Annotated in this window: 55 protein-coding genes (1 of these 55 running past the window's edge); 28 read left to right on the plus strand and 27 right to left on the minus strand. The window is 56.8% G+C overall.

Annotation, left to right across the window (positions count from 1 at the left end):
* From BB029_RS11605 to BB029_RS11610, 4 genes are all read left to right on the plus strand, one after another.
* Nucleotides 1-1,086, plus strand: a 1,086-nt coding sequence (locus BB029_RS11605) for an RHS repeat domain-containing protein (RefSeq protein WP_256558205.1), incomplete at its 5' end; no start/stop codon positions are given.
* A 2-nt stretch (nucleotides 1,087-1,088) separates the two neighbouring features.
* Nucleotides 1,089-1,337: an HNH/endonuclease VII fold putative polymorphic toxin gene (locus BB029_RS31965; RefSeq protein WP_083236366.1), complete on the plus strand. Its 249-nt coding sequence runs from the start codon at nucleotides 1,089-1,091 to the stop codon at nucleotides 1,335-1,337.
* Nucleotides 1,334-1,750 (plus strand): Imm50 family immunity protein, encoded by a 417-nt coding sequence (locus BB029_RS31970; RefSeq protein ID WP_081744390.1) that lies wholly within the window; start codon nucleotides 1,334-1,336, stop codon nucleotides 1,748-1,750. Before BB029_RS31965 ends, BB029_RS31970 begins: the two co-directional genes overlap by 4 nt.
* A 143-nt stretch (nucleotides 1,751-1,893) precedes the next feature.
* On the plus strand, nucleotides 1,894-2,256 hold the full coding sequence (locus BB029_RS11610) for an Mpo1-like protein (protein WP_027604139.1): 363 nt from the start codon (nucleotides 1,894-1,896) through the stop codon (nucleotides 2,254-2,256).
* Nucleotides 2,257-2,259: 3 nt separating this feature from the next.
* Here the strand turns inward: BB029_RS11610 and BB029_RS11615 are convergent, their stop codons facing one another.
* The 3 genes from BB029_RS11615 to BB029_RS11625 all read right to left on the minus strand — a co-directional run bounded on the left by BB029_RS11615 (nucleotide 2,260) and on the right by BB029_RS11625 (nucleotide 4,232).
* Nucleotides 2,260-3,057, minus strand: a complete 798-nt coding sequence (locus BB029_RS11615) for an acyl-CoA thioesterase II (RefSeq protein WP_065939264.1) — start codon at nucleotides 3,055-3,057, stop codon at nucleotides 2,260-2,262.
* A gap of 90 nt (nucleotides 3,058-3,147) precedes the next feature.
* The gene (locus tag BB029_RS11620; RefSeq protein WP_065928093.1) at nucleotides 3,148-3,909 is read right to left on the minus strand and encodes a CHAD domain-containing protein; all 762 of its coding nucleotides are present in this window, start codon (nucleotides 3,907-3,909) and stop codon (nucleotides 3,148-3,150) included.
* 44 nt (nucleotides 3,910-3,953) lie between these two features.
* The gene (locus tag BB029_RS11625) at nucleotides 3,954-4,232 is read right to left on the minus strand and encodes a hypothetical protein (RefSeq protein ID WP_003172685.1); all 279 of its coding nucleotides are present in this window, start codon (nucleotides 4,230-4,232) and stop codon (nucleotides 3,954-3,956) included.
* A gap of 217 nt (nucleotides 4,233-4,449) precedes the next feature.
* Between BB029_RS11625 and BB029_RS11630 the strand changes: the two genes are divergently transcribed.
* Entirely contained in the window at nucleotides 4,450-5,487 is a 1,038-nt protein-coding gene (locus tag BB029_RS11630) for a patatin-like phospholipase family protein (protein ID WP_065939265.1), read from the plus strand.
* 224 nt (nucleotides 5,488-5,711) lie between these two features.
* Here BB029_RS11630 and BB029_RS11635 read toward each other — a convergent pair whose 3' ends face one another.
* The 6 genes from BB029_RS11635 to kdpF form a co-directional block, all read right to left on the minus strand.
* Nucleotides 5,712-6,401, minus strand: coding sequence for a response regulator (locus BB029_RS11635; protein ID WP_065939266.1), 690 nt, complete (start codon nucleotides 6,399-6,401; stop codon nucleotides 5,712-5,714).
* A gap of 37 nt (nucleotides 6,402-6,438) precedes the next feature.
* Nucleotides 6,439-9,090 carry a sensor histidine kinase KdpD gene (locus BB029_RS11640; protein WP_065939267.1) on the minus strand — a complete coding sequence of 884 codons (2,652 nt, stop codon included), beginning with the start codon at nucleotides 9,088-9,090 and terminating at the stop codon, nucleotides 6,439-6,441.
* Nucleotides 9,091-9,120: 30 nt separating this feature from the next.
* The gene (gene kdpC / locus BB029_RS11645) at nucleotides 9,121-9,666 is read right to left on the minus strand and encodes a potassium-transporting ATPase subunit KdpC (protein ID WP_065939268.1); all 546 of its coding nucleotides are present in this window, start codon (nucleotides 9,664-9,666) and stop codon (nucleotides 9,121-9,123) included.
* Nucleotides 9,667-9,730: 64 nt separating this feature from the next.
* Nucleotides 9,731-11,794: a potassium-transporting ATPase subunit KdpB gene (gene kdpB, locus BB029_RS11650; RefSeq protein WP_043293386.1), complete on the minus strand. Its 2,064-nt coding sequence runs from the start codon at nucleotides 11,792-11,794 to the stop codon at nucleotides 9,731-9,733.
* 9 nt (nucleotides 11,795-11,803) lie between these two features.
* A complete protein-coding gene (gene kdpA / locus BB029_RS11655) occupies nucleotides 11,804-13,498 on the minus strand; it encodes a potassium-transporting ATPase subunit KdpA (protein WP_065928096.1) in 1,695 nt (564 codons plus the stop codon).
* 9 nt (nucleotides 13,499-13,507) lie between these two features.
* Nucleotides 13,508-13,597 carry a K(+)-transporting ATPase subunit F gene (kdpF, locus tag BB029_RS11660; RefSeq protein ID WP_003218754.1) on the minus strand — a complete coding sequence of 30 codons (90 nt, stop codon included), beginning with the start codon at nucleotides 13,595-13,597 and terminating at the stop codon, nucleotides 13,508-13,510.
* Nucleotides 13,598-14,009: 412 nt separating this feature from the next.
* On the opposite strand from kdpF, the gene eat reads away from it, so the two are divergent.
* Both eat and BB029_RS11670 read left to right on the plus strand, forming a co-directional pair.
* Nucleotides 14,010-15,374: an ethanolamine permease gene (gene eat, locus BB029_RS11665; protein WP_027604147.1), complete on the plus strand. Its 1,365-nt coding sequence runs from the start codon at nucleotides 14,010-14,012 to the stop codon at nucleotides 15,372-15,374.
* 110 nt (nucleotides 15,375-15,484) lie between these two features.
* Nucleotides 15,485-15,652 (plus strand): DUF2897 family protein, encoded by a 168-nt coding sequence (locus BB029_RS11670; RefSeq protein ID WP_065939269.1) that lies wholly within the window; start codon nucleotides 15,485-15,487, stop codon nucleotides 15,650-15,652.
* A 6-nt stretch (nucleotides 15,653-15,658) separates the two neighbouring features.
* Here BB029_RS11670 and BB029_RS11675 read toward each other — a convergent pair whose 3' ends face one another.
* Together BB029_RS11675 and BB029_RS11680 are read right to left on the minus strand one after the other, a co-directional pair.
* Nucleotides 15,659-16,507: a DUF1989 domain-containing protein gene (locus tag BB029_RS11675; protein WP_027604148.1), complete on the minus strand. Its 849-nt coding sequence runs from the start codon at nucleotides 16,505-16,507 to the stop codon at nucleotides 15,659-15,661.
* 15 nt (nucleotides 16,508-16,522) lie between these two features.
* On the minus strand, nucleotides 16,523-17,167 hold the full coding sequence (locus tag BB029_RS11680; protein WP_065939345.1) for a GntR family transcriptional regulator: 645 nt from the start codon (nucleotides 17,165-17,167) through the stop codon (nucleotides 16,523-16,525).
* A 131-nt stretch (nucleotides 17,168-17,298) separates the two neighbouring features.
* Here BB029_RS11680 and BB029_RS11685 point away from each other — a divergent pair, with 131 nt between their 5' ends.
* Nucleotides 17,299-17,877, plus strand: a complete 579-nt coding sequence (locus BB029_RS11685) for a TetR/AcrR family transcriptional regulator (protein WP_065939270.1) — start codon at nucleotides 17,299-17,301, stop codon at nucleotides 17,875-17,877.
* 17 nt (nucleotides 17,878-17,894) lie between these two features.
* Here BB029_RS11685 and BB029_RS11690 read toward each other — a convergent pair whose 3' ends face one another.
* The 4 genes from BB029_RS11690 to BB029_RS11705 all read right to left on the minus strand — a co-directional run bounded on the left by BB029_RS11690 (nucleotide 17,895) and on the right by BB029_RS11705 (nucleotide 22,609).
* The gene (locus BB029_RS11690) at nucleotides 17,895-18,227 is read right to left on the minus strand and encodes a helix-hairpin-helix domain-containing protein (RefSeq protein ID WP_065939271.1); all 333 of its coding nucleotides are present in this window, start codon (nucleotides 18,225-18,227) and stop codon (nucleotides 17,895-17,897) included.
* A gap of 111 nt (nucleotides 18,228-18,338) precedes the next feature.
* Nucleotides 18,339-20,333 (minus strand): nucleoside-diphosphate sugar epimerase/dehydratase, encoded by a 1,995-nt coding sequence (locus tag BB029_RS11695; protein ID WP_141696524.1) that lies wholly within the window; start codon nucleotides 20,331-20,333, stop codon nucleotides 18,339-18,341.
* 84 nt (nucleotides 20,334-20,417) lie between these two features.
* Complete coding sequence (locus tag BB029_RS11700) at nucleotides 20,418-21,464, minus strand: glycosyltransferase family 4 protein (RefSeq protein ID WP_065939273.1); 1,047 nt, start codon at nucleotides 21,462-21,464, stop codon at nucleotides 20,418-20,420.
* Between the two features lie 38 nt (nucleotides 21,465-21,502).
* On the minus strand, nucleotides 21,503-22,609 hold the full coding sequence (locus tag BB029_RS11705) for a UDP-glucose 4-epimerase family protein (protein WP_371914614.1): 1,107 nt from the start codon (nucleotides 22,607-22,609) through the stop codon (nucleotides 21,503-21,505).
* A 317-nt stretch (nucleotides 22,610-22,926) separates the two neighbouring features.
* On the opposite strand from BB029_RS11705, the gene rfbF reads away from it, so the two are divergent.
* From rfbF to BB029_RS11795, 18 genes are all read left to right on the plus strand, one after another.
* On the plus strand, nucleotides 22,927-23,697 hold the full coding sequence (rfbF, locus tag BB029_RS11710) for a glucose-1-phosphate cytidylyltransferase (RefSeq protein ID WP_065939275.1): 771 nt from the start codon (nucleotides 22,927-22,929) through the stop codon (nucleotides 23,695-23,697).
* Entirely contained in the window at nucleotides 23,694-24,773 is a 1,080-nt protein-coding gene (rfbG, locus tag BB029_RS11715) for a CDP-glucose 4,6-dehydratase (protein ID WP_141696518.1), read from the plus strand. The genes rfbF and rfbG overlap by 4 nt, the downstream gene beginning before the upstream one ends.
* Entirely contained in the window at nucleotides 24,770-25,321 is a 552-nt protein-coding gene (gene rfbC / locus BB029_RS11720; protein ID WP_065939277.1) for a dTDP-4-dehydrorhamnose 3,5-epimerase, read from the plus strand. The genes rfbG and rfbC overlap by 4 nt, the downstream gene beginning before the upstream one ends.
* Nucleotides 25,318-26,544, plus strand: a complete 1,227-nt coding sequence (locus tag BB029_RS11725; RefSeq protein WP_065939278.1) for a class I SAM-dependent methyltransferase — start codon at nucleotides 25,318-25,320, stop codon at nucleotides 26,542-26,544. The genes rfbC and BB029_RS11725 overlap by 4 nt, the downstream gene beginning before the upstream one ends.
* Complete coding sequence (locus BB029_RS11730; RefSeq protein ID WP_065939279.1) at nucleotides 26,541-27,416, plus strand: NAD(P)-dependent oxidoreductase; 876 nt, start codon at nucleotides 26,541-26,543, stop codon at nucleotides 27,414-27,416. Before BB029_RS11725 ends, BB029_RS11730 begins: the two co-directional genes overlap by 4 nt.
* On the plus strand, nucleotides 27,403-28,056 hold the full coding sequence (locus BB029_RS11735) for a hypothetical protein (protein ID WP_065939346.1): 654 nt from the start codon (nucleotides 27,403-27,405) through the stop codon (nucleotides 28,054-28,056). The genes BB029_RS11730 and BB029_RS11735 overlap by 14 nt, the downstream gene beginning before the upstream one ends.
* 167 nt (nucleotides 28,057-28,223) lie before the next feature.
* On the plus strand, nucleotides 28,224-29,702 hold the full coding sequence (locus BB029_RS11740; protein ID WP_065939280.1) for a lipopolysaccharide biosynthesis protein: 1,479 nt from the start codon (nucleotides 28,224-28,226) through the stop codon (nucleotides 29,700-29,702).
* Nucleotides 29,703-29,707: 5 nt separating this feature from the next.
* Nucleotides 29,708-30,559, plus strand: coding sequence for a glycosyltransferase family 2 protein (locus BB029_RS11745; protein ID WP_083236373.1), 852 nt, complete (start codon nucleotides 29,708-29,710; stop codon nucleotides 30,557-30,559).
* Complete coding sequence (locus BB029_RS11750) at nucleotides 30,556-31,656, plus strand: glycosyltransferase family 1 protein (RefSeq protein ID WP_065939282.1); 1,101 nt, start codon at nucleotides 30,556-30,558, stop codon at nucleotides 31,654-31,656. The genes BB029_RS11745 and BB029_RS11750 overlap by 4 nt, the downstream gene beginning before the upstream one ends.
* A 4-nt stretch (nucleotides 31,657-31,660) precedes the next feature.
* Nucleotides 31,661-32,620 carry a GDP-mannose 4,6-dehydratase gene (locus BB029_RS11755; protein WP_065939283.1) on the plus strand — a complete coding sequence of 320 codons (960 nt, stop codon included), beginning with the start codon at nucleotides 31,661-31,663 and terminating at the stop codon, nucleotides 32,618-32,620.
* 31 nt (nucleotides 32,621-32,651) lie between these two features.
* On the plus strand, nucleotides 32,652-33,776 hold the full coding sequence (gene gmd / locus BB029_RS11760) for a GDP-mannose 4,6-dehydratase (protein ID WP_065939284.1): 1,125 nt from the start codon (nucleotides 32,652-32,654) through the stop codon (nucleotides 33,774-33,776).
* 1 nt (nucleotide 33,777) lies between these two features.
* The gene (locus tag BB029_RS11765; protein WP_065939285.1) at nucleotides 33,778-34,755 is read left to right on the plus strand and encodes a GDP-L-fucose synthase; all 978 of its coding nucleotides are present in this window, start codon (nucleotides 33,778-33,780) and stop codon (nucleotides 34,753-34,755) included.
* Nucleotides 34,756-34,977: 222 nt separating this feature from the next.
* Nucleotides 34,978-35,373, plus strand: a complete 396-nt coding sequence (locus tag BB029_RS31975; RefSeq protein WP_256558210.1) for a DapH/DapD/GlmU-related protein — start codon at nucleotides 34,978-34,980, stop codon at nucleotides 35,371-35,373.
* A gap of 218 nt (nucleotides 35,374-35,591) precedes the next feature.
* Nucleotides 35,592-36,554: a glycosyltransferase gene (locus BB029_RS11775; RefSeq protein WP_168166805.1), complete on the plus strand. Its 963-nt coding sequence runs from the start codon at nucleotides 35,592-35,594 to the stop codon at nucleotides 36,552-36,554.
* Nucleotides 36,551-37,705, plus strand: a complete 1,155-nt coding sequence (locus tag BB029_RS11780) for a glycosyltransferase family 4 protein (protein WP_065939288.1) — start codon at nucleotides 36,551-36,553, stop codon at nucleotides 37,703-37,705. The genes BB029_RS11775 and BB029_RS11780 overlap by 4 nt, the downstream gene beginning before the upstream one ends.
* Nucleotides 37,706-37,711: 6 nt before the next feature.
* On the plus strand, nucleotides 37,712-38,836 hold the full coding sequence (locus BB029_RS11785) for a glycosyl transferase family 1 (protein WP_065939289.1): 1,125 nt from the start codon (nucleotides 37,712-37,714) through the stop codon (nucleotides 38,834-38,836).
* A complete protein-coding gene (locus BB029_RS11790; protein WP_065939290.1) occupies nucleotides 38,837-40,246 on the plus strand; it encodes a mannose-1-phosphate guanylyltransferase/mannose-6-phosphate isomerase in 1,410 nt (469 codons plus the stop codon).
* 9 nt (nucleotides 40,247-40,255) lie between these two features.
* On the plus strand, nucleotides 40,256-41,023 hold the full coding sequence (locus BB029_RS11795) for a glycosyltransferase family 2 protein (protein ID WP_065939291.1): 768 nt from the start codon (nucleotides 40,256-40,258) through the stop codon (nucleotides 41,021-41,023).
* A gap of 110 nt (nucleotides 41,024-41,133) precedes the next feature.
* Here the strand turns inward: BB029_RS11795 and BB029_RS11800 are convergent, their stop codons facing one another.
* The 12 genes from BB029_RS11800 to mtnA form a co-directional block, all read right to left on the minus strand.
* Nucleotides 41,134-41,367 (minus strand): lipopolysaccharide assembly protein LapA domain-containing protein, encoded by a 234-nt coding sequence (locus BB029_RS11800; protein ID WP_065939292.1) that lies wholly within the window; start codon nucleotides 41,365-41,367, stop codon nucleotides 41,134-41,136.
* Nucleotides 41,368-41,390: 23 nt separating this feature from the next.
* Complete coding sequence (ihfB, locus tag BB029_RS11805) at nucleotides 41,391-41,687, minus strand: integration host factor subunit beta (RefSeq protein WP_017848846.1); 297 nt, start codon at nucleotides 41,685-41,687, stop codon at nucleotides 41,391-41,393.
* 132 nt (nucleotides 41,688-41,819) lie between these two features.
* Nucleotides 41,820-42,104 carry a hypothetical protein gene (locus tag BB029_RS11810; RefSeq protein ID WP_065939293.1) on the minus strand — a complete coding sequence of 95 codons (285 nt, stop codon included), beginning with the start codon at nucleotides 42,102-42,104 and terminating at the stop codon, nucleotides 41,820-41,822.
* A gap of 163 nt (nucleotides 42,105-42,267) precedes the next feature.
* The gene (locus tag BB029_RS11815) at nucleotides 42,268-43,584 is read right to left on the minus strand and encodes a putative sugar O-methyltransferase (RefSeq protein WP_065939294.1); all 1,317 of its coding nucleotides are present in this window, start codon (nucleotides 43,582-43,584) and stop codon (nucleotides 42,268-42,270) included.
* A gap of 127 nt (nucleotides 43,585-43,711) precedes the next feature.
* The gene (rpsA, locus tag BB029_RS11820) at nucleotides 43,712-45,397 is read right to left on the minus strand and encodes a 30S ribosomal protein S1 (protein ID WP_027604177.1); all 1,686 of its coding nucleotides are present in this window, start codon (nucleotides 45,395-45,397) and stop codon (nucleotides 43,712-43,714) included.
* A gap of 120 nt (nucleotides 45,398-45,517) precedes the next feature.
* Nucleotides 45,518-46,207 (minus strand): (d)CMP kinase, encoded by a 690-nt coding sequence (gene cmk / locus BB029_RS11825; RefSeq protein ID WP_003172653.1) that lies wholly within the window; start codon nucleotides 46,205-46,207, stop codon nucleotides 45,518-45,520.
* Nucleotides 46,204-48,414 (minus strand): bifunctional prephenate dehydrogenase/3-phosphoshikimate 1-carboxyvinyltransferase, encoded by a 2,211-nt coding sequence (locus BB029_RS11830; RefSeq protein ID WP_065939347.1) that lies wholly within the window; start codon nucleotides 48,412-48,414, stop codon nucleotides 46,204-46,206. Before BB029_RS11830 ends, cmk begins: the two co-directional genes overlap by 4 nt.
* 28 nt (nucleotides 48,415-48,442) lie before the next feature.
* The gene (gene hisC / locus BB029_RS11835; RefSeq protein WP_065939295.1) at nucleotides 48,443-49,555 is read right to left on the minus strand and encodes a histidinol-phosphate transaminase; all 1,113 of its coding nucleotides are present in this window, start codon (nucleotides 49,553-49,555) and stop codon (nucleotides 48,443-48,445) included.
* Nucleotides 49,556-49,564: 9 nt separating this feature from the next.
* Complete coding sequence (pheA, locus tag BB029_RS11840) at nucleotides 49,565-50,659, minus strand: prephenate dehydratase (protein ID WP_003172650.1); 1,095 nt, start codon at nucleotides 50,657-50,659, stop codon at nucleotides 49,565-49,567.
* Nucleotides 50,659-51,744 carry a 3-phosphoserine/phosphohydroxythreonine transaminase gene (gene serC, locus BB029_RS11845; protein WP_065939348.1) on the minus strand — a complete coding sequence of 362 codons (1,086 nt, stop codon included), beginning with the start codon at nucleotides 51,742-51,744 and terminating at the stop codon, nucleotides 50,659-50,661. Before serC ends, pheA begins: the two co-directional genes overlap by 1 nt.
* A 212-nt stretch (nucleotides 51,745-51,956) precedes the next feature.
* Nucleotides 51,957-54,611, minus strand: a complete 2,655-nt coding sequence (gene gyrA / locus BB029_RS11850) for a DNA gyrase subunit A (protein ID WP_065939296.1) — start codon at nucleotides 54,609-54,611, stop codon at nucleotides 51,957-51,959.
* A 422-nt stretch (nucleotides 54,612-55,033) separates the two neighbouring features.
* Nucleotides 55,034-56,104 carry an S-methyl-5-thioribose-1-phosphate isomerase gene (gene mtnA / locus BB029_RS11855; RefSeq protein WP_065939297.1) on the minus strand — a complete coding sequence of 357 codons (1,071 nt, stop codon included), beginning with the start codon at nucleotides 56,102-56,104 and terminating at the stop codon, nucleotides 55,034-55,036.
* Between the two features lie 109 nt (nucleotides 56,105-56,213).
* Between mtnA and BB029_RS11860 the strand changes: the two genes are divergently transcribed.
* Nucleotides 56,214-57,545: a TRZ/ATZ family hydrolase gene (locus BB029_RS11860; protein WP_065928118.1), complete on the plus strand. Its 1,332-nt coding sequence runs from the start codon at nucleotides 56,214-56,216 to the stop codon at nucleotides 57,543-57,545.
* A 64-nt stretch (nucleotides 57,546-57,609) separates the two neighbouring features.
* Nucleotides 57,610-57,671: the 5' portion of a bifunctional 2-polyprenyl-6-hydroxyphenol methylase/3-demethylubiquinol 3-O-methyltransferase UbiG gene (gene ubiG / locus BB029_RS11865; RefSeq protein WP_003172645.1), read on the plus strand. The gene runs 637 nt beyond the window's last position; only the first 62 of its 699 coding nucleotides appear in the window; it begins with the start codon at nucleotides 57,610-57,612; its stop codon lies beyond the right edge, outside the window.

Raw genomic sequence — 57,671 nt, forward strand, 5'->3', positions numbered from 1 at the left:
GCCCACGCGATCACCCAGCAACAAGACCATCTCTACCAACGTCAATACGACTACGACAAAACCGGCAACCTCACCCGCCTGCTCGACACCCGCAAAGGCGAACACCACTACCACTACGACCAGCTACACCGCCTGACCCGCGCCGACCACTCCCAAGACCTGCAGGAACGCTTCGGCCACACCCCGGCCGGCACCCTGCTGATGCAAGACCGCCCCGGCCCCGATATCGTCGCCGGCAACCGCCTGATGATCCAGGGCGACCGCCACTATGACTACGATGCCTTCGGCAACCTGATCCGCGAACGGCGGGGTCGTGGGCACACGTTGATTACCGAATACCGCTACGACTGCCAGCACCGGCTGATAGGCCTCACCCAACCCAACGGCCAAACCGCCAGCTATCGTTATGACCCGTTTGGGCGACGCATCAGCAAAACCGTGGACGGCCTAACGACGGAGTTTTTCTGGCAAGGCGACAGGCTGATTGCCGAGCACCATGCGGACTGCCATCGCAGCTATCTCTATGAACCGGGCAGCTTTCGTCCGCTGGCACTGCTGGAAGGTTTCGGCCCAGAAGAAACGAAGCCGTATAACTACCAACTCGACCACCTCGGCACGCCGCAGGAACTCACCGACCCCGACGGCGACATCGTGTGGTCCGCGCATTACCGCGCCTACGGCCAGATCAGCCGTCTCGACAAAGGCACAATCGACAACCCGCTACGTTTTCAGGGCCAGTACTTCGATCAGGAAAGCGGACTGCACTACAACCGCCATCGCTACTACAATCCAGATATTGGGTGTTACCTGACGCCGGATCCGGTGAAGTTGGCGGGTGGGATCAACGCGTACCAGTACGTGCCTAACCCTACGGGTTGGGTAGATCCACTCGGACTGAATGCCCGTTGCACCGGCGTAGTAAAGAAAAATCCAACCTGCGCAATACCTGTTGAACCTCACGCACCTTATGTATCTCGTAAAGGAGCATTCCGCGAAGCAAAAAGAGACGCCAATATACCGACATCGCAACAACCCGATGTATTTATCGACGCGGGTTCTGGCGCAAAAAACAATACAACACTGTGAAAATGTCAGATATAAATGAAAAAACAATTTTAGATAATTCTGGAAAACCGATTAAGACGAGGGTCTACCAATATACGAGAGCCGATGGTTCCAAAATACTAATACAAGACCATTCAGCAGGGCATAATTTCGGTGCTCAAAACGGAGCAGGCGATCAAGGCTCTCACTTCAACCTACGCCCAATTGATACACCGCGAACCGGCAAAGTCCCGGAAACAAAAGACCACTACCCATTTAAGGATAAAAAATGAAGCATTGGAATGATCTTGAAGGAACGATATTTTTTAATAAATTGTTCAGTCGTCCAATTGAAATTCGCGAGATTTATATACACTCTCTGACGATAGAAAACGACCAACCTTCTCTCAGCATTGGTTTTGACATACCAGACTTTCCAGATTTTTTACCTCCAAAATGGGAGAACAAAGGATACAACACATGCAGGATTGGACTAACCTGTAACGCAATAAGTAACCTGCAGATAACCAATCTTCCTCGTCGGGAAATTTTCATTGCAAAAATAACGCGAGAAAACGAGCACTTTATTTTCAACGCAAAATCAGAAAATGCCTCTATTGAATTTAAATCAAAGTGGCTGTCTATGGCTGGGCCGTCAGTTTATATAAACTGTCCTGAACCAGGAGATCATAGCTGGCCAGCATAAGTTTTGTAGAATAGATGGGAGAAAGGATTAGATGATTTACATAACAGAAACTATGAGTGCTATAGCCAACCCCAATTCGCCCACCCGCCCACCCCCACCTAAACTCTCCCCATGTTATTTCAACGGACAGAGGGTTCACCATCATGGGCAAACGTCATCCCAATCTCCCCGCCTGGCAATGGCGTAACTACCCGCAAAACCATCAGCACCCGACCAACCTGGCGTTGCACCTGATTGCCGTGCCGCTGTTTATCATCGGGTTTCTGTTGATTGTGTCCGGAGTGTTCAGCCTGAGCCTGGCCAGTTTCGCCATTGGCGTAGTCGGCATCCTCGCAGGCCTGGCGTTGCAGCGTCATGGCCATAGCCTGGAAGCCGAAGCCGGTGAGCCGTTCAGTGATCGTAAAGACGCAGTACAGCGCCTGGTGGTCGAGCAGTTCCTGACGTTCCCGCGCTTTGTGTTGAGCGGTGGCTGGTGGCGTGCCTGGCGGCTGCGCCACCGCCACTGACGATCAGGCGAAGACGACCACGGTCTGGCGGCTGAGGGCGATCAACGCGCCCGTTGGACTCCACAGCGCGGCGGCGGCGTGGCCATAGCCGTCGCGCGCATGCTCGATGCTGACGTGATACTGGCACCGGTCCAGGGTCGTCAGATCCTGCAAGGGCTGGATGAATTCGATGGTCCAGGTCAGGGTGCTGCCCGGAGCGGGCTTTTTCAGGTGCGGCAGTAACGCCGGTGGCCAGGCGTCGACCAGGGCGAGGATATGCGCTTCGGTCAGCGGTTCTTCCTTCACATCCCCGCGCAAACGAACCCAACCGCCCATCTCGCGGGATTTATTCCCGGTAAACGGCAAACCGCCAACGCTCCAGCGCATCGCCAGGTGGCGCATGAACTCAGGCGTGACGCCCTTGATATAGGGCAGTTCCTGGCACTCATCCCAGTGCTTGAACGTCGGCGGCGGCTCGCTGGCCACATCGATTTCCGACTCGCGGGATGCGCCAAAACTTGCCTGTACCAGGGTCGCGACCTCACCGTTCTGCACAACACGGCCGAGCAACTGGCTGACCGCCTTGCCTTCACGCAACACTTCGACTTGATAGCTGGCGGGTACATCGGGCGCGACCGGGCCAACGAAGGTGATCGCGAGCGAGCGCAATGGGCGGCCCGTCGGTACCTGGGCGCGCAAGGCTTCGTATTGCAACGCAGCAACCAGGCCACCGAACGTGGCGCGGCCCTGGGCCCATTCAGCGGGAATGGTGACATCCTGCGGGTTGCTTCGGGCGGCGTCGAGCAAATCACTAAAGCGCATGGCGACCTCACATCAAAAGAAACAGATGGGCGATCTTAACCAGCGCGCGGGCAAGGTACAGCGCTCATTCCGGCCAAAAGCCGGACCGCTTTAGAAACAATCCGCGCTGAGTTTGTCCAGCACGCGATCCGCCTGCCCTTCGGCCTTGGCCATGGTGCGATGCCAAATCGCAACACAGGGCTGCAGATCAGCTTGATGTTCGGCCTGGGCCAACCATTGCCAGCAGTCATGCCAATCACCCAGTGCCGCTTGGGCTTTCTTCAGGCGTGGCAGGGCATTGGCGGGCAACTTATCCAGCTGGGGGTAAGCCTCGGCGGCATAGCGCACACGCTTGATCAACAAGCGCAAACGGTGGCGATCATGGTCTGGATCTTTCAGCGCTTGATCGAGTTTCTGCCATTGCCTGGCCAGGCGCTTCTCGATGCGCGGTCGCAAACCCTTGAGCAATTTCTGATGCTCCGAGGCGCGGATAAAGCGCGGGAATGCATCAAGGATCAGCAGCAGATGGGCAACTTCCGGGCCTTGTGCCACCTGGCGATAGGCGTCGGGTTGCAGGCGCAGGCGTCGATCAGCGGCCTCGTGATAACCATGCTGATGCAAATACGCCGCCAGCACCTCTCGGTCGCGCAGCGGCGTCGTTAACTGGCCGACCGTACCGGCGGCCAATTCAAGCTGTTCCACACCCGGCAGCCCGCGCAAAGGACGCAACAGGCTGCGCAGGCGGCGCACGGTGGTGCGCAGATCATGCAGGGCTTCATCATCGGTGACGGCAGCGAGGCGAGCCTGGCAGCTCAGTAACCCTACTTCCAGGCCAATGACCTGAGCGACTAACTGATCGACCAAAGCTGACATCCCGCCCTCACTCTCAGATGAAAAATCCCACTCTGCGCTGCACGTTAACGCCCGGCGCGCGACTCACGAATATAGAACCGAGCTTTTTCGGCCTTGTTGGAGCAGCCTTCAAACGCCTCGAATTGCTGCTGGGTCTTGGCGCCAGTCAACAACGACAAGGCCTTGGAGTAGCTGACGGTGCCGGCAAAACCTTCGGCCTTGGCCAGGTCGAGCTCTTTCCAAGCGGCATCCAATTGCGAGCCACAGCTGTCGCGGTATGCGGTTTTCCCGGCACAACCCGCCAGGGCCAACATGATCACAGGCACACACATCCAGGCTTTCATCGATGACACCTCAAAATAAAGAAAAACAGTCGTACGCCTGTAGACGTTGCCTACAAGAAAAAGTGCCTTGTCCTTAGCCTGAAATCGGTAGTACCTATTGCCAGAGCATACCCGAGCCTGGGCGCTATTCTTGAAAAATATTGCCAGGCGCAACGAAGATTGAAGCGGCCCCCAAAATAGGCGCATTGTGGACCCCCGTTTATGAAGGACATCGACCATGAAGAAACGTGTTGCCTTGGTGTTGGGTTCCGGCGGGGCCCGGGGCTACGCCCATATCGGGGTGATCGAGGAAATCGAACGGCGCGGCTACGACATCGCCTGTATCGCCGGTTGCTCCATGGGTGCCGTGGTGGGCGGGATCTACGCCGCCGGCAAACTGGACGAGTATCGAAACTGGATTGAAAGCCTCGACTATCTCGACGTGCTGCGCCTGGTGGACGTGAGTTTCCGCCTTGGGGCGATTCGTGGCGAAAAGGTCTTCGGGCAAATCCGCAAGATCGTCGGCGAGATCACTATCGAAGAGCTGCGCATCCCCTACACCGCCGTCGCCACCGACCTGACCAACCAGCAGGAAATCTGGTTCCAGGAAGGCTGCCTGCACCAGGCCATGCGCGCCTCGGCAGCGATTCCCAGCCTGTTCACCCCGGTGATGCAAGGCAACCGCATGCTGGTGGACGGCGGCCTGCTCAACCCGCTGCCGATCGTGCCGGTGGTGTCGAGCCATTGTGACTTGATTATCGCGGTCAACCTCAACGCCACCAACCAGAAACACTACCATTTGCCGGTGATCCAGCGCCCGCCGGCGTTCAAGAGCCGCTTCAACAGCCTGGCGAAATCACTGGGTTCGCACCTGCCGTTTCGCCGCAAGCAGGCCGAGCAGTTGATGAAACTTGAGCAGGAAGCCTTGCAGGCCCAGGCGGCCGAGATCAATCCGTGGCTGGAGTCGGCCGAACCCGAATCCCAGCAACCCGCCGCCGCACCGGAAAAGCCGGGGGCGCCGAAGTCGGCCACCGGTTCATTCATCATCGATAACGTCGGGCCGGCGTCATTGCTGGATCTGATCAACCAGAGTTTCGAGGTGATGCAGACTTCGCTGGCGCAATACAAGATCGCCGGCTACCCGCCGGATGTGCTGATCAACGTGCCGAAGCGGGTGTGCCGGTTTTTCGAGTTCTACAAGGCGCCGGAGTTGATCGCACTTGGGCGGGAAATTGCCAGTGATACCCTGGATCGCTATGAGAGTGAGCAGCGCTGAGACAGCTGTGTCGCTAGAGCCGTGGTGAGCGGGCTTGCCCCGCGTTGGGCTGCGCAGCGGCCCCACTCAATGAGGAACGCGCAGTGTCAGGTACTCCTTTGGGCCTGGTTTTGGGGCTGCTACGCAGCCCAGCGCGGGGCAAGCCCGCTCACCACAGAATCCACAGAACCACAGAACCACAGAACCACAGAACCACAGAACCACAGAGAGGCTGACAGATCGCCTCAGGCACTCAACAATCGATACCCCACTCCAGCCTCGGTCACGATAAACCTCGGCTGGGTCGGATCGTCCGCCAGCTTCTGGCGCAGATGCCCCACCACAATCCGCAGGTAGTGACTGTCTTCGGTGTGGGTCGGGCCCCAGATATCCTTGAGCAGTTGCTGTTGGGTAATCACCCGCCCCGGATGCCGCGCCAGTTGTGCCAGCACCGCGTATTCCTTGCGGGTCAGTGCCACCTCGGCGCCGTCCAGCAGCACGCGGCGATAGGCCAGGTCCACCGTCAAGGGGCCAAACTGCAGCGCCGCTTCCTGGGTCTCGCCCACCGGCGCCTGTCGCAACAAGGCGCGCACGCGGGCCAGGAACTCCTGGATGCCGAAGGGCTTGGTGACATAATCATTGGCGCCACCGTCGAGGGCTTCGACTTTCTGCCCTTCGCTGGCCCTCACCGACAGCACCAGTACCGGCACCGTCGACCACTCACGAAACTCGCGCAACACCTGCTGGCCGTCCATGTCCGGCAGGCCCAGGTCGAGCACCAGCAAGTCGGGTTTGCTCAACGCCGCCTGGGCCAGGCCTTCGTTGCCGGTGCCGGCCTCGATCACTTTGTAACCTTGGGAGGCCAGGCTGATGCGCAGGAATTTGCGGATCTGCGGTTCGTCATCAATGACTAAAATCGTCGCGGTCTGGCTCATGGTGTCCAATCAAAATCCGTAGAGAAAACAGGGTAGCTCACGCCTCGCCTTCCAGGCCAGGCTGTGTCGGCAACGGCAGGAACAGCGTGATGCAGGTACCGCGCCCCTCAATGCCATCGGCCACGCTGATATGCCCACCATGGGCGCCGACCATGCCCTGGCAGATCGCCAGGCCGAGGCCGGTGCCCTGCCCGCCTCGATCACCGCGTGCGGCGGTGTAGAACATGTCGAAGATCTTCGCCCGCTCATCTTCAGGAATACCGGGCCCCTCATCCGCCACGGCGAAAAACAATCGGTTATCCGAGACGCCGGCGCTCAGTTGCAATCGACCGTGGGGCGGTGAAAAGCGCGCGGCGTTTTCCAATACATTGACCAGTGCCTGTTCGATCAACGCGGCATGGACATAGAGCAGCGGCAACTCCGCGGGCACATCGGTGCTCACCTGCAGCGGCGCCAGCACCGCGCGCAAACGCCCGAGCGCACTGCCGACAATATCGCCGGGCGACACCCAGTCCCGCGCCAGCTTCAGCGCGCCATGGCCCAGTCGCGTCATGTCCAGCAGGTTCTGGATATAGCGGTCCAGGCGCTCGGCCTCATCGCGGGTGCCTTCGAGCAACTCGCGACGATCCTCCAGGGGGATGGCTTCGCCGAGCGCCAGCAGGCTGTCGATACTGCCGCGCATGGAAGTCAACGGTGTGCGCAAATCGTGGGACACCGACGCCAGCAAGGCACTGCGCAGTTGCTCGGTTTCGCCATGCAAACGGGCGGATTCCAGCTCCTGGGCCAACTGTGCCCGCGCCAGGGCCTGGGCCAGGGGCTGGCTCAAGGCGGTCAGCAAGCGACGGCGTTGGCCGCTCAATTCCAGGCCCGGCTTGGCACTGACGCCGAGCAACCCGAGCGGGCCTTCTTCGCCCGACAACGGCCACCACCACCAGCGCCCGAACGGCAAGGTGCCGGTGCCCATGCCTGCCGGCTGGTCATGCTGCCAGGCCCAATCGGCCGCAGCCCGTTCGGCTTCGGTGAAGGTCAGCGGGCCGCCGGTCTCGACTTTCCAGCCACCCTGGCCGTCGCGATTGACCAGGCACAGATCCAGGTCGCTCCAGCCTTCCAGATGGTGGGCGGCGGCACTGATCACCGCCTGGCGGTCGGTGGCGGCGGTGAGTTTGCGCGACAGGTCGAGCAGTTCGCCGGTTTCTTCCTGAGTGTCGCGCAACGCCTGCAACTGCCGGCGCTGGCGCGCAGCAAGGTTGCCGGTGAGCGCCGCCATCAGCAGGAAGAACAACAGCGTCAGTACATCCTCTTCGCGCTGGATGGCGAAGGAGAAATTCGGCGGGATAAACAGGAAGTCATAGGTCAGGAACGACAACGCCGCACACACCAGGGACGGCCCCAGGCTGCTGCGCACCGCCACCAGCAGCACGGCAGCGAGAAACACCAGCGAGATATTCGGCAACGGCAATACGCTGGACACGGCCCAGGCCACAGCGGCGGCGACGACGGTCGCAACCACGGCCAAGGCGTAATCGAACCACACCAGGCCGCGCACATCCGGCAAGCGTGGGGCTGCGGGCACATCGTCGCTGTCGAGGACGTTGATTTCCAAGCCCCGGGCATTACGCAACAACCGCGCCGCCAAGCCGCCACCGAACAGGCGACGCCGCCAACGCATTCGCGACTGCCCCACCAACAGCAGGCTGGCGCGGCGTTCGGCGGCATGCTGGATCAAGGTCTTGGCCACCTCCCCCGCCCGCAGCAGCACCACTTCGCCACCAAGACGCTCGGCCAATTGCTGGGCGTTTTGCAGGCGCAGGCGGGCCTGCTCATCCCGCGCACGGCCGTTGTCGATATGCACCAGGCTCCACGGCAAATGCCGGCGCTGGGCGACGCGACTGGCATGGCGCACCAGGCGTTCGGCTTGCGCATCGCCATCCACGCCCACCAACAAACGCCCACGCACCGCCGGCGCCGCCTGGCCGAGCTGGCGATAGCCCTGGGCCAAATCGTCATCAACGTGGGCAGCGGCGGTCTGCATCGCCAGCTCGCGCAGGGCCATCAGGTTGGTCTGGGTAAAGAACGCATCGATGGCGGCGCGGGCCTGCTCCGGCACATACACTTTGCCGTCGCGCAGACGCTCGAGCAGTTCGCGGGACGGCAGGTCGATCAGCAGCAGTTCGTCGGCCTCCTGCAACACCCAATCCGGCAAGGTTTCGCGGACCTGCACACCGGTGATCCCGCGGACCTGGTCATTCAGGCTTTCCAGGTGCTGGACGTTGACCGTGGTAAACACGTTGATGCCGGCGGCGAGCAGTTCCTGGATGTCTTGCCAGCGCTTTTCATGGCGGCTGCCGGGGGCGTTGCTGTGGGCCAGTTCGTCCACCAGCACCAGCTTGGGCTTGGCGGCGAGCAGGCCATCGAGGTCCATTTCTTCGAGCATCACGCCACGGTATTCGCTGCGCAACAACGGTTGTTGCGGCAGGCCGCTGAGCAAGGCTTCGGTCTCGGCTCGGCCGTGGGTTTCAACCACGCCGGCGATCAGTTTGACGCCCTGGCGCAGTTGGGTGTGGGCAGCCTGGAGCATGGCGTAGGTCTTGCCCACACCCGGCGCGGCGCCGAGGAAAACTTTGAGCCGGCCACGGCCGTCCCGGGGTAGATCGGCTAGCAGGGCATCGGCGCGGCCGGAGTCGCTCATGCGGGCAGTGTCCTTCAGGTATTGATCGGGTTACAGCTTTTCCAACGCCATGTTCAGCGCCAGCACATTCACCACTGGCGGCCCCACCAGCGGGCTTTCGATATGTTCATCCATCAACCGTTGCAGGGTCGATACCGGCACATTTCGCGCGGCAGCCACCCGTGCCAGTTGATAGGCAATCGCCTGGGGTGGCAAGTGTGGATCAAGACCGCTGCCGGAGGTAGTCAGCGACACCAAAGGCACCGGGCCCTGGCCGGGCACCAACTGTTTGTTCGCGTCATCGAACACGCGGGTGGCCAAGGCCGGGTTGCTGGGGCCGAGGTTACTGGCGCTGCTGGAAACCGTCGCAAAGGCCCCTGCCGAAGGGCGCGGATGGAACCAGCTGTCACCGGTAAACTCCTGGGCGATCAGGCTGGAGCCACGCACCTTGCCGCTGGCATCGCGCACCAGGCTGCCGTTGGCCTGGTCAGGGAAGGCGACTTGGGCGACACCGGTCACCACCAGTGGGTAGGCCACGCCGGTGATCAGGGTCATGAGCACCAGCAGGCTCAGGGCCGGGCGGATTATGTTGGACATTTCAAATTCCTCAATTCGGTCTTTGCAACCTGTGGGCACCGGGGTGGCGCCCACAGGCATCGGGTCACACCAGGTGCAGCGCGGTCAGCAGCATGTCGATCGCCTTGATGCCCACGAACGGCACCAGCAACCCGCCCAGGCCATAGATCAGCAGGTTGCGCCGCAGCAACGCCGCCGCACTCGCGGCCTGCACACGCACACCGCGCAGCGCCAGGGGAATCAGCACCACGATGATCAGCGCGTTGAAGACGATGGCCGAGAGAATCGCGCTCTGGGGGCTCTGCAAGTGCATCACGTTGAGCACGCCCAACTGCGGGTAGATCGAGGCGAACAACGCCGGCAGGATCGCGAAGTACTTGGCCACATCATTGGCGATGGAAAAGGTGGTCAACGCGCCGCGAGTCACCAGCAACTCCTTGCCGATCTGCACCACGTCCAGCAGCTTGGTGGGGTCGCTGTCGAGGTCGACCATATTGGCGGCCTCGCGGGCGGCCTGGGTGCCGTCGTTCATCGCCATGCCGACGTCCGCCTGGGCCAGTGCCGGGGCGTCGTTGGCACCGTCGCCGCACATCGCCACCAGGCGGCCGTCGTTTTGCTCGTGACGGATGCGCGCGAGTTTTTTCTCCGGGGTCGCTTCGGCCAGCACGTCATCCACACCGGCTTCGGCAGCAATCGCAGCGGCCGTCAGCGGGTTGTCACCGGTGACCATCACCGTACGAATGCCCAGCTTGCGCAGCTCGGCGAAACGTTCGCGGATACCGGGCTTGACCACGTCCTTGAGGTGGATCGCACCGAGCAATTTGCCGTCGGCACACACCAGCAAGGGTGTGCCGCCGCTCTGGGCGATCTTGTCGATTTCCCGCGCCAATGCCGGTTGCAGGTCGCCGCGTGGCTGGCCGATAAACGCCAGCAACGAATCCACTGCGCCTTTGCGGAACACGCGACCCTGGTAGTCGACACCGGACAAGCGGGTCTCGGCGCTGAACGGTACGGCGGTGAGTTCATCCAGGGATGGCTCGGCCTGCGGGTGCAGAGCCCGCAGGTATTCGACAATGGATTTGCCTTCTGCCGTGTCATCGGCCAAAGAAGCAAACAACGCCCCTTCGGCCACTTCCTTGCCGCTGACGCCAGGCGCCGCAACCACCGCCGCGCACCGACGGTTACCGAAGGTGATGGTGCCGGTCTTGTCCAGCAGCAACACGTGCACGTCACCGGCCGCTTCCACGGCACGGCCGGACTTGGCGATCACATTGAGGCGCACCAGGCGGTCCATGCCGGCAATACCGATGGCCGACAACAAGCCGCCGATGGTGGTAGGAATCAGCGTCACCAGCAGTGCGACCAAAAACACCAGGGGCAAGCTGCCATTGGCAAAGTGGGCGAAGGGCTGCAAGGTCACGACCACCAGCAGGAAGATCAGGGTCAGGCCGATCAGCAGGATATCCAGCGCGACTTCGTTGGGGGTTTTCTGACGCTTGGCGCCTTCGACCAGGGCGATCATGCGGTCCAGGGTGGACTCGCCGGGGTTGGCGGTGATGCGGATCAGCAGCCAGTCCGAGACCAGCCGCGTGTTGCCGGTGACGGCCGAGCGATCGCCGCCGGACTCGCGGATCACCGGTGCGGATTCACCGGTGATCGCCGCTTCGTTGACCGCTGCGATGCCTTCGATGACCTCGCCGTCGCCGGGGATCATTTCCCCGGCGGCCACACGCACCACATCACCTTTACGCAGGCTGGTGGCCGGCACGACCTTGAAGCTGCCATCGGCTTCCTTACGCCGTGCGCTCAGGCCTTCGCTGCCGGCCTTGAGGCTGTCGGCACGGGCCTTGCCACGCCCTTCGGCCAAGGCTTCGGCGAAGTTGGCGAACAGCACGGTGAACCACAGCCACACGGCGATTTGCACGGCCACATACGTCGGTACGGCGGTGTCGGGCACAAAGCACAGCACGGTGGTGAGGATGGCGGTCAGCTCGACCACCAGCATCACCGGCGAGCGTTGCAACTGGCGCGGGTCCAGCTTGACGAACGCCTGGACCAGCGCCGGGCGCCACAGGGCCGAGACGGCGGTTTTGGCGGGTTCCTGGGTTTTGACCGGGGCCGCGTTTTTTGCAGGCATATTCATGTTCATATCCCCTTTTTAGAAGCCCATGCTCAAGTGTTCAGCGATGGGCCCCAGCGCCAGCGTCGGCAGGAAAGTCAGGCCGCCCACCAGCAAAATAGTCACGGTCAACAGGGTCACGAACAGCGGACCATGGGTCGGGAAGCTGTTCTGGCCAATCGGTGCGGTCTTCTTCATCGCCAGACTGCCGGCCAGGGCCAGTACCGGGAGGATGTAGCCGAAGCGGCCGATCAACATGCCCAGGCCCAGCATCAGGTTGTGGAACGGCGTGTTGGCACTGAAACCACCGAACGCCGAGCCGTTGTTGGCGCTGGCCGAGGTGTAGGCGTACAGCAACTGGCTGAAACCGTGAGGGCCAGGGTTACTGATGGCGCCAGCAGGGCCGGGCAGGCTCGCGGCGATGGCCCCCAATACCAGCACGCCCACCGGCATCACCAGCAGGGTCACAACCAGCAGTTGCACTTCCTTGGCCTGGAGTTTCTTGCCCAGGTATTCCGGGGTGCGGCCGATCATCAGGCCGGCCAGGAACACCGCGATCAACACGTTGAGCAACATGCCGTACATACCGGCGCCGACGCCGCCGAAGATCACTTCGCCGACCATCATGTTGACCAGCGCCACCATCCCACTGAGAGGGTTGAGGCTGTCTTGCATGCCGTTAACGGAACCGTTGGACGCCGCGGTGGTGGTCACCGACCACAACACGGTGCCGGTGGTGCCGAAGCGCGCCTCCTTGCCTTCCAGCGGTGCGGTCTGCTCGACGGCCGGGTTGTTCAAGGTCGGGTTGGGCTGGTATTCGGACCACAGGGAAGTGGCGCCGCCGATCAGGAACAGCGCCAGCATGCAGCCAAGGATCGCGCGGCTCTGGCGCAGGTCTTTCACGTAGTGACCGAAGGTAAATACCAACGCCACCGGGATCAGGATGATCGAAGCCACTTCGAACAGGTTGGCCCAGGCGGTCGGGTCTTCAAACGGGTGCGCCGAGTTGACGCCGAAGAAGCCGCCGCCGTTGGTGCCCAGTTGCTTGATCGCAATCTGGCTGGCTGCCGGGCCCAGGGGGATCACTTGATCCACGCCTTGCAGGGTCACGGCATCCACATAGTGCGCGAAGGTTTGCGGTACGCCCTGCCACACCAGGAACAGCGCCAGCACCAGGCACAACGGCAGCAGGCCGTAGAGCGTGGCGCGGGTCATGTCGACCCAGAAGTTACCCAGGGTCCTGGCGGATTTGCGCCCGATCCCACGGCACAGCGCGACCAGGACGGCCAGGCCGGTGGCCGCACTGACGAAGTTCTGCACGGTCAGGCCAGCCATCTGGCTGAGGTAGCTCAGGGATGCCTCACCGCTGTAGGACTGCCAGTTGGTGTTGGTCATGAAACTGACCGCAGTATTGAAGGCCAGGGTCCATTCCTGGCCCGGCAATTTCTGCGGGTTCAGTGGGAGATAGTCCTGGAACAGCAGGATCGCGAACAACAGCAAAAAGCCCGCGAGGTTGAACGCGAGCAAGGCCAGCATGTATTTCTGCCAGCTTTGTTCCTGATGTTCATCCACCCCCGACAGGCGATAACAGGCTTTTTCGACAGGCCCCAGCACCGGGCTCAGCCACGTGCGCTGGCCTTCCATCACCTTGTAGTAGAACCGCCCCAGGAACGGTGCCGGCACCAGTACCACGGCAAAGAAGGCAATGATCAGCCAATAGTCATAACTGTGCATGGCCAGCTCCTAGTTCCGATCCGCGCGTAACAGCGCAACCAGCAGATAAATGAACAGCGCCACGGCCAATAGCAGTGACACCCCGTCCAGAACGCTCATGGAAGTCTCTCCGTTTAGCGGCGAGTGCCGCGTGTGGGGCAATTGTCCGCAGGAGTGGCGTAAAGGAACGAGAGCGAGGGGGTGGGCGGGGCGTAAAGATGGCGTAAAGAGTGGGTTTATGCGCGGTTTACACGGGGGGTTTGCAGCGTCCGGGCGGGCGCTATCGGGAGCAAGCCCCCTCCCACACTTGACCAAGCTGTCATGCTGAGCGCCAGTCAGCCTGTGGGAGGGGCTTGCTCCCGATAGCGTCGGCACCGTCACCGCCGCACCTATGTGGTGCGACGCCGGCAAATTTCAAACGCCAAACCATCCCCCACACGACAGTTGCGCCGCTTTACGACAATGATTCTCAGGCTGGCATGGCCGCTGCAACACCTTGAATCATTCCAAACCGTTCAGGGAGCGCAGCACGATGAACACACAACTCAAACCCACCTTGGGCACCCTGCATTTATGGGGCATTGCCGTCGGGCTGGTGATTTCCGGGGAATACTTCGGCTGGAGCTACGGCTGGGGCGTTGCTGGCACCTTGGGCTTCCTGGTGACCTCGTTGATGGTCGCCGCGATGTACACCTGCTTTATTTTCAGTTTCACCGAGCTGACTACCGCCATTCCTCACGCAGGCGGGCCGTTTGCCTACAGTCGTCGGGCGTTTGGGGAGAAAGGCGGATTGATCGCTGGCCTCGCCACCCTGATCGAATTTGTCTTCGCCCCGCCCGCCATCGCCTTGGCCATCGGCGCTTATCTGAATGTGCAGTTCCCGGCCCTGGACCCCAAACATGCGGCCGTCGGTGCCTACATCGTCTTCATGGGCCTGAACATTCTCGGGGTGAAACTGGCCGCTACCTTCGAGTTGGTGGTGTGCGTGCTCGCCGTCGCGGAACTGCTGGTGTTCATGGGCGTGGTTGCGCCCGCGTTCAGCTTCAGCAACTTTGCCTTGAATGGCTGGGCCGGTTCCGACACCTTCGGCGCCCCGGCGATTGCGGGGATGTTCGCGGCGATTCCGTTTGCCATCTGGTTCTTCCTGGCCATCGAAGGCGCGGCCATGGCAGCCGAGGAAGCGAAAGATCCGAAGCGCACCATTCCAAAAGCCTACATCAGCGGCATCCTGACCCTGGTGATCCTGGCCATGGGCGTGATGTTCTTCGCCGGCGGCGTGGGCGATTGGCGCACCCTGTCGAACATCAACGATCCACTGCCGCAGGCGATGAAAACCGTGGTGGGCGACAACTCCGGCTGGCTGCACATGCTGGTCTGGATCGGCCTGTTCGGCCTGGTGGCGAGCTTCCACGGCATTATCCTGGGCTACTCGCGCCAGTTCTTCGCCCTGGCCCGCGCCGGTTACCTGCCCTCCTTCCTCGCCAAATTATCGCGCTTTCAGACACCACACCGGGCAATCATCGCCGGTGGCGTGGTCGGCATCGCCGCCATCTACAGCGATGGCCTGATCAACCTGGGTGGCATGACATTGACCGCGGCGATGATCACCATGGCGGTGTTCGGTGCGATTGTGATGTACATCATGAGCATGCTCAGCCTGTTCAAACTGCGTAAGACCGAGCCGCTGCTGGAACGTACCTTCCGCGCGCCGGGTTATCCGATCGTGCCCGGCATTGCGCTGGCGCTGGCCGTGGTGTGCCTGGTGGCCATGGCGTGGTTCAACACGCTGATCGGGCTGATCTTCCTCGGCTTTATGGCCGTGGGTTTCATCTACTTCCAGATGACCGCGCAGGACCGTGCCGATGCGCCGGCAGACGCAATGTTGACCGGGCTCTAAGGTTTCGAGGCAGAACGGGCCTACACTGAACTACTCAGAAAGCCCGTCACTCAAAGTAGTTATTACCGTGGGAAAATTCTCCGACGGTAATCTGCCTCAAGGAGAGCCTTATGCCGTGGTATGCGTGGTTGATTATGGTAGTTGCGATCGGGTCGATCGTCGGAGGGCTGATGATGCTGCGTGACAGCGCCAACAAGGTGGAACTCACCGACGAACAACGCAAACGCGTGGCCGAGCGCAACTCCCAGGCGGACGCCAAGGACGCGCAGGATCGCTAGGACCGTTTACTCCCAATCCGCCTTGGCAATCTGCAACCCGTGCTGCCCTTTATAGGCAGCACGCTCCGGCTGGCTCCAGCCGTCCAGCAACTCGTCCTCCAACCGATAAATCTCAACCCCCAACGGACGGCACACCGTCAGCGGATCCTGCGCATCCGGCCCCCACATCGGCAGGGACAAATCCCCGCCCGGGCACGTCGACAGCGCGCAGAGCAAATCAATCTCGGCAAAGAACTCAAGGTAATCGCCCTTCTGCGCCGGGCAGGCTTTCATGAAATACATGTCGTCGTGATTGAGGCCCGTGCACTGGAAAATATTCAGCACGTCATGCACGTCGAATTCCGTCAGACCGTGGGGTAATACCGCGCGGGTCAGGTTTGAGTGGCAATGGTGATGGAAGTCCTCGCCGGTGAGCATGCGGTTCACATAGGGATCGCAGCGCGTACCGAGCAAGTCATGCAGACGCCCGCCGTGCTCATCGATGCCGTAACTGGCCAGGCTGTCATCGGTGATGGTCACCAGGGGCCTTAGAAATGGCAGATTCGACCATAGCCGGTCATGAGTGCTCACATGCGCCCCCTGCAACTGACGGGTACGTGCAGCCCAAAGACGTTCGCGGGGGTCATTGGCGTTCCACACATTGAAGTCCCCCACCTGCGGGCCCACGGGCGTGGTAACACGAAACACATGCCCGGCGGGCACCTTCCACGCCCTGCCCGTGCGAATCGGTACCTCGAACTGCTCGATCAAGCTGCGCTGATCTTTTCGGTCACGAATGCGCTCGTAAAATGCCGCGTCGACCTGCAACGCCGAACCCTTGCTGACCTGATAAGCGGCCGGATAGTCTTTGTACATGATGCAGATCCTCGATCAGGAGTGGGTAAACAGGGCCAAGGACAGGCGTTCCGAATCATCCAGGTACAGGCTCATTGCCTCCCCTGCAGCCAATTTGTCGTGCTTGACCAGCCATTGATAAATCTCACGGTCACGCTCCAGCCAGGGCGACTGGAAACGTTGCTCATCAGGCGCGGCACAAAACACCAGGCGCAACTGGGCGATGACCTGGGCAAAAAACTCATCGAACAACGGGCTGCCCATCAACCCGACGATGTGCTGATGGAACAGCAAACTGTGGGTGGCCACTGCACGCCAATCCTCGCGCTCACGGGCCAGGGTGGTGGCGTCAATGGCATTTTGCAGGCGTTCGGATTGCTCGTGCGTCAAGGCATCGCTTCCAGCGATGGCCTGCAACTCCAGGGTACGGCGGACTACAAACAGGTCGCGGACTTCCTCCCGCTCCAACCGCCGCACCATAACGCCCTTGTTACGCACATAACGGGTCAACCCCTCCTGCCCCAAACGGTGCAAGGCTTCGCGAATCGTATTGCGCGACGCACTGTAGGCCTTGACCAGATCCACCTCCACCAATGCCATGCCTGGCAATAACCGCCCCGCAATAATGTCGGCACGCAGCTCCAGGGCAATCTGGTCGGCTAAAGACAAACTGAGCGTCATGACCACCTCACGATTGTTGAACAATCTTCCGTCTAGATGTAATCACATTTCATGCCAACGCCCTGCATGCCGACGAGTGTGTAAAAAAGATCAAGTTGGTTAAAATGCCCGCCTGTAATCGAGGCTGCCCCATGCGTTATTCACAAAACCACAAAGCCCAAACCCACCAACGCATCATCAAGGAAGCCTCTGCGCGCTTTCGCCGCGATGGCATCGACGCCACCGGCCTGCAGCCACTGATGAAAGCCTTGAACCTGACCCATGGCGGCTTTTACGCGCATTTCAAATCCAAGGGCGAGTTGGTGGAGACAGCCCTGCAGGCGGCGGCTGCAGACCTGGACGCCCATTGCGACATGCTGTTCAGCCAGGAGCAGCCATTGAGCGCGTTTATCGACAGTTACCTGTCGGAATGGCACCTGACCTCCCCGGACCAGGGCTGCCCGTTGCCAACGATGTCTTCAGAGCTGGGACTGAGAGGCCAACCCAGCGCGACAACGGACAAGGTGCTCGACGCAAGGCTCAAGCAAATAGAAACAGCATTGGGAGAGGAGCGGTGTGATGCAGAGAGCCTGGTGATGATGTCGACACTGGTGGGCGCATTGGTACTGGCCAGGAGTGTTGAAGACCCTCAATTGGCAACAAGGATCATGGCCGTGGTGCGCGAACGCCTGAAAACGCAGAACCCGGAGGCTAAAAAGGCCGATCAATGACCGGCCTCCTGGATAGATCAGTTGATGGCCAACCTATCGCGATTCTTCTCCAGCAACGCCTTGCCGATCCCCTTTACTTCCAACAACTCATCCACCGCCGTGAACGGACCATTGCTGTCGCGATAGGCGATGATCGCCTTGGCTTTAGCGGCACCGATACCGAAGAGGTCACGGCGCAGGGTTTCGGCGTCGGCGGCGTTCAGGTTGACCTTGGTAGATTGCTCGCCCTGGGTCATCTGGGCGGTGATCGGGGTTTGGGCTTCGGGTTTGATGGACGGGGCTGCGTTGGTGGCGACGGAGAGGGTGGTGAGGAAGGCGAAGATTAAGGAGGTGAGGTAGGTGTTTTGCATTGGTGACGCTCCATGACATCGTTGAGAGAAAAGCAGCTTTTCCGAAGCTGCTTTTCAAACTTAGGTGATGCTGGAGATTTGGCAAAAATGCTTGAGTAACAGAGTGTTAAATCACGGTTCCAAGCGCCGCTGCTGGTAGATCCAGTCGACGATTTCGCCGTCTGGGCAATAGCCACTGACGGTGTCGCGCAGAAGTTGGCGGACGCGGGTGTAGTCGTCCTGATCCACAGCAGTCAACAACTCTGTCAGCTTGCCTTTGAGTACATCCCAGGACAGGTAGTCTTCGTTGGCGCTCATGATCATAGGGTGCTGAGTAGCGACAACGTGGTCACCAATCAGCAACTCTTCGTAAAGCTTTTCACCAGGGCGTAATCCGGTGAACTCAATGGCAATATCGCCTTGAGGATTTCTATCGGAGCGCACGCTTAAACCGGAGAGGTGGACCATCCTCTCGGCGAGCTCAACGATTTTTACTGGTTCGCCCATGTCCAACACGAAAACATCACCGCCCTGGCCCATGGAACCGGCCTGAATCACCAACTGTGCGGCTTCAGGGATCGTCATGAAGTAACGCGTGATTTTCGGATGAGTAACCGTGATAGGCCCCCCCGACTTGATCTGTTTGTGAAACAGCGGGATTACGGAACCGGAAGAACCCAGCACGTTACCGAAGCGAACCATGGTGAAACGGGTTTTGTTGACGTGGGAAATATTAGTTTTTTCGCCGAACAGCACAGGCGCCAGTTCCCGGCTGAGAGCTTGAAGAGTCAACTCTGCAAGACGCTTGGTGCTGCCCATGATGTTCGTGGGACGTACGGCCTTGTCGGTTGAAATAAGTACAAAGTTAGAAACGCCGGATTTTAGAGCGGCTTGAGCAGTGTTCAACGTACCGATCACATTGTTCAATACGCCTTCTGCAATGTTGTGCTCGACCATGGGCACATGCTTATACGCCGCCGCGTGATAGACAGTATCGACGTGCCACGTTTTCATTATATCCAGTAACTTATTCTGGTTACGTACAGATCCCAGGATCGGTAACAGTCGAACGGAGAGCGACTCGCGAGCGATACGCTGCTCAAGCTCAGACATAATGCTGTAGAGATTGAATTCGCTATGTTCCAGTAATAATAACGTCGTCGGATTCAACGTCAGAATCTGGCGACATAACTCAGAGCCTATAGACCCACCAGCCCCAGTCACGAGGACGCTCTGCCGCGTAATACAGTGCTCCAGGAGCTCTGCTTGCGCCGGAACAGCATCCCGCCCCAGCAAGTCCGCGATATCGACTTCCTGAATGTCATCCACCTTTACCCGCCCGCTGGCAAGGTCCATGAAGCCGGGCACACTACGTACATGCAACGGAAAACCTTCAAGGAACCCTAAAATCTCCCGCCGCCGACCTCTGTTGGACGAGGGAATGGCTAACAGGATTTCCTGTGCTCCTGTTGCATCGATCATCCGCTGAATATGTTTAGGCTTATAAACTTGCAGACCTGAAATTACTCGATCAGATATACCATCGTCGTCGTCGATGAAGGCCACTGGCCGCATGACACGCCCCATGCGCAAAGCCGCTACCAACTGATTTCCAGCAGCACCCGCGCCATATATGGCAACTCGCGGCAGACCGTCTTCTCTACTGGTAAAAGGCACATGCTGCGCCGCCGTGAACCAATCACCCAAAAAATACTGCCGCATAGCCAGCCGCAAACCTCCGACCATTACCAGGCTAAGCCACCAGTAGTTGAAAATGATGGAGCGAGGTACGACGGCCTGATGATTGCTGTATAAGTAAACCACCACACCGAGGATCAGCGCTGAAAGGCTGACCGCTTTGATAATAACGATCAAAGCGTCGTTACCGAAGTAACGCATAACAGCGCGATACATTCCAAAACGAACGAAGAGTGGGATAGCGACTACTGGTGCGCTCAGAAACAGCCAGAAATGTTGCGCAACAGGGTTGATCAAGTCGTCCACGCCTAAACGAACGACAAACGCCAGCCACAAGGCTACCCAGACGAGAAAAACGTCTGTAATCACTTGCAGGAAACGCTTCCTTCGCCGAGGAAGGCCTACCAGATACGACCGGATGCTACCCACAACCCCTTCAGACACCTCTGCCGCTCCTATACCTGTCACAACTCTGTAATGCTTAACTTCAATGACGTGTACGACTTACTGCTTCTACAGCTCATTCGCTGGAAAAACAACATCACGTATTTCCAGTTCGCCGGCTTTGTACTTGACGGCTAGAGCGATCAACGGCGCATACGCGATGACCAGCGCCAGCAACCCATTTAGACCTAACACACCTACGCCGATTGCGATGGGAGTCAACCACAATAGGTTGATCGCCAGGACCGAAAGCGTCACTGGCAGATGTCCCCCTACTTTTCGGGACGCAAACTGATAGGCATGACTGCGATGCGCCTCATATACCTTGTCACCTCGCACCAGTCGACGGACCAACGTGAAGGTCGCATCGACGATAAAGACGCCTAGAAGAATCAACCATACCCACAGCAAATCTGCGTTTTGCCATGCCGCCGCCAAGGACAGCACACCAAGGACGAACCCAAGGAAACCACTACCGGCATCGCCCATGAATATCTTTGCAGGCGGAAAATTCCAGTAGAGAAACCCAAGCACTGCCATGCTTAACAATAGCGGTAACCAAATAAGCATTGAGTAACCACCCAATAGATAGACTAAGCAGGCTCCCAGGCATACACACATAGCCTCAACACTGGCTAAGCCGTCAATTCCGTCCATGAAATTGTAAAGGTTGAGTAGCCATACCAGATAAAAAACAGCAGCGACATTGCCAAACCAACTGAGATTGATCATGCCCCCCGGAAAAGTGATAGCGGGCAGGCCGTCGATCCAGAAGATCGCCCACAACGCGGCACTGAAATGCCCCAATAAGCGCCAACGCGCTGCAATGTGACCATGATCGTCTAGAAACCCGAGGATCGCGACCGCAACGCCTCCGCCCAGAAGCGCCCAGATGACCGATGGGAGGGCCATACCGTTTATGAAAAATACTGGCAGCATTACTAGAAAGCTCACAACAATAGCAACCCCTCCTCCCCTGGGAGTTGGAATCGAGTGAGAGCTGCGTGTGTTAGGTATGTCGATCAAACTTCTGGATAGCGCATAGCGCCGCAAAAACCAAGTCAATACAAGTGCAAGGGCTGCCACGAAAGGCGCAAGCCACAGTAAGTGGTTCATCAACGGCTCCAATTCAGGTTCATATTTAAACGAACCAACTACTTCAAGTTTCCTTTAAAACGCTCAACGGTTTTGCGTAAAGCAACAGCTACCGTGGAAGGCGGCGTCCACCCAAGAAGATCACGGGTTTTCTTGATATCAACCTGTAAAGACCCGCACACACGCTGGCCAACCCCCCTTCGCCCTATCAGTATCATGCACCATTGCAGCAAGGTGGCGGGGACAGGGATGAGTCGGGCCGGCTTGGCTAATGCCTTCCCGATACGCGTCAATAGTTCCGACGTAGACATATCATCATCATCGCTGACCAGGAACGTCTGGTTGGCAGCTGCGGGATGGTGCAGGCACGTAACAATCAGATCAACCAGATTATCCAGCGCTACCAGACTACGCCGGTTGTGAATTGCCCCCAATGGCAGGGCAACCCCTTTGTTCAGCCACTCCATCATCTTGCGAAAGTTCGCCTTGACGCCCGGCCCATAAACCAGAACTGGACGAATAATAACGACTTCCATACCGGTTTCCTGTGAAAGTAGCCGAAGCTGCTGCTCGGCTTCCATCTTGGAAATCCCGTAAGGATCACAAGGAGCGGGAAGATCGTCCGCCGTGTAAGGCTGGCCCAATTGAGTGCCTTCGCCGTTGACCTTAATTGAACTGATAAAAATGAAGCGTTTGACACCCGCCTGCGCGGCTTGCGCTGCCAGTCTCAAAGTCCCTTGCACGTTGACTTTGCGATACTCTGCCAGCGGATCACTCGTGGTATCGGACATGACGTGAACGCGCGCGCCGCAATGAATAAGCGCATCCACCCCAGCAAAAGGAAGGGCCTCTCCGGCGAGATAGTCTTCACTTACGCGTACTGGAATGGCGTCTGATGGCAGAACCACACCGTCGCGACGGACAAGTGCCAGCACCTGATAACTACCAGTTGACACCAGATGCTCTATCAACGCAGAGCCCACGAAGCCGCTTGCACCGGTAACGAAGACTGTTTTCTTATGACTCAATCCACACTCTCCAACCGCATAAACACATCCAAATATTTCGACGTCATCTTTGTGATAAAGAACACGCCAGCGACCCGGTCGCGCCCATGAGAGATGCAATAGCGAATCATCGCCCAGCATTGGAAACGGGTCGAGCAATTGCCGTCATTTTGGCAGCCTCATTCTGAATGTTACAGCAAGGTTTTTTAGACTGCCCCTCCTGAATCAGACAGCCGAGCTGCGATCAGGGCTGCCTCACCACAATCAACACAGGCATGCAAGGTCATTAAACCAGTTCATTTTTTTGCTTGTAAATTCAATAACCTGCATCGGCCAAGGACTATTTAATGACCCAAGGCCATGCTAAAGTCCGCCAGTCTGCCAATCCATCTGTAGCGCTCGTGTATTATGGGTCACAACCGTGACCATCAGATTGATTGAGCGGTTTTCATAGGCGTTAACAGGTAAGGTTTCCCATGAAGGCGGTAATTTTGGCGGGCGGGCTGGGCACGCGTATTTCTGAAGAGTCTCATCTACGTCCCAAACCGATGATCGAGATAGGCGGTAAGCCCATTCTCTGGCATATCATGAAAATCTACTCTTATTATGGAATCAATGATTTCGTCATTTGCTGTGGCTATAAGGGATATGTCATCAAGGAGTACTTCGCCAACTATTTCCTGCACATGTCAGATGTCACCTTCGACATGTCCAACAACACCATGGAAGTTCACCAACGCTACGTAGAGCCATGGCGGGTCACTCTGGTCAATACCGGTGAAGAAACCATGACCGGTGGACGTCTCAAGCGTGTACGAGAGCACTTGGGTGACGAACCGTTTTGCTTTACCTACGGCGATGGTGTTGCGGACCTGAATATCCGCCACTTGATCGATTTCCATAAGGCACATGGCAAACTCGCAACGGTAACGGCGATCCAGCCGCCTGGTCGCTATGGTGCATTGAACATCCAAGGCAACCAGGTTGGTAGTTTTCAAGAAAAGCCAGCGGGTGACGGCGCATGGATCAACGGTGGATATTTCGTACTTGATCCCAAAGTGATTGACTACATTGATGGAGACCAGTCCATCTGGGAGGCAGAACCATTGATGCGCCTTGCGCGCGAAGGGGACCTCATGTCCTACGAGCATCGTGGTTTCTGGCAGGCGATGGATACGCTACGCGATAAAAATCATCTGGAAGATCTTTGGGCCAAGGGTAATCCACCCTGGAAGCACTGGGCATGAAACAGTTTGATGATGTTTATAGCGGTCGCAGGATCCTGCTCACCGGACACACGGGATTCAAAGGCAGTTGGATGGCTGCATGGCTTGCAGAACTCGGCGCAGAGGTTACCGGGCTGGGCCTGAACCCCGAGAGTTCACCAGACCACTGGAGCCTGTTAAATACCCCCGCCCTTGACCTGCGCGGCGATATTCGCGACGCCGCGTGCGTGCGGGCAGCCTTTGATCAGTCGCAGCCTGAGATCGTCTTCCACCTGGCCGCCCAAGCCCTTGTCCGCCGCTCCTATCGCGATCCGCTTGAAAGCTGGTCCACGAATGTGATGGGCACTGCCAACATACTTGAGGCTTGTCGCCTGACGCCCAGCGTGCAAGCAGTTGTCGTCATTACCACGGACAAGGTCTACGCCAACAAAGAGTGGCCTTGGGGCTATCGTGAAAATGACCCCCTCGGTGGTCATGACCCCTATAGCGCCTCAAAAGCAGCCTGTGAGCTGGTCGTCGAAAGCTATCGAAAATCTTTCTGCAGTGGCACAAATGGGCCTTTGATCGCTTCAGCACGTGCAGGAAACGTAATTGGCGGCGGCGACTGGTCCGAGGATCGTCTGGTGCCGGATCTGGTGAGATCGATAACGGCAAGCAGCCCGCTGGAGATCCGCTCTCCTGGGTCCACTCGCCCTTGGCAACACGTACTCGAATGCTTGTCTGGATACCTGTTACTGGGCCAGCACCTTCTGCAAGCCGATAAAGCCGTGGCAACTGCCTGGAATTTTGGCCCGGCGGCACAAGACAATCGCACCGTTGCTCAGGTGTTATGCGGCTTGCAGAAGTACTGGCCTGAGCTGGCCTGGCAAACTACCGCCACGCCCCAACCCCATGAAGCCAACCTGCTCTATCTCGATTGCGCCCAAGCGAGAAGCCGATTGGATTGGCAGCCGGTATGGAGCCTGGAAGAAGGCCTGAAGATGACGGCTGATTGGTATCGCCATCAAGCCTCCACTGGGCAGGCCATCACACTTGAGCAATTGACCCAATACGTCGAGGCCGCCTCCCGTGCCGGCAGTGTCTGGATTCAAGCATGAACATCAGAAACACGCCCATCGCCGGCGCTGTAGTGGCAGAGACGCAACCTTTTCAGGATCATCGCGGTGCATTCAGTCGACTATTCTGCGAGAGAAGCCTTTCGGACATCATTGGCGAGCAACGAATCGTACAGATCAATCACTCCCGCACAACCACCCTCGGTGCCGTCCGCGGGCTGCACTTCCAGTATGCCCCGCACGCGGAAATGAAGCTTGTGCGCTGCCTCAAAGGACGAGTGTGGGACGTAGTCGTTGATTTGCGCGCGCACTCCAAGACGTTTCTGCAGTGGCACGCGGAAGAACTGAGCCCGGAAACCGGCCGCATGCTGGTTATTCCTCAAGGCTGCGCCCATGGTTTTCAGGTACTGGAAGCGGAGAGTGAGCTACTTTACCTCCATACCACCTTTTACGACCCCGGCGCGGAGGGCGCAGTGCGTTACGATGACCCCCGAATTGGGATTACCTGGCCACTTCCCGTTACCGATCTTTCAGAGCGCGACAAGAATCACGCTTTGCTTTCCAACGAATTCGCCGGACTTCATGTATGAACTGTCGCCACTGCTGCAAGCCATTGCAACACACATTTCTTGACCTCGGGTTTGCCCCTCCTTCCAACTCATATCTGAACGAGTCAGAGCTGTGCGCGCCGGAAGTCTATTTTCCTCTCAAGTTGAAAGTGTGTGACCACTGCTGGCTTGTGCAGACCGAAGACTACGCTCAGGCAGACCTTTTTTTCTCCAAGGACTATGCCTATTTCTCGTCGACCTCAACGAGCTGGCTGGAGCACGCAGCGGCTTATTCGAAGGACATGATCACGCGTCTCGCTCTGGGAAGTAACAGCTTTGTTATTGAGGTTGCCTCGAATGACGGCTACTTGCTGAAGAACTTCGTGGCGGCCAACATCCCTTGTTTGGGGATCGAACCAACTGCGAGTACCGCAGCGGCAGCAGAGAAGTTAGGCATCCCGGTAGTACGAGAGTTCTTTGGTGAGACGCTGGGGCGCCGATTGACCGAAGAGGGGCGACAAGCCGACCTAATTGCCGGCAACAATGTCTTCGCCCATGTTCCGGATATCAATGATTTCACCTTGGGCCTTAAGGCAGCATTGAAACCCGGCGGCACTATTACGCTCGAGTTCCCGCATCTCAAGCAACTGATTGAACACATACAGTTCGATACTGTTTATCACGAACACTTTTCCTACCTCTCCCTTTATACGGTAAAAGGGATCTTCGCCGCAGCCGGCCTACGGATCTGCGATGTAGAGGAACTGCCGACACATGGTGGCAGCCTGAGGATCTTCGGCTGCCATATGGACGACCGTCGTGAAGACAGTGCAAATGTCGAACGCGTATTAGCGGACGAACTGCGATTCGGCCTGCAGGATCTTGATGTGTATCGTGGCTTTCAGCAGCGAGCCGATGAAGTCAAGAATGGCTTGGTCAGCTTCCTGATAGAACAGAAGCGTGAAGGCAAGCAGGTTGTTGCATATGGCGCTGCTGCCAAGGGCAACACTCTATTGAATTATGCAGGCATCAAGCCCGACCTGTTGAGTTATGTCTGTGATGCGGCACCGTCGAAACAAGGCAAATACCTGCCCGGTAGCCATATCCCTATTTTCTCACCACAGAAGCTAGCGCAGACCCAGCCAGATACTGTGCTCATCCTGCCGTGGAATATCGCAAAAGAAGTACTGGAGCAAAATCGCGCGCTTCAGGAAAGCGGAACGACTTTTGTTGTGGCCATCCCCCAAATACGGAGCTTAACTTGAAGGTTCTCGTAACCGGTGCCAGCGGGTTTATCGGCCGCCACGTTGTAGCTCGTTTGCTGGAGCGAGGCCATAGCGTGACGGCAGTCGCTCGCAATGCCGCGCGGGCCGAGCCCCTGAACTGGCCGGACACGGTGCGCTTTTTGGCCTGCGATATTCACAACCCGCTTCTTGATGTAACTGTGTTCGGTGAAATTGATGCAGTCATTCACTTAGCATGGCCAGGCCTGCCGAACTACAAAGCGCTCTACCATTTCGAGCAAACGCTCCCTGCGGATTATGGATTCCTGAAAGCGCTTGTGGCTGCAGGTTATAAGCACCTACTGATCACCGGCACGTGTTTCGAGTATGGTATGCAGTCGGGAAGCCTGGAGGAAGCGACGGCGACCTCCCCCAACAACGCATACGCCTTAGCCAAGGACACCCTGCGCCGTAACCTGCAGTCGTTAATGGCCGAATCTACGTTTACCTTGCAGTGGGCACGACTGTTTTATACCTACGGTGAAGGGCAGAACCCAGGAAGCCTTCTAGCGCTCCTCGACCGTGCGTTGTTGGCGGGTGATGCAGAGTTCCCCATGTCACAGGGCGAGCAGTTGAGAGATTACTTACCCGTAGAGGCCGTGGCTGAACGCCTTGTCGCCTTGATTGAGAACCCACAATGCCAAGGCGTCTTCAATATTTGCAGCGGCAATCCCATCTCCGTGAGGCGCCTGGTTGAAGAGCACGCACTAAAAAGAGGTGGTGCGATCAAATTAAAGCTTGGCCACTACCCCTACTCTCCACTCGAACCGCTAGCCTTTTGGGGCTCGCCGAAAAAACTGAACCAGGCACTAGGACTTCATGCCGACGGTGAAACTGACCATGAACCTCGTTAACTTTAGTCGCAGCGAATTAATTGACTATACGACCGCGCAGTTGAGTGCTTTTTTCCCCGACGGAAAAAGCGCACCTATAAAACACACGATTGAACAACATATTGGCGAGGCCTTGAACCGCTTAATGGTGTGTGTGAACGCAGTTAAAACTTGGGAAAAGAATAGCTTCAACTATTTGCACTCATCTCAATACTGCACGTATCTTTATTTTTTAGCCAACACCATCTGGCGCAATACTCAAGAAACCGATATCGCCACAAAACTATTTCTTTTAAATAAAATGCTGAATGGCATTGATATGTTCTATGAGATAAAAATGCCAGATATTTTTTTCATCGGGCACTCCACCGGCATCGTTTTGGCGAAAGCCGACTACAGTAACTACTTCGTCATTTACCAGAACTCAACGGTTGGAAAAAATCACGGCATCGCACCTAGCCTTGGTGAAGGTGTGATCATGTATCCTAACTCGGCAATTATAGGCAGGAGCATTGTCGGTGATCATTCAATAATAGCTCAGGGGGTGAGCGTTACGAACACCAACATAAAAGGAAGCTGCATGGTATTTTCAGGGGAAGCTCGTACACTCTCGATTAAGCCCTTAAAAAGAAACATCCTTGAAGACTTTTTTCGAATTTAATAAGAGCACAAGACCTTTTGTCGAGGACTCAGCATCGTTCCGTCTAATTTTTAAGACGAGTGCGGTTTCTAGCCTCCTAGCATTGCAGACAGTTTTTATTTCAGCCTTTTCAAAATATCCATGAACAAATTCTTAAAAAGCAAAACATTCAAAAGGCATCTGCTTAGATGAGTCTTATTCGACGGAACATGTTATCCAACTTTGCCGGGCAAGGCTGGATTGCTCTCATGGGCTTCGTTTTTGTGCCCTTCTACTTGAAATTTATTGGAGCTGAAGGTTACGGCCTAGTAGGTTTTTTTGTAGTTTTATCCTCTAGCCTGGCCGTCCTGGACGCCGGTTTGAGTGCCACAGCCATTAGAGAAATCACCACCTACAACGACGCATCCCAAGTAGAAAAGAAAAGAATCATATCCCTCCTTATGACGATAGAAATTCTATTTTGGGGAATGGCCTTCCTGGTTGGCGGCGCAGTAATAATGGCTGCTCCGTTAATTGCAGAATACTGGTTGAAGATTAATGACGAGCACTTGGTCGCTGCAGTCAACGCCCTCCGCCTCATGGGTGCCGCTATAGCGGCTCAATTCCCCCTGGCCTTTTACAATGGTTGCTTAATAGGCTTGCAAAGACAGTTGACTGTCAATGTGGTTGGCGTCCTAAGCGCCTCCTTAAAAGGAGCCGGCGCTGTTTTGGTTTTATGGATGATTGCACCGACAGTAGAGGCTTTTTTTGCCTGGCAGTGCATCATCGGCATGGCAACTGCTTTAGCACTGCGCTTTTCCCTCCGACATGAATTCAACATCAAAGGAATAGCGAAGAGATTTAATTTTGCGGCGGTTGCCAAGGTGAGAAAGTTTGCCCTCGGTGTCGGCGGCGTCAACATACTGGCATTTATACTTACTCAAGTTGATAAGATAATCCTCTCGACCATCCTGCCGATCAACATGTTCGGTTATTATATGCTCGCATGGACGCTGGGCACTCTCTGCTTCCGAGTGGTGGGACCGGTCTTCAATGCTTATTATCCTAGGTTCACTCAACTAGTTGAGCTGAACGATGAAGACGAACTGAAAAGTACTTACTTAAAAGCCTGCTGCATAGTCGGCGGACTCGTTGCGCCGCTTTCTATATGGATCGCTTTTTATGCCCAAGACTTGTTAGTCTTGTGGACACATAATGAGGAACTAGCTCAATCGGCATCAGGCGCCTTAGCACTGATTTCAATAGGGGCAATGTTCAACTCCTTTGTCAGCATGCCTTACGCCCTGCAGCTTTCAAACAACTGGACAGCTTTGGCATTCTGGCAAAATCTTTTTGCCATTATTTTTATATTACCTGCGACGTATTTTTTTGCGAAATTTTACGGCCTATCGGGCGCTGCACTGCCCTGGATGTTATTAAACTTAGGATATGTTTTAGTACTTGTACCTATCATGTATAGACGCCTTGTGCGCTCAGTCATGCCATCCTGGTACGGGCGAGCCGTGCTACTTCCGACTTCTATTTCGTTAACTGTGATGATGATACTTCACTACTCCTTCAGGTGGGAAAAAGGAATACTCTTCTCCGCAATATCAATGGTGATCTGCTTAATGGCGATGATGGGCACATGTTTTTATTTTGTCATCCTACGATTTAAGTCTCGGTGAGAATCATGGAAAACTCGAATACACGCGTAACAATTGGAATGCCCGTCTATAACGGTGCATCCACTCTAGAGTCTGTCCTAGAGTCAATTCTCTCACAAACATACCAAGATTTTATCTTACTTATTTCCGATAACGCCTCAACCGACACCACAGAAGATATCTGTCGACGCTACGCCAAGGCAGATGACAGAATTACGTATATTCGCCAACCCAAGAATCTTGGTGCAGAGCGTAACTTTGACTATGTACTTCAGGAGGCCCGCACTGAATATTTCATGTGGGCGGCCGCGGACGACATTCGATCTCCTGACTTTCTTGAGAAAAACCTGAACTTTCTCGATGAACACAAAGACTACCTTGGCTCGACTTCACCCACACGATTTGAGGATGGTCAATTCGACCCTGTCGCAATGGGCGATCAGACGCGTGATGAAAGCGAGCCTGCACAGCGGATCAATAATTTTTTCAGAACCTGGCACTCCAACGGGAGGTATTACTCTCTATTCCGTCGAGAATCAATAAAAGACTGGCGAGCTGCGAATACCTGTTTTTTGGCGTGTGACTGGTTTTTTGTATTGACCCTCCTTAGCAAAGGCAAGTTAAAACGTCTGGACGAAGGGTATGTCGTCTTGGGCCGAGCTGGGGTTAGTAATAGCCTGAAAATTTTTTCACTATATAGAAAACGCTGGATTAATTGGCTATTCCCTTTTTACGACCTTTTCATAAACACTTTCTCTTTATTGAAAGGCAGTGAAATCAAGGTCAAATTAAGAGTTTTTTTATTTCTGATGAAGATCAATCTTATTGCAGCCAGGCTACAAATTAGATATGAACTGAAAATAAGAAGGAAAAAATGAAAATCGCCTTCGATCACCAAATATTCTGCCTGCAGAACTACGGTGGCATCTCTCGCTATTTTTCGTGCATTGCCGAGCAGATGTTCGCCACAGGCCATGAGGTCGGCATCTTCGCGCCCCTCCATCGCAACGTTTATTTGAAGTCCATGTCCGAAGGCATCGTCCATGGTCGCGCTGTGCAGACGTATCCTCCGCGCACGACAAGGCTGGCCTTGATATACAACCACCTCTTGGGCCAACAGGCGATGCGAGGTTGGAAACCTCAAGTTGCGCATGAAACCTACTTCTCGCGCTTTAGTGCCACGCCTAAAGGATGCCCCGTGGTCCTGACCGTCTACGATATGATCCACGAGCTCTTCCCGGAGAACTTTTCACCCAAGGATCAAACCACCTCATTAAAACGGCGTGCGGTCGAGCGCGCGGACCACGTCATTTGTATCTCGGAGAGCACCCGACGAGACCTCATGAATCTGTTTGGCGTACCCGAAAGTAAACTATCCGTCGTACATCTCGGTTTCGAACAGTTCCAACCGACTTTAGAGCAGCCTGGCACGGCATCGCTCAAGCCTTACTTGCTGTATGTCGGAAGTCGACATGGTTACAAAAACTTTTTCGGGTTGCTTGAGGCCGTATCAAGTTCACGTCGATTGAAAGCTGAGTTTGACATTGTCGCCTTTGGAGGCGGTGCCTTTTCTGACAGCGAGCTGGAGAAGGTCAAACAACTTGGCTTTTCTGTAGATCAGGTTCGTCAAATCGGTGGTGATGATGCCGTTCTTGGCCAACTCTACGACGGTGCCAAGGCATTCATCTATCCCTCTCTTTATGAGGGGTTCGGCCTCCCTCCCCTGGAGGCCATGGCACACTCCTGCCCCGTCATCAGCAGCGGTACCAGCTCAATGCCAGAGGTTATCGGCGATGCGGGCATCCTTTTCGATCCAAACAATGACGAGGAAATGGCCGGAGCGATAGAAAGAGTGGTGTACTCTGATAGTGAAACCGCACGATTGGTTGAGCTTGGTCATGAGCGCCTGAAACATTTCTCATGGCAACGCTGCTCCCAGGAAACACTATCGATCTACCAGTCCCTACAAAGGTAATGTTTTGGAATATTCAGAAAAAACAGCCCTGATTTGCGGTGTAAGTGGCCAGGATGGGGCCTATCTCGCCAAGCTCCTACTCGATAAAGGCTACACCGTATGGGGCACGTCGAGGGACGCTCAGGGCTCCTCGTTCACCAATCTGAAGCGACTGGACATTCTCTCGAAAGTTAAATTGCTATCGATGGTGCCTGAGGACTTTCGCAGTGTTTTCATGGCACTCAAACGCAGTCAACCAGATGAAGTGTATTTCCTCGCTGGACAATCTTCCGTCGGGCTGTCATTCGAGCAACCCGCCGAAACAATCCAAAGCATCACGCTTGGGACGCTGAACATGCTTGAGGCGTGTCGCATGACCGAGCGGCCCATTCGATTTTATCAAGCAGGTTCCAGCGAGTGCTTCGGTGATACCAATGGCGAACCGGCCTCCGAGAGTACGAACTTTCACCCTCGCAGCCCTTATGCAGTGGCTAAATCCTCCGCTTTCTGGCTGGTCGATAATTATCGTGAGGCTTATAATCTTTTCGCTTGTACCGGCATTCTGTTCAATCATGAATCCGCATTGCGCCCTTCCAGGTTTGTGACACAAAAAATTGTGACTACGGCCAAACGTATCGCTGCAGGTTCGGGCGAGCGGTTGACGCTTGGGCGTCTGGATATCGCTCGCGATTGGGGAGCCGCCCCAGAGTATGTCGATGCCATGTGGAGGATGTTGCAGTGCGAGGAACCGAGTGATTTCGTGATTGCAACTGGCCAGACACGTACACTGGAAGCATTCGTCGATGAAACGTTTACACAGTTAGGCATGGACTGGAAGATGCATGTCGACCAATCGCAAGAGTTCTTCCGACCCACAGACCTGTTGATCAGCCGTGCGGACCCAGCCAAGGCCGAACGTGTTTTGGGATGGAAAGCTCAATCTAAGATGACAGACGTCATCACCAGCATGCTGAATGCAATCTAACTACATATTCAAAGAATTCTAGGACGTAGACATGACCCTGAAAAAAGCGCTAATTACCGGGATCACCGGCCAGGACGGCTCCTATTTGGCTGAACTGCTGCTGGAAAAGGGCTATGAGGTCCACGGTATCAAGCGACGTGCATCGTCCTTCAACACCCAGCGTGTCGATCACATCTACCAGGATCCACATGTAGATAACCAGCGCTTCATCCTTCACTATGGCGACTTGACCGACTCGTCCAACCTGACCCGTATTATTCAGGAGGTTCAGCCTGACGAGGTCTATAATCTGGGTGCGCAATCTCACGTAGCCGTGAGCTTCGAGTCGCCTGAGTACACGGCCGATGTCGATGCAATGGGCACCTTGCGCATTCTTGAAGCTATCCGCCTGCTCGGACTCGAGAAAAAGACCCGGTTCTACCAGGCTTCTACTTCCGAGCTCTACGGCCTGGTTCAGGAAACCCCTCAAAAAGAAACTACGCCGTTTTATCCGCGCTCGCCGTACGCGGTGGCTAAGCTTTACGCCTATTGGATCGTAGTCAACTACCGTGAAGCCTATGGCATGCATGCCTGCAACGGAATTCTGTTCAACCACGAATCTCCACGACGTGGCGAGACATTCGTGACGCGCAAGATTACTCGTGGCCTAGCCAACATCGCGCAAGGTCTGGAACAGTGCCTCTACATGGGCAATATGGATGCGCTGCGCGATTGGGGGCATGCCAAGGATTACGTGCGCATGCAGTGGATGATGCTGCAGCAAGACGTCCCTGAAGATTTCGTAATTGCAACCGGCGTACAGTACTCCGTTCGAGATTTCATTAGCTGGTCTGCTGCTGAACTCGGCCTCACTCTGCGTTTTGAAGGCACTGGCGTTGAAGAACGCGGCATTATTGAATCCATTGTGGGCGACAAGGCCCCTGCGCTTAAGGTTGGCGATACGCTGGTTCGTGTCGACCCTCGCTACTTCCGTCCTGCCGAGGTTGAAACCCTGCTTGGTGACCCGACTAAAGCAAAAACCAAGCTGGGCTGGGTACCGGAAATCACCGCACATGAAATGTGCGCTGAAATGGTTCGCGAAGACCTGAAAGTCGCTCAGCGTCATGCGCTGCTGAAGAACCATGGTTATGACTTGCCGGTATCGCTGGAGAACTAGGATGTCACGCCACTTGAGCGAGTGTGTGTTTGTTGCTGGCCATAAGGGAATGGTCGGATCGGCCATTGTCCGTCGCCTGCAAGCGTTGGGTTACACGAATATTGTGACTCGAGACAGGGCTCAATTGAACCTGCTGGATCAACATTCGGTTACGGCGTTTTTTGCCGAGAACAAGATTGAGCAGGTGTATATGGCCGCCGCCAAGGTGGGTGGTATTCACGCCAATAACACCTATCCGGCAGAGTTCATTTACGAAAACCTGATGATGCAGGCAAACATCGTCCACGCGGCACATCAACATGATGTGCAGAAGATGTTGTTTCTGGGGTCCTCTTGTATTTACCCGGTCAAGGTCCAACAGCCGATGGCTGAGGACGCTTTGCTGACTGGCGTGCTCGAGCCAACCAATGAGCCTTACGCAATTGCAAAGATCGCAGGGATCAAGTTGTGCGAGAGTTATAACCGTCAGTATGGTCGTGATTACCGTAGTGCCATGCCCACCAACTTATATGGGCCTAATGACAACTTCCATCCGGAGAACTCCCACGTCATTCCAGCCCTATTGCGTAGATTCCATGATGCAGTCGAACAGAATGTCGAAGAGGTAGTGATCTGGGGCAGCGGCTCGCCGATGCGTGAATTCCTGCATGTCGATGATATGGCAAGCGCGTCAGTGCATATCATGGAACTGAGCCCCGAGCAGTATGGCGCCCATACCGAGCCGATGCTCTCTCACATCAACGTAGGTACCGGGGAAGATTGCACTATCCGAGAACTGGCTCAAACCATCGCAAAGGTTACCGGATTCAAAGGTCGCCTGGGCTTTGATGCGAGTAAACCAGACGGGACGCCGAGAAAGCTGATGAACGTCTCCCGGCTGCAGCAGCTGGGCTGGCGAGCGACTATCAGCCTCGAGGATGGGTTGCGGGATGCCTACTCGTGGTTTTCTGAGAATGCCCTTCACGCGCGTTCGCGCTAGCGACAAGGCGCATGGAATGGCTCCACCCGGAGACCATTCTGTGCGCCCTTCTCATTTCAATTCCTACGCTGCAGGAAGCAACCTCACCCCGCCGGGGCGTTCCCGGTTGAGGCTTAGTCGGTACTTATGATCAGACACCTAATCAACATTATTCTGTCGCTCCTCCCACCCTCCCGGTTGTTTGCTGCCAGATCGGCTCTTCTGCGCGCAGCGGGTATAGAGATGCAGCCGGACGTCAAGTTTTGCGGGCGCGGATGGATCTACGGCCGAGGGCGCTTGATCATCGGTGAAGGCACCTGGCTCAGCCCCGGAGTGGTCTTTCATACCCATCAAGAGGCAGATATCCGGATCGGCTGTCGCTGTGACTTGGGACCAGGTATTGAATTCATCGTTGGCAGCCACGAGTTTGGCTCGCAGGAGCGACGTGCGGGCAAAGGAACCGCGCGCTCTATCGTGGTCGGGGACGGCTGCTGGATTGGAGCCAAAAGTGTCATCCTGGCCGGCGTTAGCATTGGCGATGGTGCCGTAGTTGCTTCGGGTGCCGTAGTCACTCGTGATGTTCCCGCCCATACGCTGGTCGCTGGCGTACCGGCAGTCGTGAAGAGACAACTTCCATGACGCGGCCACTAGTCCTGGTAGTGTGTAATGCGCTGGACGACAAAACTCGCCTCGAAAGGGGAATTGTCAGCGATAGCCCGGCAGCCTCTCGCAAGGTCCTCATGTTGTGCCAGGCGCTACGCGAAGCGGGTGCGCGCCCCTGCATCCTGAGCCTGGGGCGAGGACGCGCCAACGGGTCTTTCAGCTATTTCCCCCGCACAGTCAGGCGTGTGGGGGGCGTGCCGGTTGTGTACGCGCCCTTTTCACATGTTCGTTTTTTTTCTCAGTTTCTCTCACTGTTCTTTTTAATAGGGGCGCTGCTTCGTCTTTCATCCCGACCGAAAAAAGCGGTGATTTTTTACAATCGCATGAGTGCCTACTTGCCTTTGCTGTTCACAGCATCCATTACTGGCTACAAGCGTTTCCTGGACCTTGAGGACGGAGAGGTCGCGGGGCAAAACAGCGGCTCGCTGAAAGCATTGTTGGGCCATTCAATAACCTGGATATATGACCGGCTGTGCCCAGATGGGGCTTTGCTCGCATGCAGCGCATTGGCAAATATGACCAGCATTCGTCCTGTGCATTGTTACTACGGAGCGACCTCTACAAAGGTATTTGACGTCAAGCCAAACACAGCGCCCCTTTCGGTCTTGATGGCTGGAACACTCAATACGGATACCGGTGCAGATCTGCTGGCTGCAACAATCCGCCTGCTTCGCCAGAAATCCTGCAATTGGCTGCATAACTTGCAGTTTGAAGTGACCGGGAAAGGCGAATCGCTCAACACCCTGCAGGCGCTGGCAAATGAAGACGGAATACCAAAAGTGATAGTATATGGACGCACCACGGATGCTCAGTACGCAGAAGTACTCAACCGATGCACTGTTGGGCTAGCGCTGAAACCGGCGGGCGGACCTTTGGCTGACACGACCTTTCCCTCCAAGGTCATTGAGTTTGCAGAAGCAGGTCTGCTGGTCGTGAGTACGGATATCAGCGATGTAAGGGCGGTGATGGGCTCAGGCGCCTTGTATCTGACAAGTAGCGCCCCGCAGGAGTTGGCAAGCCTGCTCCAGAGAGTTGTCGAGGAACCTGAAGAAATACTGGCTTGCGCCCGGCAAGGTCAGCAAGCTGTCATTGCGCAATGCGCTCCAAATCTGGCCGGCCAGGCAGTATGTGGCTTTATATTTGGTGAGTGGCCATGACAAAACAGCCATTGTTTATTACCTGGCAGCCCGTACTGACGGACCATCAGGCATTTACGTATGAAGCACTGTCTCAACAGGCTCAAACACCTGTTCTGGCCTACGTAATGACGCTGGAGGATGAGACCCGCCGCGCCCAGGGTTGGAAAGATACCCAGGTAGCGTCAATAGAGCGCAGGCTTATTCCAGGGAAAGGGGGACTGCTGTATTGCTACAACAAAATGCGAGAACACCGAGGTGATACACATTTATTCGGTAGCGCTTTTCAGAATTCAACGATGCTTTATTGCCTGCTGTTGGCGATGGTATTTCGTGTCGAGTTCTATATCGTTTCTGAACCCTACTCACCGATTGCCGAAGGTTACTTCAGCGATGGCAAGTTAACGCACCAAAGACTCAAGGCGATGTTGCGCCCTATTCTTTACAGACTTTATATGACGCTACTCAAGCGACGCATGTCCGGTGTGTTTTCTATTTCTTCTAAAGCGATCTCGCAATTTTCAGACTCTGGCGTAGACAACGCCAAGCTTTTTCCATTCGGCTACTTTGTCCCCACCGTCGATAGCCACTCGCGACTCCCTTCAGCAAGACAGGAGCCTCGCGACTCTTTAAGGATTATTTTTGTCGGCGCACTGATTGTCCGCAAAGGCCTAGATCTACTGATAGAAGCTGTCACTCGCTCAAAAACGTCAATGACATTAGATGTTTATGGGCCTGGCGACTCTGCGCCATTTGATACTGACAGCGACAACGTTCGTTTCCGCGGGCCTCTACCGTTCGGCAGCACGCAAAAAACTGTCGCTACGTATGATCTGCTTGTTCTGCCCAGTCGTTATGACGGTTGGGGGGTGGTGGTTAATGAAGCATTGTGCGCCGGAGTTCCGGTAGTTTGCAGTGACCAAGTCGGTGCAAGCGTATTGATCGAGAAATTTGGTGCCGGTGCGGTCTACGACTCGGCGGATCCGAATGCACTTGAGTCTCTCCTCAATAGACTATCTTCCGAGCCAGCGCACCTGTTAGCTATGCGTACTGCGGCGCAAACTGCTGCCGCAGCCATCCAGCCTGAGGTTGCCGCAAGATACATGCTGGCGGTGCTTCGTGCAAAACCTGAGGACAAGACCAGCGTTGTCTCTCCGTGGTATTCGGAATAACAGCCCATGACCTCAAACTCTATCCGCCTCCACCTGACCAACATTGCTGGCCTGGGTGCCGTGCAGCTACTCAAGTCATTGCTGCCGGCCCTGGAGCAAAACAAATCCGTACATGTTGTTGAAGTTTACCTACCCGACAAAGGTGAGCTTTCATCCTACCGAAGTGCTGATCAGTCTATAAAAGTAACGATCTATCGACGCCAAATACCTAACGCCCTTTCGCGCTTGATGGAATGCCTTTACTTGGGCCAGCGCTTCAGTGGAGAAGTACCTTTATTGGTCATGGGAGACCTGCCCATTCGTTGCACTACACGGCAAACAGTCTTTGTTCAAAATTCTCACCTGTTGCGCCCATCAAAGCGCGCATGGGATAGAGCCAGCCTTAAGCTGGCACTGCTTAGATATGTATTCCGCTCAAACCTGAAATATGCACAAACGTACATTGTTCAAACCACACTCATGCGTGACGCGCTGATCAAGTCATACCCTTCATTGCAGTCGCGCGTACAAGTTGTGCCGCAGCCAGTTCCCGCCTGGTTATTGAACTCCGGAATTCGACGTACAGGCCGCGTCGCAACCGCAAGCGAACTTTTACGACTGGTCTACCCCGCAGCTGGCTATCCTCACAAAAATCACAAATTGTTGGCAGCTATTAATAATAGCGATATGACACAATGGCCGATTGCGAGCTTGGACCTGACCCTCGACGAAGAAAGCAATCCTGCTCCCGATCTTCCATGGCTGCAATGCCGAGGCATTCTTTCGTCTCAAGAGATGCTGGATGCCTATCGTGAGATGGATGCGATGCTTTTTCTCTCTACAGACGAGAGTTACGGATTTCCGCTTGTTGAAGCCATGTTTGTAGGTTTGCCGATCATTTGTCCGGACCTACCTTATGCTCGAGTTCTATGCGGGGACCAAGCGATATACTTTGATGTGGGTAGTACCGACTCGCTGAGAATCGCCGTAAACGAACTACATGAAAGGCTCGCCGGCGGCTATTGGCCCGACTGGGGCGAACAGTTGAAAGCGATCCCCAAGGATTGGGAGACCGTCGCGAAAACCATGCTGGATATCGCCGCTCAGCCAGCTGCTGGTGCGACCAACGAATTGAATGCAAGGGAAGATTAAATGTTGATTCCGGTAATTATGGCCGGCGGTTCTGGATCACGCCTCTGGCCGCTTTCGCGTCAGCTCAACCCCAAGCAGTTTCTCTGCCTGGCTGACAGCGAGTTTTCCATGTTACAAGCCACGATCAAGCGCCTGAACGGGCTTGACATCGCTGTACCGCGCTTGATTTGTAATGAAGAACATCGATTTCTGGCTGCCGAACAACTTCGACAACTGGGCCTGGAAAGTGCCAACATCCTGCTGGAGCCGGTGGGCCGCAATACCGCCCCCGCCGTGGCGCTGGCCGCCCTGCAAGCGTGCGTCGATGAGCAGGACCCACTCCTGCTGGTACTGGCAGCTGATCACCTGATCCAGAATGTAACCGCCTTCCAGGAGTCTATCCACAAAGCGCTTCCCATGGCACTTGCTGGCAAGCTGGTCACCTTTGGTATTGTCGCGACCCAGCCGGAAACCGGTTATGGCTATATCGAAAAGGGTGAGGACTTCAAAGACGGCGGATTTGAAGTTGCCCGGTTTGTCGAAAAACCTGATGAAGATACGGCCCTCGCCTACTTGGCCAGCGGAAAGTACCTTTGGAACAGTGGCATGTTCATGTTCCGCGCGGGCCGCTACCTGGAAGAGTTAGGAAAATTCCGTCCAGACATTCTCGACGCCTGTCGCAATGCGATCGCGGCGGGCGCTCAAGACATGCACTTCACCCGTGTCGGTAAAGAGGCTTTCTCAGACTGTCCCGCCGAGTCGATAGACTATGCGGTGATGGAAAAAACCGCTGATGCCGTAGTCGTACCACTCGATGCTGGCTGGAGCGATATAGGCTCATGGGCCGCACTATGGGAAGTCGGCGACAAGGATGTACAAGGTAATGTATGCCACGGTGACGTCTTGGTCGAACAGACCAGCAATACGTTTGTGCACTCCCATAGTCGCCTGGTGAGCACCGTGGGTGTTGAGGATCTGGTGATAGTGGAAACCAAGGACGCAGTGCTCGTAGCCCATAAAAGCCAAGTACAAAACGTAAAGAAAATCGTTGATCGATTGAAAATGGAAGGCCGTCGCGAGTCGCTGGACCATCGTGAAGTCTATCGGCCCTGGGGCATGTATGACTCGATTGATAATGGCAGCCGCTACCAAGTGAAGCGAATAACCGTTAACCCTGGTGCGAAACTGTCATTGCAGATGCACCATCACCGAGCCGAACACTGGATCGTCGTGAGTGGTACCGCCCGGGTTACCAATGGTGAAAAAAATTATCTGGTCACCGAAAACCAGTCGACGTACATCCCTATCGGCCAGGTCCACACCTTGGAGAATCCAGGAGTAATCCCACTGGAATTGATTGAAGTACAGTCCGGATCCTATTTGGGTGAAGACGATATCGTACGCTTCGAAGACTTGTATGGGCGTACTTAAGGGGTTGATTTGAAGTTATCAATTATTACAGTCTGCTTTAACAGCGCAAGTACCATTCGCGACACGATTGAGTCAGTTCTATCGCAAGACCATACCGACATTGAATACATCATTGTGGATGGAGGCTCGAAAGATGGGACACAGGCCATTGTGGAATCGTACGGAGCGCGTATCAACCGGTTTGTCAGCGAACCGGACAAGGGCCTCTACGATGCGATGAATAAGGGCGTCGCCTTAGCAACAGGTGCAGTGATTGGAATTCTAAACTCCGATGACTTCTATGAGAGCACCACCAGCCTCTCTTCTGTGGTGAAAGCGTTTGAGCATTGCCCTGAAAGTGATGCCGTATTTGGCGACGTCGTTTTTGTTAACCCTGCTGACTTGCGTAACGTGACACGCTTTTATCGTGGGAACCGGTTCGCCCCATGGAAGCTACGCTTCGGGTGGATGCCTCCTCATCCGGCGACATTCATTCGAAAAATGGCCTACGACACTGTGGGCCTGTACTCCTTAAAGTACAGAATTTCTGCTGATTATGAGTTTTTTGTGCGACTATTTATGGTGCACCGACTCAAGTATTCGTACCTTGATAAGGTGTTGGTACGCATGCGATCGGGAGGCGCCAGTACAGATGGGCTAAGGAGTAGCTTAAAGCTGAACCTGGAGATCGTTAAGGCGTGTCGAACGAATGGTGTCTACACCAACATACTCATGCTAGTACTCAAGCTCCCGTTCAAACTCTACGAATTACGCAAGCGGCCCAAAGATGCATCATGATTCGGCACAACAACTAAACGTGACTGCATAACGATCGGTAGCGCTTGCTCTACCAGCCAGGTCAGTTGCTTTATTTGGATGGGGAATTAAGAGATCGGAGGCGCTGCAATCTATAGAATTGGCTTACGGCGCCCAGCCAGCCTGATCATTGCTCCAAGTAATGGACTAATGAGCATTCCTGCGATCAGTGCAAGCGTAATAAACACTGCCACAGGGAGCTGCGCAGTGTTCCAGCCCAGAAACGACAACGTAACGCCCTGCTGATTTTCCAGCACAAACGCCAAAGTCACCAAAACCAATGCCAGAATGACCAACACCAGTGAAACGCGCTTAACCCCACGCATAACCTTCTCCTACCCAAAACCGATCAGACGTTTTCTTCTTCGTCTTCGTTCACTCTATCGCGCAGCTCTTTGCCTGGCTTAAAGTGAGGCACAAACTTCCCATCCAAACTTACCGACTGCCCGGTCTTAGGATTGCGTCCAACCCGCGGAGCACGGTAGTGCAGCGAAAAACTACCAAACCCGCGAATTTCAATCCGATCGCCGGTCGCAAGGCACTGGGACATTTGTTCAAGCATGGTCTTGATGGCCAGCTCCACATCCTTTGATGAAAGCAGCCCTTGATGGGTGACAATTCGTTCGATCAACTCCGACTTCGTCATATTTTTCCCTTCTTTTTCAAGCAGCTAGGAAAAGCGCTTCGAAGGTTTTAGCATGACTTGATGGATTTGAACAGCCCACCTGACAACTTATCTGCAGGATAGATGGTTAGCAGTTGCAGGGACTTTCCGCCCTCAATTGCAGATCACCAGCATGGTGCGCGTTAGGGCCCCGGCGGGGTTCCAGCCGAACAGGTAATCACCCTCTTCATCCTCGGCATCGCTGGACTTGGTGATCACCTTGTAGCCGTGCATCTTGCATTCGCGGGCAGCGCGCTTCTCGCACTTCTCCCAGCTGTTGCCGAGTCCCGAGCAGTCCACCTCAATACCGCTGACGCCGCGCCTGGCGTGGGTCTTGGCACTGGTGGCGGAGCAGCCTGCGAGGATTACCACGGCGAATACTACGATAAGCCTGTTCATCCAGATCCTTATTGAACCAACAATACGGGAACCAATTTTTATGAGGACTACAGTCAGTTATGACACTGAACTGCACACCTTCGTTCTCGGTGGTTGATTCAATGGATCTCAAGCACTGATGGCTGCATCTCTTCCTTTCTGGGTATCCGGAGGATTTTTGTTCTCAAAAATCACTCGCATCCACCGCTGCCACCCCTAACACTCGATGCATACCCAAATCATTCACGACGTAGGTCTCTTCTACATAACCACGCCGATCCCAAGACGTTTCTCGAGAAACTCTGCGGTAATGAGGGTACCTGGCCGCCATTGTTGGCACATGAACCTGAAGAGTGCCGGCCCATGGTGAATATGCTTCCTGATTGAAGCTAATGAAAAGCCCCTTCAGATTTCTGGAGCCCCAACTCAAGTAGCGATCCACTTCAGACTCCGGCATTTCTGGCATTGAGTCTTGATTGATCAATATGTTCGGCTGAAAGTCGATCTTTTCAAGTTCAAAATGCGGCACTAGCTGAATCGGAGATGCAACGCCACTGATCGACTCCCCATCAAGCACCAGAGACTCAGCCACGGCAGAACCGAGGAAGTAGGATTGAACGAGGCTGACTTCTGGCAAGTCGACGATTGCATACCTGGCAATTCGGGTACCCATGAGTTTTCTCAACCAATAGCAGGTACCACCATAGCCACCGCCGATTTCGACGATCCTGAGCGGCTCAACCACGCCTTGACGATCGATAATCTCACGCATACGAAGAGCAGTATAAAGGTGAGAGCACGTTTCTCGAGAAAGAAAACGTCCCCCAAACATGATACCTCTTGGATCGCCGAATCTAGGAGCCTCAACTCTGAATCCAAAATGCTCTTCAATCCGGTCCATCAACTGCTCTTCGGTAAAGACCAATCGCCAATAAGCGATTTTCCCTTGCTCATGAGTTTCAGCCCGGAGTATACCTATGTGCTCGGCAAGCGTTACAACTGATAGTTCTATACCGATGGGAAGATAGGCCCAGCGGAAAGGTTCGGAGTTAAAAGTTGTGCCATACGAATATCCGTTTACTGCATCTGTGCGAAATATTTTGGTGTAACGCCGCGCGAGCAACTCGACATCCCCAGACTCTACCAACTGGCACAACTCGCGATAGTGCTCAAGCCGTAAAACACCCCACATCGATTTTTCGGGTATCAATTCCTGAAAACTTCCTGCTACGGCGTTTAGCGCCTGATACCTTTTAATTATTCGCACAGCAATATCAGTATTAGGATGAGTCTCAGCAGGTAACTCCGGTTCAAGTTTAGTAACTTTCGCTTGAGACTTTACCATCAGCCACTCAGGCCGACGAATAACCCAAGAGGCAGCAGTCAAATCCAGGTATGCATACCCAAATTTAAGCCAGCCCTGCTGAATCTTGAATAATGTTTCAGGTTTTTTTGCTAAAAACTTAAAAGCGCGGCGAAAAACACTGCCTAAAATACGCATATCAGAGCGGTCCTTGCAGTAAGAGCCCAGAACTTAGATTAGGAGAAGACGATCGATCAGAAGCAATCATATGTTTTTGAATAGAAAAGGGCGACCGAAGTCGCCCTTTTTTACAGCCTTACAGAACTTAGTTCTGCTTAGCCATTGCTTCACGCAGCAGGGAGGCCATGGTGGTCTCGCCTGTTGCAGCTTCCGGAGCCGATTTCAGGCTCTGGATGGCTTCTTTCTCTTCCACTTCGTCTTTCGACTTGATGGAGAGCTGGATCACGCGGCTCTTGCGATCGACGCTGATGATCTTGGCCTCTACTTCCTGGCCTTCTTTCAGAACGTTGCGCGCATCTTCAACGCGGTCACGGCTGATTTCGGAGGCTTTCAGAGTCGCTTCGATATCGTCGGCCAGAACGATGATGGCGCCTTTGGCGTCAACTTCTTTCACAGTGCCTTTAACGATTGCGCCTTTGTCGTTCTCTTGAACGTACTCGGAGAACGGATCGCTTTCCAGTTGCTTGATACCCAGGGAGATGCGCTCGCGCTCTGGGTCAACCGACAGGATAACGGTGTCCAGCTCGTCGCCCTTCTTGAAACGACGAACAGCTTCTTCGCCAACTTCGTTCCAGGAGATGTCGGACAGGTGAACCAGGCCGTCGATGCCGCCGTCCAGACCAATGAAGATACCGAAATCGGTGATCGACTTGATGGTGCCGGAGATTTTATCGCCCTTGTTGAACTGGCCAGAGAAATCTTCCCATGGGTTAGATTTGCACTGCTTGATGCCCAGGGAGATACGACGACGCTCTTCGTCGATGTCCAGGACCATGACTTCCACTTCGTCGCCGACTTGTACGACTTTCGAAGGGTGGATGTTCTTGTTGGTCCAGTCCATTTCGGAAACGTGTACCAGGCCTTCAACGCCTTCTTCCAGCTCAGCGAAGCAGCCGTAGTCGGTCAGGTTGGTAACACGTGCGGTGACGCGAGTGCTTTCTGGGTAACGGGCTTTGATAGCGACCCATGGATCTTCACCCAGTTGCTTCAGGCCCAGGGAAACACGGTTGCGCTCGCGATCGTATTTCAGAACCTTGACATCGATCTCGTCGCCAACATTGACGATTTCGGAAGGATGCTTGATACGCTTCCAAGCCATGTCGGTAATGTGCAGCAGGCCATCGACGCCACCCAGATCGACGAATGCGCCGTAATCGGTGAGGTTCTTGACGATACCTTTGACTTGTTGGCCTTCCTGCAGGGATTCCAGCAGAGCTTCACGCTCGGCGGAGTTCTCTGCTTCCAGGACGCTGCGACGGGAAACGACAACGTTGTTGCGCTTCTGGTCGAGCTTGATGACCTTGAATTCGAGTTCCTTGCCTTCCAGGTGCGTGGTGTCGCGCACAGGACGAACGTCGACCAAAGAACCTGGCAGGAACGCACGGATGCCGTTAACGTCGACAGTGAAGCCGCCTTTAACCTTACCGTTGATAACGCCCTTGACCACTTCTTCAGCTGCGAAGGCTGCTTCGAGAACAATCCAGCATTCAGCGCGCTTGGCTTTTTCACGGGACAGCTTGGTTTCACCGAAACCGTCTTCAACCGAGTCCAGAGCAACGTGAACTTCGTCACCGACATTGATTGTCAGATCACCAGCATCGTTGTAGAACTGTTCCAGCGGGATCAGAGCTTCAGACTTCAGACCAGCGTGAACGGTTACCCAGCGAGCTTGGTAATCGATATCAACGATAACACCGGTGATGATGGAGCCTGCCTGAAGGTTCAGGGTTTTTAGGCTTTCTTCAAAGAGTTCCGCAAAGCTTTCGCTCATTTTAATTCCTGTTGATAAGGGCGAAGAATACGCCCATCTCCACACCCCAGACGGTGTGGGTCAGTTTCAGTTAAAAGAAGCCACCGCAGGACTATGACTGGTCCCCTGCGGCCTTCTTGATCACCCGGCGATATCGCGAATGGCGATTTCACTCAAGATGCGTTCCAGCACCTGCTCGATGGACAACTCCGTGGAATCCAGCTGTATGGCATCAGCCGCCGGCTTGAGCGGGGCTACTGCGCGCTGGGTATCACGCTCATCGCGTGCACGGATCTCATCTAGCAGACTCGACAGACTAACACCATCGACTTTGCCCTTCAACTGCAAGTAGCGGCGGCGAGCCCGCTCCTCGGCGCTGGCGGTCAGGAAAATCTTCAGCGGCGCCTCGGGAAACACCACCGTGCCCATGTCGCGGCCATCGGCCACCAGCCCCGGCGGCTCCTGGAAAGCCCGCTGACGCTGCAACAGCGCATCACGCACCGCCGGCAGCGCGGCAACCTGGGAGGCCCAGGAGCCGACCTGCTCGTTACGCAGATCATCGGTCACATCGTCCCCTTCCAGGATGATGCGCTGGGGATGACCTTCCGTTGCGCCGACGAACTGCACATCGAGGTGCGCCGCCAGCAGCTTCAGGGATTCTTCGTTGGTCAGGTCGACGCCATGGTTGCGTGCGGCAAACGCCAGCAGGCGGTACAGTGCGCCGGAATCCAGCAGGCACCAGCCCAGGCGCTTGGCCAGGATGCCGGCGATCGTGCCTTTGCCCGAGCCGCTTGGCCCGTCGATGGTAATCACCGGTGCTTTGATATTCACAATTGAGCCTCTTGGGCAACACGGATGCCGACTTGGGCACACAGTGTAAGAAAGTTCGGAAAAGACGTAGCAACATTGGCGCAGTCATGGATACGAATCGGCGCGGTCGCCCGCAGGGAAGCCACGCTGAAGGCCATGGCAATCCGGTGATCACCATGGGCATGGACTTCACCACCGCCCATCACGCCACCGTCAATGATAATCCCATCGGCGGTCGGTTCACACTTCACCCCCAACACCTGCAGACCGTCGGCCATGACCTGGATACGGTCGGACTCCTTCACGCGCAACTCTTCGGCGCCACGCAAAATGGTCCGGCCTTCAGCGCAGGCGGCCGCGACGAACAACACGGGGAATTCATCAATAGCCAGGGGTACCAGCGCTTTTGGAATCTCGATACCCTTCAATACAGCTGCCCGCACCCGCAGGTCAGCGACAGGCTCGCCACCCACTTCGCGCGGGTTTTCCAAGGTGATATCGGCCCCCATCAACCGCAGGATATCGATCACGCCGGTGCGGGTCGGGTTGACGCCGACATGCTCCAGCAACAACTCGGAGCCCGAGGCAATCGAAGCCGCCACCAGGAAGAATGCCGAAGAGGAGATATCCCCCGGCACTTCAATATGGGCAGCCGTCAGTACATGGCCCGATTCCACCGATGCGGTTGCGCCTTCCACCGCAACCGGGTAACCAAAACCGCGCAACATACGCTCGGTATGGTCACGGGTCGGCGCAGGCTCGGTCACTGCGGTTTGACCTTCGGCATACAGCCCCGCCAGCAACAGGCACGATTTGACCTGGGCACTGGCCATCGGCATTGCATAGCTCATGCCTTTGAGCGCCTGGCCGCCACGAATGGTCAGCGGCGGACGCCCTTCCGGCCCGGTCTCGATCACCGCCCCCATGTCCCGCAATGGCTTGGCCACGCGGTTCATCGGACGCTTGGACAGGGAAGCATCGCCGGTCAACACGCTGTCAAAGCGTTGTGCCGCCAACAAACCGGACAGCAGGCGCATGGACGTACCGGAATTGCCCAGGTAGATCGGCCCCGGCGCCGGTTTCAGGCCGTGCAAGCCCACACCATGAATGGTCACGCGCCCATGGTGCGGCCCCTCAATCACCACGCCCATGTCGCGAAACGCCTGCAGGGTCGCCAGGGCGTCTTCACCCTCAAGGAACCCTTCCACCTCCGTCACGCCCTCGGCCAACGAGCCGAGCATGATCGAGCGATGGGAGATCGACTTGTCACCCGGCACCCGGATACGCCCGCTCAAGCGGCCGCCCGGGTTGGCGAGGAATGTCAGGTCATCGGCGTTCACAGCGGTTTCCATATAGGCCCGGCGAGCCAGGATCTTGCTGAAATGCTCACGCGCCACCCGAGCACGGGTGAACACGCCCAATAATTGATGGCCATCCCCGGCATCGACCGCGTCGCGCAAGGCGTCGAGGTCACTGCGGAAGGTGTCCAGGGTGCGCAACACCGCTTCGCGATTGGCGAGAAAGATGTCGTGCCACATCACCGGATCGCTGCCGGCAATCCGCGTGAAATCGCGGAAGCCACCGGCGGCATAACGGAAAATCTCGAGGTTTTCGTTACGCTTGGCCAGGGAGTCCACCAGGCCGAATGCCAACAGATGGGGCAAATGGCTGGTCGCCGCCAGCACTTCGTCGTGGCGCTCGACCTGCATATGTTCCACATCCGCCCCCAGCTCACGCCAGAGACGATCCACCACCGCCAGCGCGGCCGGATCCGTTTGCTCCAGCGGCGTCAGGATCACTTTATGACGGCGGAACAGCTGCGCATTGGACGCTTCCACTCCGCTCTGCTCGGAACCGGCAATCGGATGGCCCGGCACAAAGCGCGACGGCATGCCGCCAAAGGCCTGCTGCGCCGCCCGCACCACATTGCCCTTGGCACTGCCGACGTCCGTCAGGATCGCCTGGCCCAGGTCCATGCCGGCCAATACCGCCAGCAGTTTCTCCATGGCCAGGATCGGCACAGCGAGCTGGATGACGTCAGCCCCCTGGCACGCCAGCGCCAGGTCCGCCTCGCAGCGATCCACCACGCCCAACTCCACCGCCAACTTGCGCGATTGCGGGTCAAGGTCCACACCGACCACTTCGCCGCACAGCCCGCTTTCGCGCAGGCCTTTGGCGAAGGAGCCACCGATCAAGCCCAGGCCGACCACCACCAGGCGACCGATCATAGGCACGGCAGGTTGCAATGCAGTGACATCAACCACGAGCCAGGACCTTGGCCAGCGCCTCCAGGAAGCGGCTGTTTTCAGCCGGCAAGCCGATGGTGATCCGCAGGTGGTTCGGCATGCCGTAGTTGGCCACCGGCCGCACGATCACACCTTCGCGCAGCAGCCCCTGGAATACCGGGGCGGCCACTTGACCAAGGTCGACACAGATGAAGTTGCCCTTGGAGGGAATCCAGCCCAGGCCCAACTCACGGAAACCATCCTGCAACTGCAGCATGCCGCTTGCGTTGATGCGGCGACCTTCTTCCAGGTACTCGGCATCCTTCACCGCCGCACAGGCTGCCGCCAGGGCGAGGCTGTTGACGTTGAACGGCTGGCGTACGCGGTTCAGTACATCGGCAACCACCGCAGTCGACAGACCATAGCCAACCCGCAGCGACGCCAGGCCATAGGCCTTGGAGAAGGTGCGCGACACCAGCAGGTTCGGGTAGGCTGCCAGGAAATCCAGGCCGTTCGGCAGGTCGCTGCCTTCGGCGTACTCGATATAGGCCTCGTCCAACACCACCAGCACATGCTCAGGCACGTCCTGCAGGAAGTCGTTCAGCGCCTGTGCATCGAACCAGGTGCCGGTCGGGTTGTTCGGGTTGGCGATAAACACAACGCGGGTCTGGGCATCGATGGCAGCCAGCATGGCCGGCAGGTCGTGGCCCCAGTCCTTGGCGGGAATCACGCGGGCGTCGGCACCGACCGCCTGGGTGACGATCGGGTAGACCGCAAACGCGTGCTCGCTGAACACGGCGTTCAGGCCCGGCGCCAGGTAGGCACGCCCAACCAGCTCAAGGATGTCATTGGAACCGTTGCCCAGGGTGACCTGGTTCAGCTCGACCCGGCATGTTTCTGCCAGCAGGGACTTGAGGGCGAAGCCATTGCCGTCCGGGTAACGGGTCAGCTCGGCCAATTCTTCGCGAATCGCCGCCAATACCTTGGGGCTTGGGCCCAGTGGATTCTCGTTACTCGCCAGCTTGACGATCTTGGAGGGATCCAGGTTCAACTCACGCGCCAGCTCGTCCACAGGCTTGCCCGGAACGTAAGGCGACAGTTGTTGCACGCCCGGCTGGGCCAGGGCGAGGAAGTTGCCACTCATGTTAAAGCCTCACAAAACCGCTTTCGGGTAAGAGCCCAGCACCTTGAGTGCCACGGCTTCCTGACTGATCTTCTCCAGCACGCCCTTGACCAGCGGATCGCGGTGGTGGCCGATGAAGTCGATAAAGAACACGTAAGTCCATTTACCGCTGCGCGAAGGACGTGTCTCGATGCGCGTCAGGTCAATCCCGTTATCGTGGAACGGCACCAGCAGCTCATGCAGCGCGCCGGGCTTGTTGCTCATGGAGACGATGATCGAAGTCTTGTCGTCGCCGGTCGGCGGCACTTCCTGGCTGCCGATCATCAGGAAGCGCGTGGAGTTGTCCGGGCGATCCTCGATTTTCTCGGCCAGGCGCGTCAGGCCATACAGGCCAGCAGCCATATCGCCCGCGATCGCCGCCGAATTCCATTCACCCTTGACCCGCTTGGCCGCTTCGGCGTTGCTGGACACCGCCACGCGCTCGACATTCGGATAATGCGCATCCAGCCACTTGCGGCACTGGGCCAGGGACTGGGCGTGGGAATAGATGCGGCTGATGCTGTCGGTCTTGGTGTTCTCACCCACCAGCAGATGGTGGTGGATGCGCAGCTCGACTTCGCCGCAGATCACCATGTCGTGCTCAAGGAAGCTGTCCAGCGTGTGGTTGACCGCGCCCTCGGTGGAGTTTTCCACCGGTACCACGCCAAAGTTCACCGCGCCGGCCGCCACTTCACGGAACACCTCGTCGATGGCCGCCATCGGCTTGCTGATCACCGCGTGGCCGAAGTGTTTCATGGCCGCCGCCTGGGTGAAGGTGCCTTCCGGGCCGAGGTAGGCCACTTTCAGCGGCTGCTCGAGCGCCAGGCACGACGACATGATTTCACGGAACAACCGCGCCATCTCTTCGTTGCCCAGCGGGCCCTTGTTACGCTCCATGACGCGCTTGAGCACCTGGGCTTCACGCTCCGGCCGGTAGAACACCGGCACTTCGCCCTCCGCCAGGGACGCCATCTTCACCCGTGCCACTTCCTGGGCGCAGCGCGCACGCTCACTGATCAGCTCCAGGACTTTCTCGTCCAGGCTGTCAATGCGTACACGCAGGGCCTTGAGTTCTTGTTCAGACATTAGCCGTGTTCCTTTTCGAACTCTGCCATGTAGGCAACCAGCGCGTTGATCGCGTGAATGTCGACAGCGTTGTAGATGGAGGCGCGCATGCCACCCACAGAACGGTGACCCTTGAGGTTCAGCAGGCCACGGGCGTCGGCACCGGCCAGGAATGGCTTGTCCAGGCGGTCATCGGCCAGGCGGAACGGCACGTTCATCCACGAGCGATCGGTCAGGTTGATCGGGTTGCTGTACAGGCCGCTGGCGTCGATGAAGTCGTACAGGGTGCGCTTCTTCTCTTCGTTGAGCTTGCCCATGGCCGCCACGCCGCCCTGCTCCTTCAGCCACTCGAACACCAGGCCCGACAGGTACCAGGCGAAGGCCGGCGGAGTGTTGTACATCGAGCCGTTGTCGGCCGCGACCTTGTAGTTGAGCATGGTCGGGCACAGTGAGCGGGCGCGACCCAGCAGGTCCTCACGGACGATATTGACCAGGATGCCGCTCGGGCCGATGTTCTTCTGCGCACCGGCGTAGATCATGCCATAGCGCGACACATCGATAGGCCGCGAGAGGATGTCCGAGGACATGTCGCACACCAGCGGAACATCGCCGACTTCCGGCACCCAGTCGAACTCCAGGCCGCCAATGGTTTCGTTCGCGACGTAGTGCACGTAGGCCGCGTCCTTGGACAGCTTCCATTCGTTCTGACCGGGAATGGCGAAGTAGTCGTAGGGCTTGGCGGTGCCGGCCACGTTGACGTGACCGTAGCGCGAGGCCTCTTCAATAGCCTTCTGCCCCCAGATACCGGTGTCGATGTAGTCGGCCGTGCCGTCTTCCGGCAGCAGGTTCAGCGGGATCTGGGCGAACTGCTGGCTCGCACCGCCTTGCAGGAACAGCACTTTGTAGTTGGATGGAATGTCGAGCAAGTCGCGCAGATCTTGCTCGGCCTTGGTGGCAATGGACACGAACTCATCGCTGCGATGGCTCATTTCCATCACGGAGAGGCCTTTTCCATGCCAGTCGAGGAGTTCACCCTGCGCACGCTGCAGGACTGCTTCAGGAAGCGCCGCGGGACCGGCACAGAAGTTATAGGCTCTCTTGCTCACATCCAATCTCTCTGATCTGGTGGGACTGAAATCAAACACGGTAGGAGCGAGCTTGCTCGCGAAAAACCCGAGAGCGCAAGGGCGCATCAGGCAGCTCGCGTTATCGTTGACGATTTTCGCGAGCAAGCTCGCTCCTACAGGGGGCGGCGTTGTTCTTTCAAAGGGGACAAACAACAAGGGGGCGAATCTTCATCCGCCCCCTGTGTGTCCGCTTATTCCTGCGGTTCTTCTTCGTCTGCGGCAGCATCGAGGGTTGGCTCGTCGACGTTGTCATCGCCGGTTGCGATCACCTCGCCTTCGAACTCCTCACCTTCCAGCTCTTCGCCTTCGACTTCCGATGGTTCCTGGACACGCTCCAGGCCGACCAGTTTTTCGTCCTTGGCCAGCTTGATCAAGGTCACGCCCTGGGTGTTACGGCCCAGGCTCGACACTTCAGCCACACGGGTACGCACCAGGGTACCCTGGTCGGAAATCAGCATGATTTCCTCGCCATCGAGCACCTGGACCGCGCCGACCAGACGGCCGTTGCGGTCGTTGCTGACCATGGCGATAACGCCCTGGCCGCCACGCTTGTACTCCGGGAACTCGCTGATGGCGGTGCGCTTGCCATAACCACGCTCGGAAGCGGTGAGGATCTGGCTGCCTTCTTCCGGGATCAGCATCGAAATCAGCTTCTGCCCTTCCGGCAGGCGCATGCCGCGCACACCGCGGGCTGTACGGCCCATGGCGCGAACGTCGGATTCCTTGAAGCGGGTGACCTTGCCGCCGTCGGAGAACAGCATGACCTCACGCTCGCCATCGGTAATGGCTGCGCTGATCAGTACGTCGCCTTCGTCCAGCTCCAGGGCGATCAGGCCCACACTGCGCTGGCGGCTGAAGGATTCCAGCGGGGTCTTCTTCACGGTGCCTTTGGCGGTGGCCATGAAGATGAAGTGACCTTCGGTGTATTCATCGACCGGCAGCATGGTGGTGATGTATTCATCACTGTCCAGCGGCAGCAGGTTGACCAACGGACGACCACGGGCAGCACGGGAGGCTTCCGGGATTTCGTAGGTCTTGAGCCAGTACACCTTGCCCTTGCTGGAGAACAGCAACAGCGTGGTGTGGCTGTTGGCGACCAGCAGGTGAGCGATGTAGTCCTCATCCTTCACGCCGGTAGCCGATTTACCTTTACCGCCACGACGCTGGGCCTGGTAAGCAGCCAATGGCTGGGTCTTGGCATAGCCACCGTGGGAGATGGTCACCACGCGCTCTTCTTCCGGGATCATGTCACCCAGGGTCAGGTCGAGGCGAGCATCGAGGATTTCGGTGCGGCGCACGTCGCCGTATTCGGCGCGGATCACTTCCAGCTCTTCGCGGATCACTTCCATCAGGCGCACGGCGCTGTTGAGGATGCGGATCAGCTCGCCGATCTGGTTGAGGATCTCCTGGTACTCGGCCAGCAGCTTCTCGTGTTCCAGACCGGTCAGGCGGTGCAGGCGCAGTTCCAGGATGGCCTGGGCCTGTTCCGGCGACAGGAAGTACTTGCCATCACGCAGGCCGTATTGCGGGTCCAGGGTCTCCGGGCGGCACGAGTCGGCACCGGCACGTTCAACCATCGCCACGACGGCGCTGGATTCCCATGGCATCTTGATCAGCGCTTCCTTGGCTTCCGACGGCGTCGGCGAAGCCTTGATCAGGGCGATGACCGGGTCGATGTTCGACAGCGCTACAGCCTGGCCTTCCAGGATATGGCCGCGCTCGCGGGCCTTGCGCAGCTCGAATACGGTACGGCGGGTAACCACTTCGCGACGGTGACGTACGAAGGCTTCCAGCAGGTCCTTGAGGTTCAGGATGCGTGGGCGGCCGTCGATCAGTGCGACCACGTTGATACCAAACACGCTTTGCAGCTGGGTCTGGGCGTAGAGGTTGTTGAGGATCACCTCAGGCACTTCGCCACGACGCAGCTCGATCACCACGCGCATACCGTCTTTGTCGGATTCGTCGCGCAGTTCGGTGATGCCTTCGAGCTTCTTCTCTTTAACCAGCTCGGCGATCTTCTCGATCAGACGCGCTTTGTTCAGCTGGTACGGGAGCTCGGTGATGACGATCTGCTGGCGGCCACCGACCTTGTCGATGTCCTCGATGATCGAGCGGGCGCGCATGTAAATGCGCCCGCGACCGGTGCGGTAGGCTTCGATGATGCCGGCGCGACCGTTGATGATCGCGGCGGTCGGGAAGTCCGGGCCCGGGATGTATTGCATCAGCTCATCGACGGTCAGCTCAGGGTTGTCGATGAGGGCCAGGCAACCGTCGATGACTTCACCGAGGTTGTGCGGCGGGATGTTGGTGGCCATGCCCACGGCGATACCGCTGGAACCATTGACCAGCAGGTTGGGAATCTTGGTCGGCATGACCGCCGGGATCATTTCGGTGCCGTCGTAGTTCGGCACCCAGTCCACGGTTTCTTTATGCAGGTCGGCCAGCAGCTCGTGCGCCAGCTTGGTCATGCGCACTTCGGTGTATCGCATGGCCGCGGCGTTGTCGCCGTCGACCGAACCGAAGTTGCCCTGGCCGTCTACCAGCAGGTAGCGCAGGGAAAACGGCTGGGCCATCCGAACGATGGTGTCGTACACCGCAGTGTCGCCGTGAGGGTGATACTTACCGATCACGTCACCGACAACACGGGCAGATTTCTTGTACGGCTTGTTCCAGTCGTTACCCAGCTCGCTCATTGCGAACAGCACACGCCGGTGCACGGGCTTCAAGCCATCGCGCGCATCAGGCAGTGCCCGACCGACAATTACGCTCATCGCGTAGTCGAGGTAGGACTGTTTCAGCTCGTCTTCGATATTGACCGGGAGGATTTCTTTGGCCAGTTCGCCCATGAGAAGCCTGATTCCTTTTTCGGGTGAAACCTCGTCGCATCCATATGGGACGAACGAAGCTCGCCGTCGCCGGCACACTGCCTGACAACGACTTACGACAAATCAACGAGTTATGACACGGATCTGCACGTTATGGGCAACCCCTGGGGGCGGCCCTGGAAACCGCCGGATGTTATCACAATCGCCGCCACGCACCTATCCCCCTGATGCGCATGGAGACTAGTAATTTGACGGATGACAGGCTTGAGGAGGACGAGAGGGGCTCAGAGATGGGGTGGTGCTTTTTTTTGAGGGCGGATCCGAGGGTTTTATTGACTTTCAGGGCCAATCGGGGGCAAGCCCCCTCCCACACTTTAATTGTGAACAGTCAAAATGCGGCAGGGGGCTTGCCCCCGATGGCCATTTCACAGACACCACAGCCCTCAATGCAGCCGCTTACGGCACATCAGCTTGGCCAATTTCGCCGTATCCGGCCGCTCAACCACGCCCTTCTCAGTCACGATCACATCGATCAGGTCGGCCGGAGTCACATCAAATACCGGATTAAACGCATTAACCTCCAAACGCTGCCCCATGACCTCCAGCAGCTCACCGGGATCGCGCTCCTCCAGGGCCACATCGTCACCAGTGGCCATCATCAAGTCCAGGCTCGAACTCGGCGCCACCACCATGAAACGCACGCCGTGGTGCATGGCGCACACCGCCAATTGATAGGTGCCGATCTTGCTGATCACATCGCCATTGGCGGCAATGCAATCGGCGCCGACGATCACCCAGGTGATGCCCTTGGTCTTGAGGAGATGCGCACCGGCCGAGTCGGCATTCACGGTGACCGGGATCCCCTCGCCCGCCAGCTCCCAGGCGGTCAGCCGCGAGCCTTGCAGCCATGGGCGGGTTTCATTGGCGTAGACGTGCTCGACCAAGCCTTCCAGGAAGGCCGCGCGAATCACCCCGAGGGCCGTGCCGACACCGCCGGTTGCCAATGCGCCGGCGTTGCCATGGGTCAAGATCGCCTGGGCGTTGCCCTGATGCTTGCGAATCCGCTCAACGCCCAACTGGGCCATGACGAGGTTGGCTTCCCGGTCGCTTTCATGGATAGCGATCGCTTCGGCCTCCAGCACCGCCAGCGGATCGGCGTGCTTCTTGACGCGATCCAGGCGATCGCGCATGCGCTTGAGCGCCCAGAACAGGTTCGAGGCGGTCGGACGGGTATCGGCCAATAGCGCGTAGTCCTCTTCCCAGGCGGCCTGCCAGTCACCGCCCCCGGCGATGCGCTCGCGAGCGGCGAGCACCAGGCCATAGGCCGCGCTGATGCCGATCGCCGATGCGCCACGCACCACCATGGCGCGAATGGCCGCAGCCACTGCATCGACCGTGGAGCAGGCCACCCAGCATTCCTGGGACGGCAGGGCGCGTTGATCGAGCAGGTGCAGCGTGCCATCACGCCAATCGATGGGCTTCACTTTCTCCGCTGCCAACAGTCGATCGCGCATCCATCACCCCATACTCATCAACAAAAGCCGCCGATTATAGCGATCCGCCAGCCAGGACGCTCGGGTATACTTCGCGCTTCTTTTATAGCTGCCCGGGAAGAAGCCTGCGATGACCTCCACTGCTGCCCCGCTCGACTTATTGCTACTGCCAACCTGGCTGGTACCTGTCGAACCCGCCGGTGTGGTGCTCAAGGACCATGGCGTGGGCATCCGCAATGGGCGTATTGCCTTTATCGGTCCACGGGCTGCGGCGTTGAAACTGTCGGCCGCTGAAGTGCGCGAACTGCCGGGCATGTTGCTCAGTCCGGGCCTGATCAACGCCCACGGGCATGCGGCGATGAGCCTGTTTCGCGGCCTGGCCGATGACCTGCCCCTGATGACCTGGCTGGAAAAACACATCTGGCCCGCCGAAGCCAAGTGGGTCGACGAGGCCTTCGTGCGTGACGGCACCGACCTGGCCATTGCCGAGCAGCTCAAGGGCGGCATCACCTGCTTCTCGGACATGTACTTCTACCCCAAGGTCGCCAGCGATTGCGTGCACAACAGCGGCATGCGTGCGCAGATCGCGATTCCGATCCTCGACTTCCCGATTCCCGGTGCCGGCACCGCCGATGAGGCGATCCGCCAGGGCATCGAACTGTTCGGCGACCTCAAGCACCATCCGCGCATCAAGATCACCTTCGGCCCCCACGCGCCCTACACCGTGTGCGATGCCAACCTGGAAAAGATCCGGGTCATCGCCGAAGAGCTGGACGCCGCGATCCATATGCATGTGCATGAAACCGCTTTCGAGGTACAACAGGCCGTCGAACAGACCGGCGAGCGGCCGTTGGCGCGCCTGGGACGCCTGGGCTTGCTGGGTCCGCGCTTCCAGGCCGTTCATATGACCCAAATCAGCGAGGACGACCTGGCTTTGCTGGTAGAAAGCAACACCAGCGTGATCCATTGCCCGGAATCGAACCTGAAACTGGCCAGTGGCTTCTGCCCGGTGGAGCGTCTATGGCAGGCGGGCGTCAATGTGGCCATCGGCACCGATGGCGCCGCCAGTAACAACGACCTGGACCTGCTGGGTGAAACCCGTACCGCCGCGATGCTGGCCAAGGCCGTCGCGGGTTCGGCCACCGCCCTGGACGCCCACCGCGCGCTGCGCATGGCTACGCTCAACGGTGCGCGTGCCATGGGTCTGGAGAGCGAAATCGGCTCCCTGGAAGTGGGCAAGGCGGCGGATATGGTCGCCTTCGATCTGACGGGGCTGGCGCAACAACCGATCTACGATCCGGTCTCACAGCTTATATATGCCACCGGACGCGATTGCGTGAAACACCTTTGGGTCGCCGGCAAGCAGTTGCTCGACGACCGGCAACTCACCCGCATGGATGAACAACAGTTGACCGCCACGGCCATTGCCTGGGGAAAACGCATCAGCGGGCACACCGAATAACGCTGGCTCTGAACCTGCGTGTTCAGGACCGACAAACCGATTTATCAGATTTAGAGGATTCACCATGAGCAACGTCGACCACGCCGAAATCGCCAAGTTTGAAGCCCTGGCCCACCGCTGGTGGGA

It is taken from the genome of Pseudomonas sp. S3E12 (assembly GCF_001702295.1).
GTDB classification, from domain to species: Bacteria; Pseudomonadota; Gammaproteobacteria; order Pseudomonadales; family Pseudomonadaceae; genus Aquipseudomonas; species Aquipseudomonas marginalis.

Bases quoted from the DNA above. Each gene is read 5' to 3' on its own strand.
- BB029_RS31965 (WP_083236366.1), top strand. From the start codon at position 1,089: ATGTCAGATATAAATGAAAAAACAATTTTAGATAATTCTGGAAAACCG.
- BB029_RS31970 (WP_081744390.1), top strand. From the start codon at position 1,334: ATGAAGCATTGGAATGATCTTGAAGGAACGATATTTTTTAATAAATTG.
- BB029_RS11610 (WP_027604139.1), top strand. From the start codon at position 1,894: ATGGGCAAACGTCATCCCAATCTCCCCGCCTGGCAATGGCGTAACTAC.
- BB029_RS11615 (WP_065939264.1), bottom strand. From the start codon at position 3,057: ATGCGCTTTAGTGATTTGCTCGACGCCGCCCGAAGCAACCCGCAGGAT.
- BB029_RS11620 (WP_065928093.1), bottom strand. From the start codon at position 3,909: ATGTCAGCTTTGGTCGATCAGTTAGTCGCTCAGGTCATTGGCCTGGAA.
- BB029_RS11625 (WP_003172685.1), bottom strand. From the start codon at position 4,232: ATGAAAGCCTGGATGTGTGTGCCTGTGATCATGTTGGCCCTGGCGGGT.
- BB029_RS11630 (WP_065939265.1), top strand. From the start codon at position 4,450: ATGAAGAAACGTGTTGCCTTGGTGTTGGGTTCCGGCGGGGCCCGGGGC.
- BB029_RS11635 (WP_065939266.1), bottom strand. From the start codon at position 6,401: ATGAGCCAGACCGCGACGATTTTAGTCATTGATGACGAACCGCAGATC.
- BB029_RS11640 (WP_065939267.1), bottom strand. From the start codon at position 9,090: ATGAGCGACTCCGGCCGCGCCGATGCCCTGCTAGCCGATCTACCCCGG.
- kdpC (WP_065939268.1), bottom strand. From the start codon at position 9,666: ATGTCCAACATAATCCGCCCGGCCCTGAGCCTGCTGGTGCTCATGACC.
- kdpB (WP_043293386.1), bottom strand. From the start codon at position 11,794: ATGAACATGAATATGCCTGCAAAAAACGCGGCCCCGGTCAAAACCCAG.
- kdpA (WP_065928096.1), bottom strand. From the start codon at position 13,498: ATGCACAGTTATGACTATTGGCTGATCATTGCCTTCTTTGCCGTGGTA.
- kdpF (WP_003218754.1), bottom strand. From the start codon at position 13,597: ATGAGCGTTCTGGACGGGGTGTCACTGCTATTGGCCGTGGCGCTGTTC.
- eat (WP_027604147.1), top strand. From the start codon at position 14,010: ATGAACACACAACTCAAACCCACCTTGGGCACCCTGCATTTATGGGGC.
- BB029_RS11670 (WP_065939269.1), top strand. From the start codon at position 15,485: ATGCCGTGGTATGCGTGGTTGATTATGGTAGTTGCGATCGGGTCGATC.
- BB029_RS11675 (WP_027604148.1), bottom strand. From the start codon at position 16,507: ATGTACAAAGACTATCCGGCCGCTTATCAGGTCAGCAAGGGTTCGGCG.
- BB029_RS11680 (WP_065939345.1), bottom strand. From the start codon at position 17,167: ATGACGCTCAGTTTGTCTTTAGCCGACCAGATTGCCCTGGAGCTGCGT.
- BB029_RS11685 (WP_065939270.1), top strand. From the start codon at position 17,299: ATGCGTTATTCACAAAACCACAAAGCCCAAACCCACCAACGCATCATC.
- BB029_RS11690 (WP_065939271.1), bottom strand. From the start codon at position 18,227: ATGCAAAACACCTACCTCACCTCCTTAATCTTCGCCTTCCTCACCACC.
- BB029_RS11700 (WP_065939273.1), bottom strand. From the start codon at position 21,464: ATGAACCACTTACTGTGGCTTGCGCCTTTCGTGGCAGCCCTTGCACTT.
- rfbF (WP_065939275.1), top strand. From the start codon at position 22,927: ATGAAGGCGGTAATTTTGGCGGGCGGGCTGGGCACGCGTATTTCTGAA.
- rfbG (WP_141696518.1), top strand. From the start codon at position 23,694: ATGAAACAGTTTGATGATGTTTATAGCGGTCGCAGGATCCTGCTCACC.
- rfbC (WP_065939277.1), top strand. From the start codon at position 24,770: ATGAACATCAGAAACACGCCCATCGCCGGCGCTGTAGTGGCAGAGACG.
- BB029_RS11725 (WP_065939278.1), top strand. From the start codon at position 25,318: ATGAACTGTCGCCACTGCTGCAAGCCATTGCAACACACATTTCTTGAC.
- BB029_RS11735 (WP_065939346.1), top strand. From the start codon at position 27,403: ATGAACCTCGTTAACTTTAGTCGCAGCGAATTAATTGACTATACGACC.
- BB029_RS11740 (WP_065939280.1), top strand. From the start codon at position 28,224: ATGAGTCTTATTCGACGGAACATGTTATCCAACTTTGCCGGGCAAGGC.
- BB029_RS11745 (WP_083236373.1), top strand. From the start codon at position 29,708: ATGGAAAACTCGAATACACGCGTAACAATTGGAATGCCCGTCTATAAC.
- BB029_RS11750 (WP_065939282.1), top strand. From the start codon at position 30,556: ATGAAAATCGCCTTCGATCACCAAATATTCTGCCTGCAGAACTACGGT.
- gmd (WP_065939284.1), top strand. From the start codon at position 32,652: ATGACCCTGAAAAAAGCGCTAATTACCGGGATCACCGGCCAGGACGGC.
- BB029_RS11765 (WP_065939285.1), top strand. From the start codon at position 33,778: ATGTCACGCCACTTGAGCGAGTGTGTGTTTGTTGCTGGCCATAAGGGA.
- BB029_RS31975 (WP_256558210.1), top strand. From the start codon at position 34,978: ATGCAGCCGGACGTCAAGTTTTGCGGGCGCGGATGGATCTACGGCCGA.
- BB029_RS11780 (WP_065939288.1), top strand. From the start codon at position 36,551: ATGACAAAACAGCCATTGTTTATTACCTGGCAGCCCGTACTGACGGAC.
- BB029_RS11785 (WP_065939289.1), top strand. From the start codon at position 37,712: ATGACCTCAAACTCTATCCGCCTCCACCTGACCAACATTGCTGGCCTG.
- BB029_RS11790 (WP_065939290.1), top strand. From the start codon at position 38,837: ATGTTGATTCCGGTAATTATGGCCGGCGGTTCTGGATCACGCCTCTGG.
- BB029_RS11800 (WP_065939292.1), bottom strand. From the start codon at position 41,367: ATGCGTGGGGTTAAGCGCGTTTCACTGGTGTTGGTCATTCTGGCATTG.
- ihfB (WP_017848846.1), bottom strand. From the start codon at position 41,687: ATGACGAAGTCGGAGTTGATCGAACGAATTGTCACCCATCAAGGGCTG.
- BB029_RS11810 (WP_065939293.1), bottom strand. From the start codon at position 42,104: ATGAACAGGCTTATCGTAGTATTCGCCGTGGTAATCCTCGCAGGCTGC.
- BB029_RS11815 (WP_065939294.1), bottom strand. From the start codon at position 43,584: ATGCGTATTTTAGGCAGTGTTTTTCGCCGCGCTTTTAAGTTTTTAGCA.
- rpsA (WP_027604177.1), bottom strand. From the start codon at position 45,397: ATGAGCGAAAGCTTTGCGGAACTCTTTGAAGAAAGCCTAAAAACCCTG.
- BB029_RS11830 (WP_065939347.1), bottom strand. From the start codon at position 48,414: ATGATCGGTCGCCTGGTGGTGGTCGGCCTGGGCTTGATCGGTGGCTCC.
- hisC (WP_065939295.1), bottom strand. From the start codon at position 49,555: ATGAGTGGCAACTTCCTCGCCCTGGCCCAGCCGGGCGTGCAACAACTG.
- pheA (WP_003172650.1), bottom strand. From the start codon at position 50,659: ATGTCTGAACAAGAACTCAAGGCCCTGCGTGTACGCATTGACAGCCTG.
- gyrA (WP_065939296.1), bottom strand. From the start codon at position 54,611: ATGGGCGAACTGGCCAAAGAAATCCTCCCGGTCAATATCGAAGACGAG.
- mtnA (WP_065939297.1), bottom strand. From the start codon at position 56,104: ATGCGCGATCGACTGTTGGCAGCGGAGAAAGTGAAGCCCATCGATTGG.
- BB029_RS11860 (WP_065928118.1), top strand. From the start codon at position 56,214: ATGACCTCCACTGCTGCCCCGCTCGACTTATTGCTACTGCCAACCTGG.